At 62.8% G+C, this 49916-nt stretch carries 50 protein-coding genes and 6 pseudogenes (1 of these 56 cut by a window edge); 31 read left to right on the top strand and 25 right to left on the bottom strand.

Translation table 11 applies throughout. The annotated features are described in order from the left end of the window. The 4 genes from QMG52_RS12355 to QMG52_RS12370 all read right to left on the bottom strand — a co-directional run. Nucleotides 1-321: the 5' portion of a VOC family protein gene (locus QMG52_RS12355; RefSeq protein ID WP_283560705.1), read on the bottom strand. It extends 54 nt beyond the left edge of the window; only the first 321 of its 375 coding nucleotides appear in the window; its start codon is at nt 319-321; its stop codon lies beyond the left edge, outside the window. A gap of 68 nt (nt 322-389) precedes the next feature. Continuing rightward, the gene (locus tag QMG52_RS12360) at nt 390-725 is read right to left on the bottom strand and encodes an SRPBCC family protein (RefSeq protein WP_502920516.1); all 336 of its coding nucleotides are present in this window, start codon (nt 723-725) and stop codon (nt 390-392) included. A 56-nt stretch (nt 726-781) separates the two neighbouring features. Then, complete coding sequence (locus QMG52_RS12365; RefSeq protein WP_283560706.1) at nt 782-2785, bottom strand: vWA domain-containing protein; 2004 nt, start codon at nt 2783-2785, stop codon at nt 782-784. 26 nt (nt 2786-2811) lie between these two features. Beyond that, nucleotides 2812-4200, bottom strand: coding sequence for a magnesium chelatase ATPase subunit I (locus tag QMG52_RS12370; RefSeq protein WP_283560707.1), 1389 nt, complete (start codon nt 4198-4200; stop codon nt 2812-2814). A gap of 90 nt (nt 4201-4290) precedes the next feature. Here QMG52_RS12370 and QMG52_RS12375 point away from each other — a divergent pair, with 90 nt between their 5' ends. The 5 genes and pseudogenes from QMG52_RS12375 (at nt 4291) to QMG52_RS12395 (ending at nt 7903) form a co-directional block, all read left to right on the top strand. Further along, entirely contained in the window at nt 4291-4956 is a 666-nt protein-coding gene (locus QMG52_RS12375) for an MSMEG_4193 family putative phosphomutase (protein ID WP_283560708.1), read from the top strand. Further along, the gene (locus QMG52_RS12380; RefSeq protein WP_283560709.1) at nt 4953-5672 is read left to right on the top strand and encodes an SCO1664 family protein; all 720 of its coding nucleotides are present in this window, start codon (nt 4953-4955) and stop codon (nt 5670-5672) included. Before QMG52_RS12375 ends, QMG52_RS12380 begins: the two co-directional genes overlap by 4 nt. An 81-nt stretch (nt 5673-5753) precedes the next feature. Then, complete coding sequence (locus tag QMG52_RS12385; protein ID WP_283560710.1) at nt 5754-6227, top strand: NUDIX hydrolase; 474 nt, start codon at nt 5754-5756, stop codon at nt 6225-6227. A gap of 324 nt (nt 6228-6551) precedes the next feature. After that, nucleotides 6552-7421, top strand: a complete 870-nt coding sequence (locus QMG52_RS12390; RefSeq protein WP_283560752.1) for a DUF72 domain-containing protein — start codon at nt 6552-6554, stop codon at nt 7419-7421. Between the two features lie 20 nt (nt 7422-7441). After that, nucleotides 7442-7903, top strand: a pseudogene (locus QMG52_RS12395) (IS701 family transposase). Between the two features lie 240 nt (nt 7904-8143). On the opposite strand, the gene QMG52_RS12400 reads toward QMG52_RS12395, so the two are convergent. Next, nucleotides 8144-8605, bottom strand: a complete 462-nt coding sequence (locus QMG52_RS12400) for a hypothetical protein (RefSeq protein ID WP_283560711.1) — start codon at nt 8603-8605, stop codon at nt 8144-8146. Between the two features lie 529 nt (nt 8606-9134). Between QMG52_RS12400 and QMG52_RS12405 the strand changes: the two genes are divergently transcribed. Continuing rightward, nucleotides 9135-9740: a hypothetical protein gene (locus QMG52_RS12405; RefSeq protein ID WP_283560712.1), complete on the top strand. Its 606-nt coding sequence runs from the start codon at nt 9135-9137 to the stop codon at nt 9738-9740. A gap of 14 nt (nt 9741-9754) precedes the next feature. Here QMG52_RS12405 and QMG52_RS22320 read toward each other — a convergent pair whose 3' ends face one another. The 4 genes and pseudogenes from QMG52_RS22320 to QMG52_RS22330 form a co-directional block, all read right to left on the bottom strand. Beyond that, on the bottom strand, nt 9755-10003 hold the full coding sequence (locus QMG52_RS22320; protein ID WP_502920518.1) for an ABC transporter permease subunit: 249 nt from the start codon (nt 10001-10003) through the stop codon (nt 9755-9757). 76 nt (nt 10004-10079) lie between these two features. Beyond that, nucleotides 10080-10454: pseudogene (locus QMG52_RS22325) on the bottom strand (ABC transporter permease subunit); the annotation flags it as partial. Next, nucleotides 10455-10712 (bottom strand): hypothetical protein, encoded by a 258-nt coding sequence (locus QMG52_RS12415; RefSeq protein ID WP_502920519.1) that lies wholly within the window; start codon nt 10710-10712, stop codon nt 10455-10457. 248 nt (nt 10713-10960) lie between these two features. Then, a pseudogene (locus tag QMG52_RS22330) lies at nt 10961-11107 on the bottom strand (transporter substrate-binding domain-containing protein); the annotation flags it as partial. A 717-nt stretch (nt 11108-11824) separates the two neighbouring features. Between QMG52_RS22330 and QMG52_RS12425 the strand changes: the two are divergent. Beyond that, complete coding sequence (locus QMG52_RS12425; protein ID WP_283560715.1) at nt 11825-12016, top strand: hypothetical protein; 192 nt, start codon at nt 11825-11827, stop codon at nt 12014-12016. Nucleotides 12017-12170: 154 nt separating this feature from the next. Here the strand turns inward: QMG52_RS12425 and QMG52_RS12430 are convergent, their stop codons facing one another. Together QMG52_RS12430 and QMG52_RS12435 are read right to left on the bottom strand one after the other, a co-directional pair. Then, nucleotides 12171-12476, bottom strand: a complete 306-nt coding sequence (locus QMG52_RS12430) for a hypothetical protein (protein ID WP_283560716.1) — start codon at nt 12474-12476, stop codon at nt 12171-12173. A gap of 506 nt (nt 12477-12982) precedes the next feature. Further along, on the bottom strand, nt 12983-13609 hold the full coding sequence (locus QMG52_RS12435; RefSeq protein WP_283560717.1) for a TetR/AcrR family transcriptional regulator: 627 nt from the start codon (nt 13607-13609) through the stop codon (nt 12983-12985). Nucleotides 13610-13667: 58 nt separating this feature from the next. On the opposite strand from QMG52_RS12435, the gene QMG52_RS12440 reads away from it, so the two are divergent. From QMG52_RS12440 to QMG52_RS12450, 3 genes and pseudogenes are all read left to right on the top strand, one after another. Next, the gene (locus QMG52_RS12440; RefSeq protein ID WP_283560718.1) at nt 13668-14093 is read left to right on the top strand and encodes a nuclear transport factor 2 family protein; all 426 of its coding nucleotides are present in this window, start codon (nt 13668-13670) and stop codon (nt 14091-14093) included. Between the two features lie 10 nt (nt 14094-14103). After that, the gene (locus QMG52_RS12445) at nt 14104-14976 is read left to right on the top strand and encodes an SDR family oxidoreductase (RefSeq protein ID WP_283560719.1); all 873 of its coding nucleotides are present in this window, start codon (nt 14104-14106) and stop codon (nt 14974-14976) included. A 460-nt stretch (nt 14977-15436) separates the two neighbouring features. Further along, nucleotides 15437-15715 (top strand): annotated as a pseudogene (locus tag QMG52_RS12450) (transposase family protein); the annotation flags it as partial. A 41-nt stretch (nt 15716-15756) separates the two neighbouring features. Here the strand turns inward: QMG52_RS12450 and QMG52_RS12455 are convergent. Both QMG52_RS12455 and QMG52_RS12460 read right to left on the bottom strand, forming a co-directional pair. Further along, nucleotides 15757-17214, bottom strand: coding sequence for a cation:proton antiporter domain-containing protein (locus QMG52_RS12455; protein ID WP_283560720.1), 1458 nt, complete (start codon nt 17212-17214; stop codon nt 15757-15759). An 856-nt stretch (nt 17215-18070) separates the two neighbouring features. Then, a complete protein-coding gene (locus QMG52_RS12460) occupies nt 18071-18583 on the bottom strand; it encodes a MarR family winged helix-turn-helix transcriptional regulator (RefSeq protein WP_283560721.1) in 513 nt (170 codons plus the stop codon). Between the two features lie 57 nt (nt 18584-18640). Between QMG52_RS12460 and QMG52_RS12465 the strand changes: the two genes are divergently transcribed. Continuing rightward, nucleotides 18641-20884, top strand: a complete 2244-nt coding sequence (locus tag QMG52_RS12465) for a chloride channel protein (RefSeq protein WP_283560722.1) — start codon at nt 18641-18643, stop codon at nt 20882-20884. Nucleotides 20885-20965: 81 nt separating this feature from the next. Here the strand turns inward: QMG52_RS12465 and QMG52_RS12470 are convergent, their stop codons facing one another. Next, a complete protein-coding gene (locus QMG52_RS12470; RefSeq protein WP_283560723.1) occupies nt 20966-21283 on the bottom strand; it encodes a ferritin family protein in 318 nt (105 codons plus the stop codon). 165 nt (nt 21284-21448) lie between these two features. Beyond that, on the bottom strand, nt 21449-22822 hold the full coding sequence (locus QMG52_RS12475) for a DUF2254 domain-containing protein (protein ID WP_283560724.1): 1374 nt from the start codon (nt 22820-22822) through the stop codon (nt 21449-21451). Nucleotides 22823-23066: 244 nt separating this feature from the next. Between QMG52_RS12475 and QMG52_RS12480 the strand changes: the two genes are divergently transcribed. Further along, nucleotides 23067-23219 (top strand): DUF421 domain-containing protein, encoded by a 153-nt coding sequence (locus QMG52_RS12480; RefSeq protein WP_283560725.1) that lies wholly within the window; start codon nt 23067-23069, stop codon nt 23217-23219. Nucleotides 23220-23306: 87 nt separating this feature from the next. Then, on the top strand, nt 23307-23588 hold the full coding sequence (locus tag QMG52_RS12485; RefSeq protein WP_283560726.1) for a YetF domain-containing protein: 282 nt from the start codon (nt 23307-23309) through the stop codon (nt 23586-23588). A 1178-nt stretch (nt 23589-24766) separates the two neighbouring features. Here QMG52_RS12485 and QMG52_RS12490 read toward each other — a convergent pair. Next, complete coding sequence (locus tag QMG52_RS12490; protein ID WP_349361710.1) at nt 24767-26011, bottom strand: ROK family transcriptional regulator; 1245 nt, start codon at nt 26009-26011, stop codon at nt 24767-24769. 144 nt (nt 26012-26155) lie between these two features. Here QMG52_RS12490 and QMG52_RS12495 point away from each other — a divergent pair, with 144 nt between their 5' ends. The 6 genes from QMG52_RS12495 to QMG52_RS22335 all read left to right on the top strand — a co-directional run bounded on the left by QMG52_RS12495 (nt 26156) and on the right by QMG52_RS22335 (nt 31961). Beyond that, nucleotides 26156-27178, top strand: a complete 1023-nt coding sequence (locus QMG52_RS12495; protein ID WP_283560728.1) for a Gfo/Idh/MocA family protein — start codon at nt 26156-26158, stop codon at nt 27176-27178. Between the two features lie 37 nt (nt 27179-27215). Continuing rightward, nucleotides 27216-28547, top strand: a complete 1332-nt coding sequence (locus tag QMG52_RS12500; protein WP_283560729.1) for a sugar ABC transporter substrate-binding protein — start codon at nt 27216-27218, stop codon at nt 28545-28547. A 123-nt stretch (nt 28548-28670) separates the two neighbouring features. Beyond that, nucleotides 28671-29492: a carbohydrate ABC transporter permease gene (locus tag QMG52_RS12505; protein WP_283560730.1), complete on the top strand. Its 822-nt coding sequence runs from the start codon at nt 28671-28673 to the stop codon at nt 29490-29492. Further along, the gene (locus QMG52_RS12510; RefSeq protein WP_283560731.1) at nt 29485-30339 is read left to right on the top strand and encodes a carbohydrate ABC transporter permease; all 855 of its coding nucleotides are present in this window, start codon (nt 29485-29487) and stop codon (nt 30337-30339) included. Before QMG52_RS12505 ends, QMG52_RS12510 begins: the two co-directional genes overlap by 8 nt. A gap of 2 nt (nt 30340-30341) precedes the next feature. Next, on the top strand, nt 30342-31412 hold the full coding sequence (locus QMG52_RS12515; RefSeq protein WP_283560732.1) for an ABC transporter ATP-binding protein: 1071 nt from the start codon (nt 30342-30344) through the stop codon (nt 31410-31412). A gap of 411 nt (nt 31413-31823) precedes the next feature. After that, on the top strand, nt 31824-31961 hold the full coding sequence (locus QMG52_RS22335; protein ID WP_502920517.1) for a hypothetical protein: 138 nt from the start codon (nt 31824-31826) through the stop codon (nt 31959-31961). A 93-nt stretch (nt 31962-32054) separates the two neighbouring features. Here QMG52_RS22335 and QMG52_RS12525 read toward each other — a convergent pair whose 3' ends face one another. Then, the gene (locus QMG52_RS12525) at nt 32055-32234 is read right to left on the bottom strand and encodes a hypothetical protein (RefSeq protein ID WP_283560733.1); all 180 of its coding nucleotides are present in this window, start codon (nt 32232-32234) and stop codon (nt 32055-32057) included. Nucleotides 32235-32357: 123 nt separating this feature from the next. Then, nucleotides 32358-32525 (bottom strand): hypothetical protein, encoded by a 168-nt coding sequence (locus QMG52_RS12530; RefSeq protein ID WP_283560734.1) that lies wholly within the window; start codon nt 32523-32525, stop codon nt 32358-32360. A gap of 254 nt (nt 32526-32779) precedes the next feature. On the opposite strand from QMG52_RS12530, the gene QMG52_RS12535 reads away from it, so the two are divergent. Genes QMG52_RS12535 through QMG52_RS12545 form a run of 3 tightly spaced genes read left to right on the top strand, consistent with a single transcriptional unit; the run spans nt 32780 to nt 34198 of the window. Continuing rightward, nucleotides 32780-33136, top strand: a complete 357-nt coding sequence (locus tag QMG52_RS12535; protein ID WP_283560735.1) for an ArsR/SmtB family transcription factor — start codon at nt 32780-32782, stop codon at nt 33134-33136. Continuing rightward, nucleotides 33129-33572, top strand: a complete 444-nt coding sequence (locus QMG52_RS12540; protein ID WP_283560736.1) for an SRPBCC family protein — start codon at nt 33129-33131, stop codon at nt 33570-33572. Before QMG52_RS12535 ends, QMG52_RS12540 begins: the two co-directional genes overlap by 8 nt. After that, complete coding sequence (locus QMG52_RS12545) at nt 33569-34198, top strand: maleylpyruvate isomerase family mycothiol-dependent enzyme (protein ID WP_283560737.1); 630 nt, start codon at nt 33569-33571, stop codon at nt 34196-34198. The genes QMG52_RS12540 and QMG52_RS12545 overlap by 4 nt, the downstream gene beginning before the upstream one ends. 590 nt (nt 34199-34788) lie before the next feature. Here QMG52_RS12545 and QMG52_RS12550 read toward each other — a convergent pair. Next, entirely contained in the window at nt 34789-35007 is a 219-nt protein-coding gene (locus QMG52_RS12550; RefSeq protein WP_283560738.1) for a hypothetical protein, read from the bottom strand. Nucleotides 35008-35270: 263 nt separating this feature from the next. Here QMG52_RS12550 and QMG52_RS12555 point away from each other — a divergent pair, with 263 nt between their 5' ends. Beyond that, complete coding sequence (locus tag QMG52_RS12555; RefSeq protein ID WP_283560739.1) at nt 35271-35771, top strand: GNAT family N-acetyltransferase; 501 nt, start codon at nt 35271-35273, stop codon at nt 35769-35771. A gap of 606 nt (nt 35772-36377) precedes the next feature. Here the strand turns inward: QMG52_RS12555 and QMG52_RS12565 are convergent. The 4 genes from QMG52_RS12565 to QMG52_RS12580 all read right to left on the bottom strand — a co-directional run bounded on the left by QMG52_RS12565 (nt 36378) and on the right by QMG52_RS12580 (nt 39837). Further along, nucleotides 36378-36827: an iron chaperone gene (locus tag QMG52_RS12565; protein WP_283560740.1), complete on the bottom strand. Its 450-nt coding sequence runs from the start codon at nt 36825-36827 to the stop codon at nt 36378-36380. A 218-nt stretch (nt 36828-37045) separates the two neighbouring features. Then, nucleotides 37046-38041 carry an alpha/beta fold hydrolase gene (locus tag QMG52_RS12570; RefSeq protein WP_283560741.1) on the bottom strand — a complete coding sequence of 332 codons (996 nt, stop codon included), beginning with the start codon at nt 38039-38041 and terminating at the stop codon, nt 37046-37048. Nucleotides 38042-38695: 654 nt separating this feature from the next. Beyond that, nucleotides 38696-39112 (bottom strand): protein-tyrosine phosphatase family protein, encoded by a 417-nt coding sequence (locus QMG52_RS12575; protein WP_283560742.1) that lies wholly within the window; start codon nt 39110-39112, stop codon nt 38696-38698. A 44-nt stretch (nt 39113-39156) separates the two neighbouring features. Beyond that, nucleotides 39157-39837, bottom strand: coding sequence for a maleylpyruvate isomerase family mycothiol-dependent enzyme (locus tag QMG52_RS12580; RefSeq protein ID WP_283560743.1), 681 nt, complete (start codon nt 39835-39837; stop codon nt 39157-39159). Nucleotides 39838-40371: 534 nt separating this feature from the next. Between QMG52_RS12580 and QMG52_RS12585 the strand changes: the two are divergent. The 7 genes and pseudogenes from QMG52_RS12585 (at nt 40372) to QMG52_RS12615 (ending at nt 48274) form a co-directional block, all read left to right on the top strand. Continuing rightward, nucleotides 40372-41494 (top strand): annotated as a pseudogene (locus QMG52_RS12585) (pyridoxal-dependent decarboxylase). A 24-nt stretch (nt 41495-41518) separates the two neighbouring features. Further along, on the top strand, nt 41519-42385 hold the full coding sequence (locus tag QMG52_RS12590) for a class II glutamine amidotransferase (protein ID WP_283560744.1): 867 nt from the start codon (nt 41519-41521) through the stop codon (nt 42383-42385). A 261-nt stretch (nt 42386-42646) separates the two neighbouring features. Then, a pseudogene (locus QMG52_RS12595) lies at nt 42647-43632 on the top strand (acyl-CoA thioesterase). 243 nt (nt 43633-43875) lie between these two features. Continuing rightward, a complete protein-coding gene (locus QMG52_RS12600) occupies nt 43876-46488 on the top strand; it encodes a winged helix-turn-helix domain-containing protein (RefSeq protein WP_283560745.1) in 2613 nt (870 codons plus the stop codon). A 125-nt stretch (nt 46489-46613) separates the two neighbouring features. Beyond that, nucleotides 46614-47300, top strand: coding sequence for a hypothetical protein (locus tag QMG52_RS12605; protein ID WP_283560746.1), 687 nt, complete (start codon nt 46614-46616; stop codon nt 47298-47300). A gap of 40 nt (nt 47301-47340) precedes the next feature. Then, a complete protein-coding gene (locus QMG52_RS12610; RefSeq protein ID WP_283560747.1) occupies nt 47341-47853 on the top strand; it encodes a DUF2306 domain-containing protein in 513 nt (170 codons plus the stop codon). Nucleotides 47854-48004: 151 nt separating this feature from the next. After that, nucleotides 48005-48274: a DUF8691 family protein gene (locus QMG52_RS12615; protein ID WP_283560748.1), complete on the top strand. Its 270-nt coding sequence runs from the start codon at nt 48005-48007 to the stop codon at nt 48272-48274. A gap of 22 nt (nt 48275-48296) precedes the next feature. Here QMG52_RS12615 and QMG52_RS12620 read toward each other — a convergent pair whose 3' ends face one another. Both QMG52_RS12620 and QMG52_RS12625 read right to left on the bottom strand, forming a co-directional pair. After that, nucleotides 48297-48476, bottom strand: coding sequence for an ArsR/SmtB family transcription factor (locus tag QMG52_RS12620; protein ID WP_283560749.1), 180 nt, complete (start codon nt 48474-48476; stop codon nt 48297-48299). A 313-nt stretch (nt 48477-48789) separates the two neighbouring features. Further along, nucleotides 48790-49233, bottom strand: a complete 444-nt coding sequence (locus QMG52_RS12625) for a VOC family protein (RefSeq protein WP_283560750.1) — start codon at nt 49231-49233, stop codon at nt 48790-48792. Between the two features lie 149 nt (nt 49234-49382). Here QMG52_RS12625 and QMG52_RS12630 point away from each other — a divergent pair, with 149 nt between their 5' ends. Further along, nucleotides 49383-49676, top strand: a complete 294-nt coding sequence (locus tag QMG52_RS12630; RefSeq protein ID WP_283560751.1) for a hypothetical protein — start codon at nt 49383-49385, stop codon at nt 49674-49676. Nucleotides 49677-49916 lie beyond the last annotated feature (240 nt).

Consider the following 49916-nt stretch of genomic DNA (forward strand, 5'->3'; position numbering starts at 1 on the left):
GTAAGCGTATTGAACACCGCCCATGTCATCTACATGGCTCACATCCACCCCGCGCTGAATAAGATTCTCCCGGGCTTCGGTGATATTATCAACCACTAAATGAAGATTCTTTATAGAACCAGCATTGGTACTGGAATCACCCATTCCAGTACCAAAAACAATTGAACAAGCAGATCCAGGCGGCGTGAGTTGTATAATCCTCATTCCGTTGCCGGGCTGGACATCATGGTCTAGGTTAAAACCAACTCGATCAACGTAGAAGGTCTTACTGGCATTTACGTCAGTGACTGGCAGGGGTACAACCTCGAGTTTCATATCCATCAGCGAGAACTCCTTCAGAGTTGTTTTGGTTTTATTATAGAACTTCTTCATCCTCGTGGACGACGCCCTCAACGCGGCCGCCCGCTCAAGACTATAGCCGGAGGATGACGGCGGGAGGTGCCCATATCGACCATCTGGTTCAACTGCTCTTCAGACTCAAGCGCGGACAGGTCCGTCATCCGGGTGCGGTCACCGATCTCCTCGAGGGTGACCGCGGCATAGGTGGTGCCCATTGCCTCAACCGGCGCGCCGTTCTCGTCGCCAAACCCGTCGTCAAACTCGAGGCGGTTCGGGGCCTGGACGGCGGTGAAGCGCCACCAACCGCGGGACTTTTCACCTTCGGGGCCCGTCATGTAGTAGCTGGCCCCACCGCCTTGAGCGTGCGTGCGCGGCGAACTACTCATTCGGCTCGGCTGCACCGCAGAAGCCGAGCCTCCGGCCCCCGGCCGCTGGCCGCCGGCTAAGAAGCCCAGTCGGCGTCGCCGTACGGTCCGTGGAAATGGGCGCGGAGGTACTCCCCCACAACGGCGGCCCCGAGATCCGCAGCGTCGGGCGCGACGACGCGGCCGTCGATTCGGCGGGCCATACCCTGGACGAACCGGTCGAGACCCGGGTCGTCGCCGAGCCGGAAGAACGTGACTTGCGTGCCGGCCCGCCCGAGGCGGTCGAGTTCGGCGACCGTGACGCGGACTGTCTCGGGGTCGGGCGGCCAGGAGAACCACGACTCACCCTCCGCCAACAGGTGCGCGGTGGGTTCGCCGTCGGTAACGACGAGGAGGACGGGCTGCATTGACCGGTGCTGGTGGAAGAAACGCTTGGCCAGCAGCAAGCCGTGATGCAGGTTTGTTCCCTGCTCCCGCACCGCCGGCAGGGCCGTGAGCGCGCCGATTTCCATGGACTGCGCATAGCGGCCGAATGTGATCAGCTGCAGCCGGTCCCCACGGAACCGGGTTGAGACGAGGTGGTGCAAGGCGAGCGCGGTGCGTTTCATCGGCACCCACCGTCCCTCGGCGGCCATCGAGAACGACACGTCGACGAGAAGGACGACGGCGGCCTGGGTACGCGCTTCCGTTTCCGTCACCTCGATGTCGCGCACCCCGAGGCGCAACCCGCGGCTCGGATCACCGCCGTCGGCCATGGTGCGGCGGATCGCGTTGGTCACGGTGCGCGTGACGTCCCATGGCTCTGCGTCCCCGAACTGCCACTCACGACTGGAACCGGTCTGCTCGCCGGCGATGCCAGCCACACGCGCGTCCCGGTGACCCTGCCGGCCGGACAGTTGTTTGGTGGTGTCCCGCAACAGGGATTTCCCGAGCCGTCGCATGGCCTGGGGAGACAACCTGAAGTCGCCGTCATCGCCGCGCTGCAGATAGCCGCCGTCCTGCATCGCCCGCTCGATCTCGGCGAGGGTGCGGGCCGTCACGGCCGCGTTCTGTCCGAGCTGGCGGGCGAGGGCATCCAGATCCAGATCGTCAAGGCGTGATCCGTTGTAGGACTGGGAGAGCTGTTCGGCCAGCCCATCGAGTTCGGCGATGTCATGGAGCACGCCTGTGCCGTCGCCCAGCCCAAGCCCCTCCTGGCCCTCGAAGCGTTCGGAGCCGGTCCAGTCCTCGCCGGGGCGTAGGGTGCGCAGGCTCGAGTCGAGTTGATCGAGCTGGGCCATGAGTTCGGGCGAGCCGAACGCCTGGGCCGAGAGGCTCATCAGCTCATCGCGCTGCTCCTGGGACATCGATTGCAGGAGCCGCTGGGCCGCGGCCGCTCGCTGCGCGAGGGCATCGACCAGTTCCTCCACCGATTGTGGGTTCTCCGGAAAGAACCTGCCGTGCCGCGCCATGAAGTCCTGGAAGTCCGCGTCCGTGTCCTCGCCGCGTCGGTGATTGTCGAGCAGCTCGTTGAGGTCGCGCAGCATCTCGCCCACGGCCGCGCGGTCCTCATCAGTGGCGTTCTCGAGCGCTTGTTTCATGCCGGCGAACCGCTGGTCGAGGACCTCACGGCCGAGCAGATCCTTGATCCGCTCGTAGGCCTCCCGGGCGCCGCTCGACTGCCAGTCGTAGGAGGCGAGTTCGTTGACCGCTGCCGCCGTGGAGTGGGGCAGGTTCTGCAGCTGCATCTCCCGGAATGCGCGGTCGGTGTTGTCCATCATGGCGTCGCGGGCGAGCTGCTTGCGCTCTTCCAGCACGGCCGTGTCGAGAAGCTTCTGGACCTCGCTGAGAGTGCCATCCAGCCGGTGGCGGTTCAGCAGATCCTGTCGGCGCTGCTGAACTTGGCCGGCGAGGTCGTCGAGGCCTTCACGGTTCCGGCCGCCGCGCCGCAGGAACTCCTGTAGGGCGTGCCGGGGCGAGTAGCCCGCCATGACGTCCTCGGCGATCGCGTCGAGCGCCTCGGCCAGGTCGACCGGCGGAGCGAGTGGGTCTGGTCCTCCGGTGTACCGGCCGTACCTGGAGGATTGGTTGTGAGCGCGCATGATGCTGCCTTTTCCTTTTCCTATTCCTAACCGTAGATCGTCTCGCCGCCGTCGGACTCCTTGGAGATCCGCCGGGCAAGGAAGAGACCTTCCAGCGCCAGTTCGACGGCGGCGGCGCGCTGCCCGTCGTTTTTCGCGTCCAGGCGCGCGTTGATCTCCTCGTAGAGACCGGACCCGTCGAGGGACGGGAGATTTTCGAGGAACTCCCGCGCGGTGACCTGGTCCCCGGTGGTAACGGTCGTGTGGCCGTCGAGCGCCGCCACGAGCGGACCGAAGTCGAGACCACGGTAGTGCACCCGCACGGCTTCGACGGTGGCCATGCGCAGGAGGTGGTCGAGGACGTCTTGTTCACGCCCCTCCTCACCCGATTCGAACTCGATCTTGCCGGTGAGGACTCCGACCGCCGTCTCCACGTCTACAATCCGCGCGACCGCCTCGTCCTCCCCGCGCACGGTGGCCCGTCGCAGCGCCGCCGCAGCGACGGTCTCGGCGCCCGCGATGGCGAACCGCGCCGAAACCCCGGATCCCTGGTTGATGGCCGGGGACTGCCGCAGCGCACGGGTGTAGCGGGCCAGGATCTCGAGGATGACGGGCGGCACGTCGGCGACCAGCCGCCCCTCTTGCGCGATGACGGCGACCTCGTCGTCCAGCTCCATGGGGTAGTGGGTGCGGATCTCGGCGCCGAAGCGGTCCTTCAGGGGGGTGATGATCCGGCCGCGGTTGGTGTAGTCCTCAGGGTTGGCGGACGCGACGACGAGCACGTCGAGCGGCAGCCTCAGCACGTAGCCCCGGATCTGGATATCGCGCTCCTCCATCACATTGAGCATCGCGACCTGGATGCGCTCGGCGAGATCGGGCAGTTCATTGATGCCGACGATGCCGCGGTTGGAGCGCGGAACGAGACCGTAGTGGATGGTTTCCGGGTCCCCGAGCCGGCGGCCCTCGGCAACCCGCATCGGGTCGACGTCGCCGATCAGGTCGGCGACGGAGGTGTCCGGGGTGGCGAGCTTCTCGACGTAACGTTCCGAGCGGTGGCGCCACGCCACGCGCAGCTGGTCCCCTTCAGCGAGCGCACGGACCCGGGACTGCTCCGTGATGGGTTCATATGGGTGTTCGTTCAGTTCCGATCCCTCTATCACCGGCGACCACTCGTCGAGCAGCCCGACCAGGGTGCGCATGAGCCGCGTCTTGCCCTGTCCCCGCTCGCCGAGCAGGACGACGTCGTGGCCAGCGATCAAGGCGCGCTCAAGCTGGGGAAGGACGGTCCGGCTGAACCCGTAGATTCCAGGCCACGGGTCGCGGCCCGCGGCGAGCGCGGCGAGCAGGTTGTCGCGAATCTCATGGCGCAGGTCCTTGTGCGCATGGCCTGCTGCACGCAGTTCACCAAGGGTGAAGATGTCGGGGCGATCACTCATGCCTCAACGTTAGTCCTCGAACGTGCAATGAATCGAGTATCAGACTTCTCACTATTCCGGCGCGTGAGTCCATGCAACCACATACGCTGGATGTTGATGACTGTAGCAACGCCGTCGGCACCATCAACACCGCCGAGCACCCTGCTCCTTCTGGTGCGGCACGGGGAGACGCCCACCACGGGCACGGTGCTGCCCGGTCGCGCCCCCGGACTGCACCTGTCCGACCAGGGCCGGGTCCAGGCTGAACGGGTCGCGGAACGGCTCGCAGGTCTTCCGGTGGATGGCATCTACTCCTCACCGCTGGAGCGCACCCGGGAGACCGCAGAGCCCACCGCCGCTCGCACCGGACTTGAGGTGAACGAGAACGCCGGCCTGATCGAGTGTGACTTCGGCGAGTGGACCGGCGCCCCACTCGCCGAGCTGGCGGGCTTGCCGCAGTGGCAGACCGTACAGCACACACCGTCGGCCTTCCGCTTCCCGAACGGGGAGAGCTTTTCGCAGATGCAATCGAGAATGGTGGAAACGCTCGAGGCGCTGTGCGCCGCCCATGGCGGCGGCGTCGTCGTCGGCTTCTCCCACGCCGACCCAATCAAAGCCGCCCTCGCCCACGCCCTGGGTTCGCATCTGGACCTCTTCCAGCGCATCGTGGTCAGCCCGGGCTCGGTTTCGGTGATCTCGTACGTGATGGGTCAGGCGCCGGCCGTACTCATGGTGAACTCGACCTTGGAACCCTTGAGTGGGCTGAGGGCGCCGTGAAAGGGGACGAACCGTTTCCCGACCGGGAGCTGACCCTGCTCGCCGAGGGCCGCGTCGAGCTGCTCGGACGCATCCTGCGCAGCAGCAACGCAACCTTCCTTGTCCAAGTCTCCTGCGGCGACGACTCGGCCTGGGCGGTCTACAAGCCGGAGGCCGGGGAACGGCCGCTGTCCGATTTTGAGCCTGGGCTGTACCGGCGGGAACGCGCGGCGTACCTGCTCAGTGAGTACCTGAAGTGGGGCATCGTGCCGGCAACCATGATCCGCGAGGACTCCCCCTTGGGGATCGGGTCGCTGCAGCGGTTCATCGAGGGCGACGTGCGTGAGCACTACTTCACACTGTACGTGGACGCACCCGAGACCCATCGCGCCTTGTCGCAGATCGCCCTGTTCGATTGCATCGCCAACAACGCTGACCGCAAGAGCGGGCACGTGCTGCGCGGGCAGGACGGGCGGGTGTGGGGCATCGATCATGGGCTGTGCTTCTCGGCAGGGAACAAACTGCGCACCGTGATCTGGGACTTCGCAGGCGTTCCCATCCCCCGTGCCCTGCTTGAGAACATCTCCCCGCTCGCCGACGCCGTGCCTCCCGACGTCGCCGAACTCCTCGACAGCGCGGAGGTCGCCGCCCTGCAGCGCCGGGTGCAGCGCTTGCTGCGCGAGCGGGTACTGCCGGTCGACCGCACCGGTATGCGTTACCCGTGGCCGCTCGTGTAAGCGGTGCGGACCGTTGCGAAAACTTCTCCCTATGGTCCCTGAAGCTGGACGCTGCGGATAACCTAGGGAAATGGAGGGCAGGTGAAGATCCGCAGTGCCGGCATTCTGCTGTACCGGCAGAGCGACGCCGGGCTGCAGGTGTGGATTGCGCACATGGGTGGACCCTTTTGGGCCCGCAAGGACGCCGCAGCCTGGTCCATTCCCAAAGGTGAGTATCTGGAAGACGAGGATCCGCTGGCCGCCGCCCGGCGCGAGTTCGAGGAGGAAATGGGTGTCCCGCCGCCAGCCGCCGACTACCGATCCCTGGGCAGTTTCCGGCAATCCTCCGGCAAAGTCATCACGTTTTTCGCCGCCGAAGCGGACTTCCGGCCCGAACGGATTATCAGTAACACCTTCCTACTGGAGTGGCCCAAGGGCTCCGGGCGGGTCAGGCACTTTCCCGAGGTCGACGGCGCCGGCTGGTTCACCGAGCCCGAAGCCCGCACCAAGCTGGTCCGCGGCCAGCTGCCCGTCCTCGACTCACTGGTCCAGCGCGTCCAGGCTTCCGGGGGCTGAAGAGCCCCCACCGTCAGCTCATAGCTGCCCTAGGACGCTCCGCATCCCCGGCATAGGCCTGGTTTTCTCGGCGCGCAGCTGCAATGAGCGACCACAGACGGCCCTTTCCACCAGCGTTCCATCCAGCGTTCCATCCGCCGCGGATCGGCTTCCACCCACTACGGATCGACGCGAGGGGGCGCTTGGGCATGTCATGGCTAGCGTTTTGGGATTCCATCGTGCAGCTCCCTCACCCTGATGCTGGGGAAAACTTGGGCGCGAAGTGCCACCTCAGCCGCACGCCGGCCTTGCGTTATCGTTCAGAAGATGACGACAACGACAAGGATGCCAGTGGCCCGGATCGGCATCTCCGGCTGGCGCTATGCCGGCTGGCGGGGCAGCTTTTACCCGCCCGGCCTGGCACAGCGCAGGGAACTTGAATACGCCGCCGCGGCACTGAATTCCATTGAGCTTAACGGTTCCTTCTACTCGCTGCAGCGCCCGTCGAGCTACCTCCAGTGGGGCCTCGAGACGCCAACCAACTTCGAGTTCGCCATCAAGGGCGGACGGTTCATCACGCACATGCTCAGGCTGCGCAACGTCGACACCGCTCTTGCCAACTTTTTCGCCTCCGGGATGCTGGCCCTTGGCCCCAAGCTGGGCCCGGTGCTCTGGCAACTGCCGGAGCGGATAACCTTCGATGCCGAAGTCCTGGGGGCATTCCTGGGCCGCCTTCCGCACGGCACGGCAGCGGCCGCCGTCCTGGCCACCGGGCATGACGAGCGGCTCAAGGACCGCAACTGGACGGAAACCGATGCAGACCGGCCGCTGCGCCACGCACTGGAGGTCAGGCATCCCAGCTTCGCCACCGAGGAGTGCTACGAACTGCTGCGCCGGCACAACGTCGCACTGGTGCTGGCCGACACCGCCGGCCGGTGGCCCTTCCTCTCCCGGGTGACCAGCGACTTTGTCTATGTCCGGCTGCACGGCGGGGAAGAGCTCTACGTTAGCGGATACAGCGATGAACAACTGGAGCAGTGGGCGCACCGGGTCCATGACTGGCTCTCCGGTGCGGGCTGCCCGGATGGCCAAGGACGGGACGTGTATGTCTACTTCGACAACGACGTGAAGGTCCATGCGCCCTACAATGCAATGGAACTGGCCCGCCGTGTCCAGGCCCTTGGCGCTGCGCCGAAGTGCAGTGAAGGGCAGTAGCGTCTCCGCCTCCGGAGAGGATGCAGCGCCTGTTCTCGACCACGGACTGGGACCCCGACGCGCTGCGCCATGACCTATGCTCCTACGTTGTCCAGCACCTCGCTTCCATCGAGGGCATGCTGATCCTTGCCGAGACCGGCTTCCTGAAAAAGGGCAAGCGTCCGGGCGGGGTCGCCCGCCAGTACTCGGGCACCGCAGACCGGGTCTAAAACTGCCAGATCGGTGTGTTCCTGGCGTATGCGACCGCGGCCGGGCGGACGTTCCTGGACCGCGCACTCTACCTGCCCAAGGAATGGAACGAGGATGCGGACCGGTGCGCGGGCGCGGGCGCGGGCATCCCCGCGGAGCGGGAATTCGCCACGAAACCGGAGCCGGCCAAAGGCATGATCACCCGCGCCCTCGATGGCGGCATGCCGGCCAGGTGGGTGACCGGAGACGCCGTCTACGGCCAGCACTCAGGACTGCGCAAGGCCCTGGAATAACGCAGCGTCTACGACGCGCTGAACGTACCGGTAAACCAGCGCGTCATAGCCAAAATGGAGCCTATCGGCAAGGAATACCGCGCCGACCGGCTCATCGCTTCACTCTCCCGGCGCTCCTGGCGGATCCGCTCCACAGGAAACGGCGCCAAGGGCGACCGCCGCTATGCTTGGGCCCGTGCGCGCATCAACGGGGCGAAAGATTCCGAAAGCGAGTACTGGCTGCTCGCCTGCCGGCCTTTGTCAGACCCGGGAGATCTGGTTCGCTCTAACCTCCCACGCACACCCCGTGGACTTCGTCCAGGATCTCAACGGTGAACGGACACTCTCTTGGGACATCCAGTAGTCATTGATGGCCTGCACCGCCTGCTCCTTCATCATCCGGGCAACCACTCCTTCATCCATCCCGACGGTGTGGGTGAGCTGCCAGACCAATGCCAGGGGAAGCGCCGCTGCGGGCACGGGCGCCGCCCCGCGCGCCGGCAGCATGCCGTCCTCGACACAGGCCGAGAACTCATCATCACCGACCACGAGTTGGTCCTGGAGAATGTCCAGATCGACGGCGAGTACGTGATGCGGTCCACCGGCCGAGAAATCCGCGTCTGCAGGATCCTCCCGTCGGGCAGGGCCAGCCGGCAGGTTGCGTGGTGCCTCACGGGCTTCCCACGGGCATTGACCACCAACTCCCAGTGCTCGGTCAGGCAAAACTTCTTGTGGTCGTCCCGTCCACCCAGGCGGCGGACGCTCACGCCACGGAGCCGGTGAGCCAGGCAGCCAGCTGCTCATCGGTTGACAGGTCGATGAGCTGGACCAGCGCCCAGTTGTCCCGATGGTTGGGTGCGGCATTCAGGTGGTCTTCCCAATCCTCCGCATAGTCGCGTAATGCGTCTACAAAGCCCGCCAGGCCTCCCCCAGCTGCGTGGCCTCGGCGGCAAGTGGCTGCCCCGGCATGAAGACGGCCCAGGCGCCGTCCTCATTCACGACCTGAACGTTCGCCACCACGGTTAATTCCAGATACCGGCGCAGGCTCTCGCCATTGACGACGGCGGCCGGGGCCCGGCCGGGGGCGGCGGATCGTGGACAGCCCTCCCCGCTCGCTGGAATCCAGGATTGCCTTCAGTGAGTCCCGGGCCTGGGTAAAGCCGTAGGTGCGGCTGCCAGCCACCAGCAGATAGCCTATGTCCCCCGTTTCGAACAGGGTCTGAGTGGTTACACAGCAAGGTAGATTAGGACCATGGTGCTGGTAAACAACCTCACGGTCGACTCGTTGGCAACGGCGATGCGGACCCACCTGCTCCCGGCTGATGCGGACGCCGTAGAGCGAGCCCGGTTGACGTGGGAGCTGGGGCTGGAGGGCGAAGTCCCTCAGACGATGGATGATGTCAAAGCGTTCATCGACTCCCTCTTCGAGGAGTATGGGGAGAACATCGACGACGGGCCCGGGGTGTGCGCGCTGCTCGTCCGTGTCCGAGGACTCCTCGGGGAGTTCATGGCCCCCGCCGACGCGGATGCGGCGATCGAGTCGTTCAGGCGGTCGTCCGAGTCGCACACCGACGAGGTGAAACGGGTCCGACGGGATTGGAAAACCGAAAACGTCGGGCGGGCGCGAAGGATCAAGATGATTTGGTGGCTCTACTGGATGGTCGCCGCCATCATGACGGCCGTGGCCGTCGGCCTGGCGATCGCCTCCGGTCATGGACTGAACGTGCTCGTGGTCGCGATCCTGGCGCCGGGCGTCTTCGGCATCATCGGCGGCTTCCTCGCCGCCATCTTCAGCTCCATCCGGCACGAACCCTCCCACGGACCACTCCATGTGGAAACGCCCATTGACTTCTCCTGAACCCACCACGCAGATTACGGACCTCGGCGCTCAGGCGGGCAGCGTGCTCTCTGCTGCGTGTTGTACAGCAGGTCCCCAACCCCGATCACAATGACCAGCGAGGTGGTTTTCAGCATCCCAATAACCTCGTTGCCCACCGGAGGGATGATCACCTTCATGGCCTGGGGAATGACGACGAAACGCAGGGTGTGCAGCTGGCTGAAGCTCATCGAACGTGAGGCCTCCGACTGGGCCGGGACGCTGAGCAGCCCGGCCCGCACCACTCCACGAAGGTGGGGCCCCAGGGGATTCCGAGTCCGATTTTAGGAAACAGGACGGCGGAAAGGCCCAAAACAGCAGTTGGACCAGCGGCGGCGTTCCCCGGAAGAACCAGATGAAGGCCCCGGAGACCCCCCGCAGCAGCCAGTTATCCGACATCCTCATGACCGCTGCCACCAGTCCGACGACGAAGCCGATAGCCATGGCGATAACGGTCAGTTCCAGCGTTATCAGCAGACCGCCCAGGATCCGGGTATCCAGGAAGTACTTTCCCACCGTGGTCCAACCGAATCCGGGGTTGGTTATCAGGGTCCACACACCGTAGACGATGGCAAACAGCACGACGACGACGGCGACGATCTGGCCGGGCCGACGGCGGCGCAGCACCGGCTTGGTGGTCAGCGCCTGATAGGCGTGGCCGATGTCCGGTTCGCTGAGCAATTGGCGGTCGTTCATCTAACCCTCCACGGTGGGATTGATCTCCGCCGTCTTCACAGCTGACGGCGTCAGGTTCCATGCGGCCATGATCTTGCCGTACGTGCCATCATCAATCAAGGACTGGACGGCGGCCTGGAACGCCTTGGCCGGCTCGCCGTCGCCCTTCGCCATAGCGACACCGGCCAGGGACGGCTCGACCAGGATCGAATCGATCTGGGCGAATGACTCCGGCTGGACCTGCGAGTAGTAGGCGGTGAGCGCGTTGTCCGCCAGCATCGCCTGGGCTCGGTTGGAGGCGAATGACTGGTTTGCGCTGTCCTGCTGGGGCAGTAACAGCGCAGTGATGGCCGGCTTACCGGCCTCGGTACACTGCTTTCGAAGTTCGGCAGGACATTCAGGGCCGGCGTCGTCCCGGTTTGCGCGGTCACCGTCTTACCGCACAGATCCACGACTGTGTGGAAACTTCCCTCGTTGCCCTTCTTGACCATCACCGATGTTCCGCCCTTCGTGAAGCTGACCATGTCCACCACGGTTGTTCGTTCAGCAGTGATGGGGAAGGCGGCCCAGGAGACGTTATAGCGTTTGGACTGGAGCCCGGCCAGGATGCCATTGAAGTCACCCCTCGTGATGTCAATTTTGATGCCCATCTTGTTGGCCACAGCCAGAGCCATGTCCGATCCAGGCCGATGATCATGCCGGTGTTGTCGGTGAAATCGATCGGCGCATAGGTCGGGTCCGTCACCAGCAGCATGCTGCCCTTGGACAACACGTCGGCCGGAAGCAGGCCCTGCACCTTCGTGTCCAGCGTTACTGCCTGCGCCGCCTGATGTCCGCCCTCCCCCAGCGCCGGCTTCGACGTCCCGGACGCATCGACCGCTGCCGCCGGCGCCTCGCTGTTGGTACAGCCTGTAGAGGCAGCGATCAGCAGTGCAGAGACCGCCAACAGGCAGGATTTGGTAAACATGGTGCTCTTGGTCATCGTGTCTCCAGTGGCAAAAGTTGGGCTTTTCTCCCGACCGCCATGTCCCACGTCTGCCTGGGCACGTTCTCCCGGGTCAGCGTGAGCACGGCTCGTGCACAGTCCAGTCAGCAAACTGAACCGCCTCCAGCACGGGTGGGACGGTCGCGACAGAATCAAGTCCCCCATGTAGATGTTCCGGCAGCAGGGCGAGAGTCTGATGGGACAGGTCGTGGCGGACGTGGGCTGCGCAGATACTGCCGGCAACACCCTGCACCCACGCGCGAAAGCTAATACCGGGCAGCTCTCGACGACGATGCCTGGACCGCCGACGTCGAAGCCGCAATCGCAACGTTCGGCAACCGTGCGCGCAACGAGATCCTGCGTTATCTTGCTGCCCATGCGCCTGCTCCCCGCGCAGACATTGTCGATGCGGTCACTGTGGGCCGACGAGCCCAGCGTGGCCCAACCCAACACCGCCTGGTTTTGGAGGGTGCCGGGGCTATTGGGGCTGATGTTGAACCGGGACGGCGGCACGTCCGATCGCCGCGATACTTCGTCAAACGAGGAACGTGTCAAGGACCTGCTGGCCGCCCATCTTCACTACCTGCTGGGAGGTTAGCGGCTGCCTGCTCCCCTTTAGGCTGAAGTCCGATGTCCTTGTTCAGGTATTCCGAAATGACCCTAAGGGTCTCTGGGGAAACGTCCCCCGGAGTTCGGGCGGCAAATGATTTAACCTGTGCTGCCCGCAGAGCGCGGACAATTCCAGCTGCGAATCAAATGCGCACCGGCAGATCGGTCTCCTCGCCGGAGAGAAGATACGACGGATCCACGTTGAAAATACCGCAGATTGCCGAGAGCGGTATGGGGTCTGTCACGAGCCGGCCGTTGCCGTCCTTCATGTAGAACCACCAGGCCCGGGAGAGTTTGACGACCCGTACTGCGAGGGCTTCCTGGACCTCACGGAAGGTTACGGGATTTCCCCGTTCGGCCACGACGACGTCGAGGAGAAGATTCAGGCCGCATGCCAGCTGGGCCCCTCGCCGCTGGTAATCTTCGGCGTCACCGGTCATCACCGACATAGCCCAAATGCTACGCCGCTGTATACACACTTTCAGGTTTTGTGCACACGCTCAGAGCCCGAGGTGGGACTCGAACCTTGGATTCCCACTTGCAAACGCTGGGCACCCGCGGAAACATGCGGAATCCTACACAGTCCGACGCACTCGGGGGTCAGTCCGGCAGGAAATGCGTTGACACTGTCAACACGCCCAATCCGGAAAAGTCGGGGCGATGCCCCGGACGCCGGAACACCTTGCAACCGATATAACTTCTTGTTCAGCAAACATCCACCGGACTTCACCACCAACTGCCTTTAGTTGCGGACCGGATCGTCCGTGCCGGTTTCATTCCTTCCAGTCGATCCGTTGGATTGCGTGCTTGCCTCGTTCGCAGATCTACAACACCCAGTGGTGGTCCCACTTGTGGACAGTCGAACTTGATCACACTGCGATCTGGGAGTTTGGCTTGCCAGTGAGCAGCGTTGGCTTCCAGCCGGGCTGGAGGGCGCGTTTCGGTGGTCAATTGATCAGGCGCGCAGGTGAGCGATCAACCCGTCCGCTATGAAGTCGGCATACTGGTCTAGGGTCCAGCCGCTGCGCAGCACGAGCAGGTCATACACCTGCGGGGAGCTGTAGGTCCAGAGGATGTCGCCGACCCGCTCGATCGGAATTCCGTCCGGGAGGTGTCCGGCGTTGGCGATACGGCGCGCGTTGTCGGTCATTCGGGCCCGGCGAGCGTCGTCGAGTTCTTTCTGAAGTACGGCGATTTCTTCGTCTTGTGCAGCGGCGGCGTGGACGACCAACAGGATAGGCGCGACTCGGGGTGCGACCTCGGATGCCAGCCGTCCCCACCCGCGCGCCAACGATCCAAGGTCGTCGGCGGCCAGGGCATCGGAACGGGTCTCGGCCGTTACCGGGCTGACGCCCTGTAGCGCCTGGGCAATGACGGCTTGGACCAGGCCTGATTTGCCGGCGAAACGCTTGTACACCGACTCCGGTGAGACCCCGCACGCCCGTGCGAGGTTCGGAATCGTTGTCGCCGCATAGCCATCGCGCAGCAGCATCTCACGCGCGGTGTCCACCAGCATTTGGGTTGCTCGTTCCGCGCGGGCACGTCGCGCCGAAACGTCATATCGCCTCTTGACGTCGGTCATCGCTCACCCCATAATTGGATCATTAGTTACAGACTACTGTAATGGAATCTAGGCTCTCATGAATGCCGACGCACATCCGTTCCTCCTCACGCTCCAGCAAGCGACGAACGCCCATGATCTGGACGCGCTCGTGGCTTGTTTCAGTCCGGCCTATCGCAACCAGACACCCGCTCACCCGAATCGGGACTTCCAGGGCGAGCAGCAGGTCCGTGCCAACTGGCAGCAAATTTTCGCCTTCGTGCCTGATGTTCACTCCAGGGTGTTGCATTGGGTGGCGAACGGCCCCGACGTCTGGTCGGAGTGGGAGATGAGCGGCACCCGGCGTGACGGCACCCGGCACCTGATGCGCGGCGTCATCATCTTTACCCTCCAGCACGGCCAGGCCATGTCGGCCCGTTTCTACCTCGAACCCGTCGACGAGAACAACGGCGCGAACGCCGACGCTGCTGTCAGGCAACAAGTGCACGCGGCGACCTCGTCATGATCCGGCAAACATGATTGTGGTCGCCGGCGGCAGTGGGCTGGTCGGCCGGCAGGTGGTCAACGATCTTCTCCTGCGGGGCGAACAGGTCCGGGTGCTCGTTCGAGACGCCGGACGTGCACGCGCCGTGCTGGGCTACGACGTTGACGTGCGGGCGGCTGACGTCCGTCAGCCCGGCCTCGACGAGGTGCTGGGCGGTGCGTCCGTGGTCGTCTCCGCAGTGCACGGATTCCTCGGCGGCCGCGGCGCCGGACCGAGAGATGTCGACGAGCGAGGCAACGCCAATCTCATCGGTGCGGCCGCTATGGTCGGTGCCAGCGTAGTGCTGGTCTCGGTGATCGGTGCTGCCGCTGATGGCCCTCTCGAGCTGTTCCGTGCGAAGTACGCCGCCGAGCAGCACCTGTTCGCCAGCGGCGCCCCATGGACCATCGTGCGTGCGTCTCCATTCATGGAGACCTGGCTGGGTATCCTCACCCAGACGGCGGGAAAGTCGGGGCGTCCGGTGCTCTTCGGGCATGGCCATCAGCCCATCGCCTTCGCCTCCGCAACGGATGTCGCAGCCGTCGTCAGCCGCGCTTGCACGGACACAACACTTCGCGGGCAGCTCCTTGAAGTGGCCGGTGAGCCAATATCGATGACCGAACTCGCGCACGTGCTTCAGGCGGCGCGCGGCTGGAACGGCACGGTACATCACATACCCCGCCCGGTGTTGCGGGCATTGGCCGCGCTCGCCCGACCCGTCAACCCGGCCTTCGCTCGCAAGAACCAGGCCGCAGCCTTCATGGATACCGACCGCTCCTACACGCCGACCACCGAAGCTGCCAGGGTACTGGGCCGAGCGCCACTGAAAGCCTCCGACGTCATTACCAGACTCGGCAGTATCTGATTCCATGGCCCCATGCCCACCAACAGCACTTCGGGCTGGGAGGCTTACTCTGTCATGCTCAGTTTTAACAACCTTCGGACGGCCACGACGTTCGCCCCATGAGCTACCCACGAAAAAGCCGCGGACTCGCAATCGTCCGCTCCTGGTGGTCGCCGGTGGTGGGCGCATTCATCGTCGCAGCCGCCACCGGCCCGGGGCTCGCTTCACCGCCGCGCCTGGTCCGCTCCGGGTCAGGGCGTTGTGCAGTCGGCGGCGGACATTGGCCCGGGACCAGCCAACCGCGGCCACCAACCGGTCCAAGATCTCGCCCCGACCCTTCTTTGAAGCCCGGAAATACTCCGCGGCTTCCTTCCTCGTGATTTCCCTGCGCGCAGACAACGTCAACCCATAACCCATCCCTCCAGCACACCAAGAGTGCCCGGCGGTGGCCAGAGATTTTGCGAGTATTTTCCAAAGGGTGTGCATGAATCGGTCCCCCCGATACGATTTGGGCGGTGCGGTGGCCGCCGAAGGGCGGTCACTGGACTGGGACACCAGGGATGGTCTACCTGGAAGCCGACGCCCCACGGGTGAAATGTCGGGTCCCCGGGGTGGTCGTCCAGGCTATGCCGTGGACCAGGCACGGTGCCGGCCACATATACCAGTTCGACGCGCACGTGGCGTGGCTGGCGACGAAGACATCGAAGACCGCGGCGCGTGAGCTGATGCGGACGCGTGGCGGACGGTGGGGAAAACGATACCCTGCGGACTGGGGATGTCAGCTGGTGCCGCGGGGCTGCTTCAGGCTCGCGGCCCGAAGAGCTCAGAGACTGCCTCGGCGGTTTCAGAGAGCGCAAGAACCAAGTCTCCGGCACGCAGCTGCATGCCGCCACGGACTTGGACGAGATGTCCGTCGCGGCGGACCATGCTGATCCAGCCGTCTTCGCCCAGCGCCAGATCAGCGATGGTAGCCCCGTCGGCAGCGGAACCTTCGGCAACAACAAACCGGTGGAGGCCGTGCGGTTCATCCCTGAACCGCATTCCCAGAGCCCATGGCTGCTGCTCCACCCGACGCATCGGCACCTGGAATGTGGACGCCAAATAAGGCAACAGGCCCCCCTGAAGGGCAACCGAGATAAGTACGACGATGAAGATGATGGAATACATGGCTTGGGCGTGTTCGGCACCGGACCCGAGGATATACATACCCAAAAGAATCGGCACAGCACCCTTCAGCCCGGCGCTAAGAATAAACGCCCGCTCCCCCAGCTTGAGTTTGATCCTGACAGACAACAATCCAACCAGGACCGGTCGGATAACAAGGATCAGCAGCCCCGCCAGGGCAAGACCGATCATTACCACCCCCGAGCTGAGGACGTCGCGAAGTGAGACACTCAATCCCAGTACGGCGAACGCGACAATTTCCGAGATACTGGCAATACCGGAGGCAAAACGCTCGATCTCCAGTTTGTAAGGCGCCCGGGAATCACCAACTATGATCCCTGCCAGGAAGACGGCGAGGAACCCTGATCCGTGAAGCATGGTGGCCGCCGCATAGATGAAAGCGGCGCAGGCGATCGCCCGTACCGAATGGAGCGACTCGTTCGGCAGGCCAACATGGCGCATCAATTTCATCAGTCCATAGCCCCCGAGGATCCCGACAACGGCTCCGACCCCCATCTGCAGGAGGAATTCGCCCACGCCTCCGGCCACCGCTGACAGGCCTCCGCCGCCGGCGGCAAGGAGACTGGCCATCAGGGCAATGCCGACAGGATCGTTCGCGCCCGACTCTCCTTCGAGGATCGTCCCGCTGCGGCCGGCGATTTCACGGCCTCCGAGGACTGAAAAGACCACCGCGGGGTCCGTGGGTGAGAGCGCCGCTCCCAACAGCAGCGACGCCCGCCAGTCAAACCCGAAGAAGTAATGGGCGGCTGCGGCAAGGGCGGCTGCCGTCACAGCCGTCCCGGCAACTCCGATCCAGACGATCGCGGCCGAGGCACTCCGGAAGCGTCTGAAGCCAATGTGCATTCCACCGTCGAACAGAATGAAGACGAGGGCCACCGTGACAATACGCTCGTCAACTTGGGTCGGCACCTGGCCAAGGACCGGGAAGAGGTCCGATGCGACTGCTGCAACGACGAGGAAGAGCGCCGGAGCGGGGACGCGTATTCGCTGGCCCAGGCGGTTCGACGCGACTGCCACCATCAATGCTGCCGCCACCAGGAGGATGACAAGACTGAAAGGCTCTACATCAGGCACAGTCGAAGCCTACTCTCCCGGCACGGACCTGGCCCCCGGCCCCGGCGGTGAGGAAGCAAGGTGCAGTCGCGGCGTCCATCAGCTGATACATAGCTTCCCTAAGGCCTTTGCGGATAAGCGAAACATTTGCTGGCCGCGGTGGCGAACCCGATGATCATGCCAAGCTGCATGAGGAACCAGTAGGCGGGGCTGGCCCAGAAGTTTACCACCTGTATATTCCCCTCGTGGAGGCCAGGGACACGGCTGTCGAAGCGCCATTGAGCAGGGCAAGATTGAAGTTGGGGGCCGACGTGTCAGTTCAGCGCTGCTGGAGCCCGACGGCGGTCCTGCCGCCGGCTGCGCGCCGCCGACGGAATTCCCGGCCGCCTGTGGCAGCAGATCGACTGCCATCTGCGCGATGGCGTGGGCGAAGGGGGCGGTATTGGCGGATTCAGTACCGAACTGCCCATTGCCGCTTCATTGCCGGCCGGATCGATGAAGAACAGTTCGGAGCCGTGGACGACCACTTGGGTTTTGGGGTCCACGGAAATTGGGTCGCCGTATTTGCTGGCAGCGTCTTTGAGCGGGGGTGCCGGTTGCGAAAACCCGGTTCGGGTCATCCGCGAGACCGTGCCTGTCCGTCCAGTCCTTCACATCAGTTGGGCTCGGGTGAAAGGAGTTGGCGTTGATGGACTGGACGACCACCTGACTGGCTGCTGCCCGAGATCATGGTCTGCTGCAGCGACATCCGGGCCAGCAGCATGCACAGGTCTTCGCCCCGGTCGTCATTACGGGACAGGACGACTGCTTTCCCTCGGCACTGGGATAAGCTCACCGGCGTTCCGGCGGGCACCGGCATCGCCGCGGAAAAGCATGCCTATATGCCCAGGATCAGGGTCTCGTCCGCGCGCGGTTCACCGGCCGCGCGGGCAAAGGCGTCAAAGCCTGCCAGGACGGTCTCCTGTTCGGAACCGGACAGTCGGCTGAGCACCTCGGATATCTCCTGCCGACGGGCCCGGGTGACCTCGGCGTAGATGCGCGAGCCCTCTTTTGTGAGGGAAATGATCACCTCACGGCGATTCTCGGTGCTCTCGGATCTGGCGATCAGGCCCCCGGCCACCATGCGTTCCGCGAAACGGCTGAAGCTGGATTGGTTGGCGCCCAGCCGCAGTGCAAGCTCTCCCATTCGGAGCGGGCCGAAGTTCGACAGCACCACCAGCACCCTGAACTGTGGAAGTGTCACCGAGTCCATGACCGGCGCCAAGGACCGGGCAATAACACCCAGCAGCGCCCGGGACGCGGTCAGCGACTTATCGACGACTTCATAGCCTGGGCCAACGGGCGCATCCGGCCGGGATGCGGCGGCAGCGGCGGGTGATGATAATGTCATGGTTGCTATAGTACATATATTGCACCACTGCATACATATTCTAACAAGGAGTTTGACGTGACTGCGCTGCATTCGACCGGCCGACGCTGGTTCCCCGGCGGAAGGAGCGTCCGGACGCTGCAGATGCGGCTCGGGGGAACTTCCTACCAGTGGGTTGCGATGGCCATCCTCGTTGGTGCAGGCGCGGGACTGGCCGCCGTCGCGTTCCGCTGGCTGATCAGCGCCGCCACCCTCATCTTTACCGGCACGGCGGATTACTCCGCCAGCCACGGCCACCCGGGCCATCCATGGGCGCCTTGGCTGGGTGGATTTTTCGTTGTCCTGGCCCCGGTTGTCGGCGGACTGTTATATGGACCTTTGGTCGAGCGCTTCGCCCCCGAGGCCCGTGGCCACGGCGTCCCCGAAGTGATGTACGCCGTCAGCCAGCACGGCGGCAGGATCAAAGGCCGGGTTGCCCTGGTCAAAGCGCTGGCCTCAGCCATCTGCATCGGCTCCGGAGGATCCGTCGGCAGGGAGGGCCCCATCGTCCAGATCGGCTCGGCGCTGGGGTCCTGGCTCGCCCGCGTATTCCGGATGCCGGAATCCAGGGTCCGGGCGCTGGTTGCCTGTGGTGCGGCCGGTGGCATCGCCGCCACCTTCAACGCTCCGATTGCCGGGGTGTTCTTCGCCTTGGAACTCATCCTCGCCGATTTTGCCGCCGGATCCTTCGGCGCGGTCGTCCTTGCGTCGGTGACGGCCTCCATCATTGGGCGCAGTTTCCTGGGCAACGAGGCTTTCCTGAAGTTACCACCCTTCACGATCACCTCGGCCGCTGAGTACCCCTTGTTTATCCTGTTGGGCCTGCTCGCAGCGATTGCCGGCGTCGGCTTCACCAGGATCCTGTACCTGTTCGAGGATTTGTGCGACTGGGCGTGGCGCGGACCGGCGTGGCTGCGGCCCGCAGCCGGCGGCGTACTTCTGGGATTGCTGCTGCTGGTCCTGCCGCAGATGTACGGCGTCGGCTACCCGGTCATGCAAGCCGGAGTCGCCGGTTCCTACACCGTCGGGTTCTTGGTCCTGTTGCTCGTAGGTAAGATCGTGGCCACCAGCCTCACGATAGGCATCGGAGGCTCGGGCGGCGTTTTCGCGCCCTCACTGTTCATCGGCGCCATGCTCGGGGCCGCCTTCGGAGAGGCCGCCGGATTGCTGTCACCGGCCCTGCACGGACAGGTCGGAGCCTTCGCCTTGGTGGGCATGGGCGCGGTCTTCGCCGGAGCCGCACGGGCGCCGATTACCGCCGTTATCATCATGTTCGAACTCACCGGCGAATACTCCATCATCCTGCCCCTGATGCTGGCGATCGTCGTCGCCAGCGGCGTTTCAAAAGTCATGAGCCGAGATACCATTTACACCCTCAAACTGCGCCGCCGCGGAATCGATCTTGAGCGGCACCCGGGCACGGAACTTTTGAGCCGAACCCGCGTTGACGCCGTCATGGACACCTCGTTTCGGTCCCTTCCGGGACATCTGAGCGTCGCGGAAGGTGCCCGACGGCTGCTGACGGCGAAACACCCGGCCCTTCCCGTCATCGGTGCAGATGGGAGGTTGACCGGTATTGTCACTGTTCAGCACCTTGCGAACGTGCTGAACGACGACGACGAAAGGGACCGCGTTCCGCTCTCCGACGTCGTCGAAATGCCAGCAACGGTGCTGCCCGAGGACACTCTTCAAATGGTCCTCGACGCGGTGCTGGGCTCCTCCTCAAACGCGGGCCTTCCGGTTACAGATGCAGACGGTTCGCTGCACGGTTGGCTGAACCAGGAATCGGTTCTGCGCATCCTTTCGCGCACTAATGCATTACCGGCATCGGGTCCAGAACAAAGGCCCGGCAGCCCTCGCCCGTCCGCTCAGCCACGGCCGCGTACCGGCTCCGGCGGGAAACGCACACTCGTGCGACGAAAATTCCAAAGGGCGCCCCGTGCACAGCCCAATAATGACCATCGTTCCGGAGCCGACTTGAACAACCGCGCATCTCCCTCGCAACGGCAGCATGCCGGTACCGCCCGGACCGAACGTCCCCAGGTTCACACGAACGGGGGAACGTTCCTGGTCTTCCCCGACGGCCACGTAGTCACAGTCACCAATGAAAAGTATGAACAGGGCTGCCGTGCACTGGCCCGCGTCGCCTTCGCAGACCCAAGGCCAGCAGCGATGGACCAGGCAACGGAGGATTTCCGGCGCACCGAAGAAGAATGCTTCCTGGAATTCGGACTCATTCGCCACGGCAACGAATGGGTTTTCGCCGAGCAGTCAGGACCGTAAGCGCGAAACGGTGCGGTTGCCGAGCGGTGCTCCTGGCCGAAGAGGTCGTTGCACCCGGCCCTGAGCTGCCGCGGAGCTGGATCAGCCCCCTGCGGCTTCCTCGGACTCCTCGCCCTGTTTGACGATATCGTCGTCCTTGAAGAGGATTCCCCTCGCGATATCGCGCCATTGCGGCGTTCGGCGAAAAAGGAACTCAAGCTCCATACTGAAGTGCTTATACTCTTCACCCAGCGAATCTTTCATGATGGCACGCGCAATCTCGTCGGGCTCAACCGAAATACGCTGGACATACCATCCGATGGCCTCGGATTCCTCACTCAAGCTCGCACACATTCGCGCGAATGTTCGCGTTTCAGCTGACAGCTCTTCTGGCGGCTCATGATATTGATCGAATCCCATTTTCGCTCCCTGCCTAATAGAGAGCAACCCGAACCAAAAACGATTTTCGCTTCCCCCGATCCTCGGAGGGTTGCCGACGGTTGAGGCTTTACCCCCGATCCCGTGCGGGCAGCCGTGCGCCAAGCTTCACAACGAAGGTTGGAAGTCTATGCCGGGAACGGGGTATCAGTCGAGACCCTGTCCGGGTCGCCAGACCCCGTAACGGGCCGACTCGACGGCAGCGGACAAAGCGGCCAGAACGACGCGCCGTTCTTCATCGAAGTCCTGCTTGGCGATGCGGAAGCGTATTCGCTGCAGGTGCGCGGCGATGGCGCGCTGATGCACAGGGTCGCGGGTCTGCCAGGCGAGTTCGCGCAGCATCAATAGCAACTGGGTGCAGACGACAGGATCGCTTCCGCCGTAGTGCAGGGGCTGTTCCACGGCCAGTTTCAATAGTTCCGGCAGACTGCGCCGACGCTGGACGACGCGAGCGCGAGAGGCGTCATCTTGCAGAATTCGAGCGCCGAGGTCGTGTCGGGCGAATTCGCAAAGGAGCGCGGAGATGTGACCCAGGCAGTGCACCGCGGTCGTCGGATCATTGATGCCCGGGGAGAGCGCCTTTAGTGCAACGTCAACCAACTGTCGCAGACCGTAGGCCACGTCCTGGACCGAGGTGCGCTCCTTGCCGATGGTGACTGCGCGGATGATGCGCTGATGAAGCCGTGCCACGGCATCTTCGGCGACTGAATCGTTCGGGTTCAGCAGCCACCAGAAGGCAAATGGCGTGCCGGCGACAACGTGGTCTCCGGGTGCGAGGTCGATCAGAAGCACGACGCCGGCCTCCTCGGCTGCCTCGCGCAAAATGCTCTCCCCAACGGCGGTAATGAAGCCGGAAGACTCCGCGGCCAACATCCGGGCATCCGGTGGTGGAACCGGCGGCGGACTATGCCGGTTCGAGGCCGGCTCCGCGGCAGCTTCCCGCAACGTCGCCGTCGCGTTATTGTGCACGTGGCTGAGGATGGTTTCGATTCGGATCTGCCGGACGATGTGGGCCAGGAACAGCACCAGGCCCAGCACGCTGGCAAGAGCCAGAAGAAAGGAGACGGTCACCGACAGCTGCGGAGCAAAGTCCGGCTCTCCGTGGAGGCCAGTGCGGACCGTTCTCAACACTGTCAAGGCGAAGACGAAGGTGGCCAGGAACAAGGCCAGCGTCCGCTGGACGAAGGGGTCGCTGGCAAAAGTTCGCAACAAGCGCGGGGAGAACTGACTGCTCGCCAACTGGAGCGTCACCACGGTCAGCGAAAAGGTCAGAGATGTGACGGTGATCATGGATGATGCGATCGCGCCCAGCACCGACCGGGCCGCATCGGCATCACCACCGAACGGCAATTCGGACATAGCTGGTGGAAGCTGGGCGTCCACGGCCGCATCAAGTCTGGTCAGCCCAATGCCGAGCGCGACCGACGACAAGACCGCCATGGTCGGTAAGGGCCACAGCCGTGACCGGTAAGCGTCCTTCAACGCGCGCCGGCCTCCGGGAAAGATTCTTGGCTTACTCATGCTGTCCCTTATCAGTTGGATTCATGCCGGGCAGGAACACACACATATGGTAAAAGTAGTTGATGCTGCTCGTGCGAGCCATGATGACGGGCATCTTTTTGCTGTCGGCTTGGATCATTTGAGCTGGCGGCCACAGAGATAGTCGTCGAGTCCTACGGGTGAGGCGATGCCCTGGGAATGCACACTGCCACAGCCTTCCACGGGGCGCCTGTCAGGACCGAGGATATGATGGTAGACCTGTGGCATGTGGTTTGATACTTGGCCAGCGGTACTCCGCATACCCATCATCGGCGCCGTGTCCTCCGCAACGCTCGTCCTCTTGCTGCTTGGCTGTGGTAAACGAACACTGGGCCAACTGAACGCCTTCGACATCATCGTGCCCGTGGCGCTGGGATGAACGCTTGCCAGCGTTCTGCTCAATTCCTCCGTCTCCTGGTCCGAGGGCATCGCCGCCCTGGCACTTCTGGCATTCCTGCAATTCCTCGTGGCCTGGACAACGGCGCGCCACCCCAAGGTGCGCACCCTGCTAACGGCTGAGCCGGCCCTGCTGCTGCGTCACGGCTGCATCCTGCCTGATGACTTGCGCAAAAACCGGCTGACCGTGTCCGAGGTCCATCAGACGATTCGCAGCAGAGGTTCAGGCCACGTTGCCGATATAGCCGCCGTAGTCATGGAAACGAACGGCACTATCAGCGTCATTACGAAGTCAAAGATCGGCAGCGGCTCGGCCCTCGTCGGAGTACGCGATGCCCCGTCACCACGGTAACCAGCAGGTACCGACGGGACGCTCGGACAGTCGCCTGCTCAATTCTGAGGTGATTTCTCAGGGGCGTTCCGCTTCGCCGTGGGGCCGATGATGGTCTGCTGACCTTCCGTTCTGCCGTTGCTTATGGCGTGATTTCCTCGTGGGATTCAGACAGGACGCGTGTATTCCGGTCGACCCCATCGCCTAATCGTGCGTAGGGCGCCAGCATTTCCGCCAACTCTATTTCTTCCGTCTCTGCCACGTAAACCGTAGATCCCACAACGTCGTAGGGGTTCCACGCAGAACGTCCGCTCTGCGGATCCGCGCTGTGAGGACGCGGATTCAGCGGCCCCCACTCTTCGGTCGCTACCCGATAACCACCCAGTGCAGAACTAATAGTCCTCAAGCCCGTCCGGCCGCAGGTGAACGCAGATTCCTCGATCATACGTCCTGATGATCTTCCACCAGAGCCACCACTGCGTTCATCACGTCCTGGCCCCTGTCCTCGCGGATCGCCGTAAGTGGTGTATCTTCACCCAGATTCGGATTACCGCCAATAAACCAGGCACGGGCCAGATGATCGCTTTCAGCATCAGCGATCTGCCGCCAGGCTCGATGCGCCAACCTCGTAGGCAGTCGCGTTTTCGGCAGGGCTCAGCGGGCTTACCGGTCCAAGCCTTGCTTCTGGGCAACCCTTGGCGTTAATGCTCGGCGCCCCCGTCGAGGAAATGCGGTTGCTCTGAAACCCAGCATATACACGTCCCAAGTCCGATCAGCAGACCCAGCCAGGACAGTGGTAGGACTCGGGCGCCCTCAGCGACTCAGCGTAGGTAACTGACGGCTGGTTCCGACGCTCCCGCTGGCTGGATCGTCAAATTTGGTGTGCTCGTTGTGGCCAGATTCCCTCTCATCTGATGAACGCAAGCAGCGACACCAACGTGCCAGTGCTGGATCAGCATCTTGGACACCCGGTTCCACTCTCTGAAAGCAGATGCGCGTCAATAACAAGATTTTCAGGAGCTTTCCGGCGCGGGGCGTCCTGCGGCCATTCAGCCCGCCCCTAGCAGGTAAGCTGATCCAGCATAATCCGGGGGTCGCACCGCCCTATCGTCAACCTCACCGCCGCCGTCTCAGCCGCTGTCCCCATTAGGAAGGCATCCCGATGTATAGACGTTGGGACATTCACTGATTCAAGGACGTCAGGCAATCGTTGAAAATGCCGACGATAACACCATGCCACCGCCACCAAGAAGCGACATCTGGTCCGGGGATGCTGCAAGAAGGATCACGGGGGGAACTCCGCGATGGGGAGAAAACTCATGCATCCATCTTTTAAGGGCCAATCGCATGGGCTCTCCTCCTCCACATACGTCGCCGTGCATGATGTAGGTCCCCGAAGCCAAGACCTGCTCGTTGTTTGCCATTCCGACGGCCAAATTCCGCGCGTAGGTATCCAACAACTTTTCGGCATCGGGTACCTTTTCCCTGGACAGCTTTACCAGTTGCCTGCAATCCATGGTCGCTGCGGCGGGCAGCTCGAGGGTGCCCGCAGTTTCACGAAGCCAGCCCAGAGTAGCGATGGTTTCCCAACATCCGTTTCGGCCGCAGCGACATTGAATTCCGTCCAATTGGACAGTCGTGTGCCCGGATTCCCCTCCTGCACCGTCCTTTCCACGGACAATTTCCCCACAATAGACGATTCCAAATCCCAACGCCTCACCCGTGTAAACAGACGCGAAGTCCTGGATGTTTCTTCCCAAGCCAAACCATCGATCACCTAAGGCCTGCACACGGGGGTGGTGGTCCACCAGCACGGGAACCCCAAAGCGACTACCAAGAAAATTGCCGATCTCCATTCCGCCTAGGGCCGGCGTCAGGTGCATGGAGATGATCTGGCCGGTGCTGGCGTTCACCATCCCGGAGGCGGCCACCCCAATCCCGATGATTTCCTGGCCCTGAAAGCACTTATCAGTGACCGCGATAATAGCTGCCCGCAAGTGCTCCGCCGTCGAAGTCCTTCCATAGTCCACGGACTCGCATAGACGGATGCCTCCGTCGATTCCCATGAGCGCAGCTTCCACTCTGTCCGGGGAGATTTGAACGCCGCCCAACATCGGACCGTCATGGCCGAACCAGAGCGGCCTCGCTGGCTTGCCTCCAGTGACGGGAGCGGACACGGCTGGCCCTTCCACGAGGGCTCCCGTATCGATCAGAGGTTGAAGGATAGTGGCAATCGTTGCCCTGTTGACGCTGAGTTCCCTCGCGAGCTGTGCCCTACTGGCTGGGCCACCAGTGTGGAGAACCTGCAGAACGCGGGCACGATTCGCCTGCCCGATGCGCGATGCCGTGATGAGCCGAGGGCCTGAACCCCTTGTGCGAAGATGCAGAGCACCGGCAACATCTCTTGGCTCTCGAACATCAGTCATCCCTGGGCTCCATTTCATCCCGTAACTCTTCCACACTGATCATAGACAGACTCTAACCGACATATGTATGCTGTGGAGTCATACATACAAAAGTGGTGGGCGTCACAATATCGACAGCGCTTTACTTTCGCCGCACAGAACTTTCACAAGGAGCCCCACCGAATGACACACACACCCGTCTTGGGGATCATTGGCGGTGGGATCCGCGGCAGCCTATTCGCCCGCTCCATTCAGGAGAACAATGCAGCCCAGCTGGGTGCCCTCTGTGACCCCAGACCCCTTGCCCGCGCCAACGCTAGCGCGGCATTTGGGGTCCCGGCTTTTGCCACCGTGGACGAGATGATCGCCGCAGTACCCGAGCTTACCGCTGCCGTCATTGCCACGCCGGATTTCGCGCACCGGGACGCCGCCGTGCTTTGCGCATCCAACGGACTGGACCTGATGGTGGAAAAACCGTTGGCTACCAACACCGCAGACGCTAGAGCCATCGTCGATGCCGCCAAAAACGCCGGAACGCGCATCATGGTGGGCTTTGAAAACAGATGGAATCCACGTTTCAACATCGTTCATAGCCTGCTCCACGAAGCGGATCACGGGCAGATCCTCAATCAGATAGGCAATCTCAACGACACTCTTTTCGTCCCAACTACGATGCTCTCCTGGGCCGCAAAGAGCTCTCCTGCATGGTTCCTGATGCCCCATTCACTCGACCTGGCCATATGGCTGGGAGGTGCACTGCCTGTAGAGGTGCACGCCGTCGGAGTTAAGAAAATGCTTCCGGCCATGAAAATCGACACTTGGGATGCCATAACCGCGACGTTCACTATGAGCGACGGCTCTTACGTCGTTCTCAATTCGTCATGGGTTCTGCCAACGTCGGCGCCGGCCGTCTATGACTTCCGATACGAAATCCAGACGACTCGGGGTGCATTCCACATTGACGGCGCAAACCACGGCGTAACCCACTATTCCTCTGACAGGCTCACTTGGGAGCAGTGGGGCGTGCTCGAACGCGGGGGCCGCATTTCCGGCGTCCCTGTGGACATGGTGAACGACTTCGTTGAGCTGCTTCTGGGCACCAAATCCGACCTACCCGATGCTGCCGACGGATTGCTGGTCACCCAAGCCATCGAGGCTGTCCACGAATCTCTCGAAAAAAACCGCGCCGTAACCATTGCAAGCTAGCCACATGCCTTGCCTAACACGAACAGAAGGACACGCCATGAATTCGCACTCAGCATTCGATCAGCACCTGAACCGTCGTCGTCTTCTTCAGCTGGGCGGCATGACTTTGGGCGGACTTGCCTTAGCCGGTTGCAGCGGAACCTCATCGACGGCAACCAGTGACACGCCCCTGAAGACGGGGTCAAAGCCCGGCGGCCAGATCAGTATCCTCGATGACAACACGAACAACGTATTCAAAGACAGCACCATCAAGGCGTTTCAGGACCAGACCGGCATCAGGGTTGCCACATATCAGCAGGGAAACTTCAACGATCTGCATGACAAAATGGCCACCATGTTTTCAGCGCAGGACGCGTCCTTTGACGTCGTCATGACGTGGGCAGGATGGTCGGCAGAGTTTGGCCAAGCAGGATGGCTGCAGGAACTGGACAAGGAATCCGTTCCCAAGGACTTGATCCAGCCGGCCCTCGATGCCGTTTCCTGGGGCGGGAAGATCTACGGACTGCCAAAGTTCACCAGCGTCCAGACCATGTTCTGGAATAAGAAACTATTCCAGGAAGCAGGAATCGATAGCGACACAGCTCCGGCAACCTGGGATGAGTTTGTAACCGTGGCCAAAAAAATTACCCAGGACGGCCAGTACGGGTACGCCTGCGATATGGGTAATCCAGCCGGCGCCTATCAGAACTTTCTGCGGGTGCTGCTGCTCAACGGCGGCGAAATGTATGACGCGGACTACAACCCGACTTTCGCAACTGACAAGGGCGTCGACGCACTGTCCAAGTTGGTGGACCTGCTTCAAGTCCACAAAGTTATGGATCCCGCCTCTCTGCAGACCACCAACTCTTCGGATCTTGGTGACCAGTTTGCCCGTGGCAAAACCGGCATCGTCTTCAACTGGCCCTTCCAGTACGCCGCTGCGACGGGGCCCAAGTCAACCCTCGATAAGGCAACGGTGGGCAATGGTTTAATTCCGGGGATGTCGGTCAGGTCGGCCTCGATCGACGGATCCGAAGGGTTTGCCGTCAACAAGTTCTCCAAGAATAAGGACGCGGCGCTGGCATGGCTCCAGTTTGTCACCACCGGGGCCGTCCAGCAGCAAATAGTTCAAAAGGAAGGCTGGTTCCCCGTTTCAAAATCCATTCTTGACGACCCGGCGTCCCTGGCTGCCCTGCCTGTACTTAAGACCTACCAGGAGTCCACCCAATATGTGACAAAACGATACGGCACGCCGTGGGACAGTGAATTTGACCAGGCCCTCTCCGTGCAGCTCATCAACGCCATGAATGGCAAAACCAGCCCCAAAGAAGCGCTGGACGCCGCACAAAAGACAGCGCAGGATCTCGTCAAGAAGTACCTGAAGAAGTAGATCATGAGGCGTACCGCGACTGCGCCCGCTCATGTGGACAAAGCCCGGAAGAAGGACCTGCGGTTTGGACTAATGCTCGCGGCCCCCGCCGTGTTCATAGTTTTACTGTTGCTGGGGTATCCCATGGGCTACGCCTTCTACATGTCTTTTCAACAATGGAACGACAAACTGGGGATGGACCATCCTTTTACCGGTCTGAGCAACTACACGGACCTGATATCCGATCCGCAGTTTCACGGGGCCATGGCCCGGACGGCCTACTTCTCTGTAATAACTGTTTTGGGTGGCGTCGCGCTGGCCGTCGCCATAGCGCTGCTGCTCAACCGGGAATTCAAGGGCCGCACCATCGCCAGAGTCCTTTTGCTGGTGCCGTGGGCTGTTCCACCGGTCGTCAACGGGATTATGTGGAAACTGATTTTCGACGGAACGAGCGGCATCTTGAACGGTCTTTTGAAAAGTATGGGTCTCATTAAAGACAATGTTCAATGGCTGGCAGACCCATCAACTGCAATGAATATCCTGATTTTCGCAGAAATGTGGAAACTACTGCCTTTCCTCTGCCTCTTGATGCTCGCAGCTCTCCAAGGTATCACCGAAAATCTCCACAAGGCCGCGTCCATCGACGGGGCCGGCGCCTGGAACAAATTCTGGCGCATCATCCTTCCCAACATCCGCGGACCTTTGATGTTCGCCTTAATCGTGCAGTCCATGTGGTCGCTCAAGGTTTTTGACACCATATACGTTCTCACCGGCGGCTCCGGCGGACCGGCAGAAGGAACCACGACCATCAACTTCCTGGCCTATCTCACCAATTTCAGCAATCTGGACCGGGGCTACGGGTCAGCGATGGCGGTGACCATCATGGTGTTGGTGCTTCTCGTAACGGCGTTCTGGATCCTGCTCTTCGGACGCCTCAACCGGTCCAAAGGAGACATCAATGACTAAGTCCCGGCGAATTTCACGCCACGTCAAACGTCGTATGACCGCAATCGCGTGCAGCATCCTTGTACTCCTGGTGATGCTCTTCTTCCTGGCTCCCTTCGTCTGGATGATCATTTACAGCATCTACCCCTCTCAAGTACTTCAGGGCGGGATACCTGACCTCTCCGCCGCCAACCTGACTGCGGGGGCCTATGCGCGGCTGTTCTCCGATACGAGCTTCCTGGTTCCCATGGGCAACTCGGCCATTGTCGGTATCTCGACTACCCTGATCTGCATGACCGTGGGCTCGGCGTGTGCCTATGCAATTGCCAGATTCCGTTTCCGGGGACGGCAAACCCTGCTGATGAGCATGATGACGGTTCAGGCAATCCCCGTAATAGTTTTAGCGGTGCCGTTGTTCATACTGCTGCGTTCCGTGGGACTCTATGACCAGCTTTTTGGTCTCATTCTCACGTACACGGCGTTCATCCTGCCGCTGGTGATCTGGATGATGGTCGGCTTCTTCGAAGACCTTCCCCCGAGCCTGGAACGGGCCGCCCGCATCGATGGATGCAGCCGATTCCAGATTATGTACAAAATCGCCTTCCCGTTGGCGGCGCCAGGAATGGCCGCAACGGCAATCCTGGCGTTCATTACCAGCTGGAGTGACTTCTTTCTCGCCAAGGTTCTGACCTCCAGCAACGCCGTCACCCTGCCTGTCAAGACCGCAGCTTTTCAAGGACTGTTTGCCATGGATTACACCTCGGCGGCCACAGCTGGCGTCATCACGGCGGTCCCCGTCCTCATTCTTACTCTCATAGCCCAAAAGTGGATCATTCGTGGTCTTACCGAAGGCGCGGTGAAAGGCTAATCATGGCAGAAATCAAACTGATCAATGTGGCAAAGACCTATGGAAAAGGCCGCAAGGCGAAGAATGCAGTCCATGATCTGAGCTATACCATCGACGACGGCACATTCGTATCGCTGCTGGGGCCCTCCGGTTGCGGCAAGTCCACCACTTTGAACATGATCGCCGGCTTGGAAGACATCTCCGCCGGTGAGATCCTGATTGATGGGCACAGAGTGGATGATCTGGAGCCGGACAAAAGGGATCTCGCGTTCGTTTTCCAGGACTATGCACTTTATCCGCACATGTCCGTCTTTGAAAACATCGCGTTTGGACTACGCATGCGCAAGGTACCCAAAGCGGAAATCCATACAAGGGTTACCGACGCAGCACGCCGCCTGGACATCGAACACGTCCTCTCAAACAGACCTAGGGCGCTTTCCGGGGGACAACGCCAACGTGTCGCGCTCGCCCGCGCCATCGCCCGCCGTCCTGCTGTCTTCCTCTTCGATGAACCGCTTTCCAACCTCGATGCGCTCCTGCGTGACCAGACCCGCAGCGAGCTGAAAATGCTCCACGCGGAGCTGGGCGCCACCAGTGTCTACGTCACCCATGATCAGGAGGAGGCCATGACCCTCTCGGACAAGATAGCGGTCATGAGCCGCGGGAAGCTGGAACAATTCGGCACGCCCTTTGAGGTGTACCACCAGCCTGCCACGGAGTTTGTTGCGTCGTTCGTTGGTAAACCGCGAATGAATCTCTTTACCGCAGCGAAATTAGCAAGCGGTCACTATGGGTTAAGCGGAACGCATTTCACCGTCGACGTCCCGGCTGTGCAAGCACCGGAAATGCGGATCGGGCTTCGTCCCGAGGAATGCGATCTCCGTGTGCCGAGCAGTGGGGAAGCCGCGCACGGAACAGTCAGAACCGTGGAGCCCCTGGGCAATGTCTCGGACGTCATCCTGGACGTGGGCGCCAATCAGTTCCTGAGCCGCGTCCCTGGATTCGGAACGTTCCAGCCAGGCGACGAAGTGGTCATTGATACGCAGCGAGCCAGGGTCCACTGCTTCGATATTAAGACGGGGCTGCGCATCTGATGCCTCGAAGGGCAGCGCGGGTTGACAGAAAACGTGGTCCGGCGATGAGGCGCCACGCACGGAAGCGCATTCAGCGTCAGGCACCGAAGAGGGTAACGGCGCAGTTATGCAACCACCGCCGACGGGTCTGGGCGACCTCAATGCGGCCTGTGCCGATTTCCTTAGTGCCTTCCTGGCTACGAGGCCCTACGATCGGCTGGCACCGGCCATCAACGTCTTCAGGGTCAACGTCAGTTCGACTGATTCCGGCGCCGCGGATCCGGTGGGACAGGCGGATCCGGGGCGGCTCCGCACACCTATTTCGATTCATCCTTCGGCAACAACGGCATCAGGCGGCTGCTCGAATGCAACAGCACGACGGCGCTCACAGCGGCCGCCGCCCAAGTCCCCGAGTTCTCGGTGGTACTGGTGATGGTGAATTCCACGGCCTACGGCGGCAGCGGCGGCTCCGTGGGCACCTATTCCCTGGCGTCCGGGGCGACGGAAACCGCCCTGCACGAAATGGGCCACAAGGTTACCTTTCAACAGTTTCAGGGCCCGGCGCGCTGAAACCAGTTCGAAGCCCTCGATGGTGCAAGGACGCATTACCTTTTCCACGCTTCGGCCGCCCATCAACCATCGGCCATCTGCGCGTTCCCTGCCCTAGCGGATCCCGCGTAGCTTCAGGTCGGCAGCAAGAGCTGCGAGACTGTTGAGCCCCACCACCGCAAGGTAGTTGCCGCGTGCTACCGGCCGCCCGGCCTGTTGCACGAGATATGCGGCGATCACCGGGGCGAAGCCGCCGAACCGGCGCCCCCTGTTTAGGGCATGAAGCCCTTCCATGGCTATTTATCGGCCCACTTCTCCAACTTCTGGGGCGGCATCCTCTAATTGACACTTGATAAAGCACACATTTGAGTAACCGCAGGGGAACCACCATCGAGGATCAGCGGTTCGATGCCCTGTTCACGGCGGTCTTTCGGTTACCACACTGGAGCGCTGGATTGCCATTGCTCCGCACCGGCCGGGGCCCGGGACGGCGACCTCGGCCGCCGGGTCCTCGTTCAGCCGGACGCTCACCACCTGCCCCCGGGTGCCCACACCGGACCGGACATCCACCACGACTGAAGTCATTAGTTCCATGAAACATACGGGTAAGCCCTGTCGGAGTGACACTCGCCGGATGCGGGCAGCCCAGACCGGACGAGCGACTTCCGAATGGCGATTCGCATTGCTTTGTCCCGCCTTCCTTGGTGCTGGTCCAGCCCACGGCCAGGCACCGACTCATAGGCCCCTTACGGGCGACACCGGCGCACGGTCAATATTTTACTTGACAGCTAATTAACCATATGGTTATCATGCAACATGAGGACAGTCCGGAGCACCCCGTGAACACGGCAGTCGTTCAGCCGCTTGACGCGACGTTCGCCGCGCTCTCCGATCCGACGCGCCGGGCGATCCTGGCCCGACTCGCCGGCGGGGACGCGACGGTCAATGAGCTGGCAGAGCCCTTCGAGCTGAGCCTGCCGGGCATCTCCAAGCACCTGAAGGTGCTCGAACGCTCGGGACTGATCAGCCGCCGCCGGCGCGCGCAGTTCCGCCCCTGCCACTTGGAGTGGCAGGCCCTCGAAGTCGCCGCCGACTGGATCGAGGAGAACCGACGTCTCTGGTCGGAGCGCTTCGACAAGCTCGACGACCACCTTCGCACCCTGGAAGCACCATCGAATGGAGAACTCCATGAATGAGCACGTACTGCGCTTCACCCGCATCTTCGACGCTCCGCGGCAACTGGTCTTCAGCTGCATGATCGAACCGGAGCATCTGACCCACTTCTGGGGCCCGATCGGAGTCAGCACACCCCTGGACACCATCACCGTGGACGCCCGCACCGGCGGGGCCTTCACGACGGTCATGGTCAACGACGCCGACGGCAGCACCTACCCTACGAGCGCACGCTACGTTGAGGTGCGCGCACCTGAGCGGCTGTCCTGGATCGAAGACCAGTCGGGTATGACTGTGACCATCACCTTCACCGAACTCGGGGACGACCGAACGCAGGTCGACATCGAACAGACCATGGTGCCAGCGGTCATGATGGATCCCGCTGCCCAGGCCGGATTCCTCAGCTCTCTGGATCGATTCGGCGCTCACCTGGCGCAGCTGACAGGAGCAGACCGATGACCGCCGACGACGACCTGATGCCAACCATCGCCGCTGAGCGGCGGATGTTCAGCGATGTGCTCGATGCCCTCCCCGAACAGGCCTGGAACACCCCCTCATTGTGCGCGGGCTGGCGGGTGCGCGAGGTGGTCGCGCACATGACCATGCCGCTGCGCTTCTCCACACCGCGGTTCGTAGGCGAGATGGTCCGTTCCCGGGGCAACTTCGCCCGCATGGCCGATCGGGTAGCCCGCCGGGACGCCCAGGCATCGATCGGCACGCTGCTCGACGGCTGGCGCACCAACGAAGACAACCGGTGGAAGCCGCCGGGCGGCGGGCTCAAGGGTGCCCTTACGCACGACGTCGTACACGGTCTGGATATCACCATCCCCCTCGGCATCGAGCACCCCGTCAGCGAGCCCGCCCTGCGCAAAGTCCTCGACCATGCGACCAGCCCGTTGAGCCTGAAGCACTTCGGGCTGGACCTGACAGGCACCCGACTCGAGGCCGACGACCTGGACTGGGCCTTCGGGGACGGAGAACCGCTCCGCGGCGCTGCCCGCCATCTACTCATGGTGCTCATGGATCGCAGGCTGTCCCCCGGCGTGCTCTCCGGCGCGACGGTCAGCCGGTTCACGACTGGGTGATTCGGCCCTGACCGGACGGACGCCCTGGGTCCACAACTAAAACGCTCAAGCGAGCAGATGCACAGGTGCCACTCTAGGGCGCGGTCCTGCAAAGCTGTCACGGGCACCCTACAGGCCAAGGTTGACTTTCCTCCGCCACGAACCAACGCCGGAGAGACGCTCATACGGGGCGTTGCCAGTTTCGACGTCCAAGATGGCGGAAACGTTGTCCAGCGTTCAGGACCGACGTCTGGGACAGAAACCGGGCGCCCCGGGAGTCGTGAGCTGCCCGCAGAAGAAGACGCAGAACTATGCCAGCCCCGCTGGCATAGTCATCGGATAGCAATGCGGCAATTCCAAACTACATCTGGGACCGTGCCGCTTGCGTGTTAGGTGCTTACTCCTTACAAGCGGCGGATCTGATTATCCCGTTCAATGCCCCAAGCACGGGCCACCTGACGTCGCATACCTGCGGACGCAAAGTATTGCCTTCCCGCTGCGGACTAGCGCTCTCAGTGCAGTTGACTTCCAAAATGACAGCCCGGATGGCGTGTGGAGTCACAAGCGAAACCCTATGTGTTGGGCCGTTAAGTAACGGCGACGGCCAATCACTAAAACGCTTCCAAAAGGACTGTCTCAACAGTTCCGCCCTCATTAAGATTGCTTCCAAGCAGGCGGACAAGCCCGGTCTTTCGCGGAGTACCGAACGACCCCTCCGGCTCATCCTCCATTTCGGCGAACACCTCGAACAGTCGTCCGTTCGCGTGCTCGTCCACCCACCGAAGAACTTCGGCAATGTCCTCAACGTCAATCAGTGCGTCAGCGTCCAAGTTCCACGCATACCCGGGATGTGGTTTCACCCAAAAGTCAACACGTAGGGTAGCAGGGTAATTCAACCACGTCACGTGGTTCAGCATGATCGGTTTCAATGACGCGTATGCTCTGCAGCCTACAAGCCGTGGTTGTGAGTTCATAGAGAGCATCACGCCGGTCGGGAGGCTTTCATTCGGTGCAGTGACGGAACGTTGTCCGGTTAGCGTTCCGCAATCGATGATCCTCTTGGGCCCGGTCTCCTCGGTGGCAGACTGGGGTAATGGAGCGCCAGGACGCACAAGAGCACATGTCCGTAATGATCAAGCCCTATGAACACGCGGATGCAGCGGAAACCCTGGCGGTGTTCATTTCGGCTGTGATGGAGACTGCTTCCGCCGACTACACGGTGGAGAAAGTACAAGCGTGGGCTCAGCCGGAGGGACGCGACGTAGTGGCTTGGAACGCAGCGATGTTGGCCCGGAACAGCATCGTTGCCACAATCGGCGGCGAACTCGCCGGCTTCTCGGATGTGAGCCTCGACGGTTACGTGGACATGATGTTCGTTTCGCCGCGTCACCAGCGACGTGGGGTAGCATGGCAGCTTCTGGCACACGTGGAAACTCAGGCACGCAGCGAAGGGACGCCCATGCTCTCAGCCGACGTGAGCATCACAGCCCGGCCGTTCTTCGAGCGGCATGGCTTCACTGTTGAAGCGGAACAGCACCCGGTCAAGGCAGGGGTGGAGCTGACCAACTACAAGATGCGAAAAGAGCTGCGATAACAGAGGTCACATCTTGGCACTGCCCTTGCTTGTCGGTAAACCTTCGTCTGCCGGGACGAAGCATCCGTGGCTCGTCATCTGTAGCGGAACACCGAAATGCCAAGCCCGCCACGTCACTTCTTCTCCCAGTGAAATGAGACCTGACGTGACACCAGCCACGGCCTTTTCACGAGACTGCGCCATCGAGTCCTCATGGGCGTCGATGCTGCGGACAAGGTCAAACAGCTGCGCTTTAGGCCACACTGGTCCGTGTCGTACATTCGAAGGAGACGGTCATGATCAGAGTATGTCAGGCGGGTTATCCATTGCCCGAATCACCCCGGACCGGAAACACTGAGGGCAAGAGATCGCGATCGCAGGGCCGCCCGCATTGCCTCTCAGCGAATCAACGGGCGACCACCAACAAACTGCCATAGCAGCGTCCCATGGACATGGTGTCCCTCGTCGCCTGCTGGACGCCTGGTTCACCGTGAGATTGTCCCGCCGGCGGCTCCCCTGCGGGCACCCAGCTGTCGACGACTCCCATGCCCCGACGCTGCCAGCGGCGGTCCGACAGTCCGACGAGGCGATAGCGGTTGCTCTCCTGACCCGGCGGTGACGGCGTTGTCAGGAGATCGCGGCCTTCACCAATTCAGCAATCTGCTTCCCCACCACCGGGCTCCATTTTTCCAGCGCGTACGACACGGGCCAGATTTCGCCGGCGTCGAGGTGTGCAGCATCCTGGAACTCCAGGGTCGAGTAGCGGGTGTTGAACTTGCCCGCGTTCTTGAAGCAGAAAACAACCTTGCCGTCCTCGTTCACGTAGGCCGGCATCCCGTACCAGGTCTTCGGCGACAGCCCCGGGGCATTCTCAGTCACCGACACGTGCACGCGCTCGGCGAGCACGCGATCTTCCGGTGCCATTTTCGCGATGCTGTCCAGGACCGCCTGCAGCCCATCCGCCTTCTTGGCGCCCTGCTTACCCTCGGCACGCAACTCCGCAGCGCGCTCCTTCATCGCGGCATGCTCCGCTGCTGAGAAACCGACGGAATCGGACTTGTCATTCTTCGTGGGCATTCTTCGCTCTCCCTTTGTGATGCGCGGGGCTGGACGCCGCCGCCTTCTGTGAACAGGCTATGCCAGGCCACGCTTGGGTGCTTCTCCGTTCCTGCTCGGATCGCGGCCCCTGAGTGCACCATTCGCCCTTCGGCTAACGGGATACCGCTTTGGACACACAAAGTCCAGGTGTGGGGCTTCGTCATCGCACCGCTCTGCCCCGCGTCACACGCTGCGCATCAGGTGCGGGACGTCGTCGTATCCACCGCCTTTCTCAGCCAGGCCATGATCAACTCCACGCTTTCCGGGTCCAAATGCGTATCCGGATCGTTATATCCGTTCCCTGGTGACGCGGCGACTTCGGCAGGGCTGCGCATGTCTTCCTTGAACACATGATTTGCGTTGGGCGGGAACGCGAAGGTCACGTTCGACATCCCAGCGGCGGCCTCCTGAAGCGGATCGCCGTCGGCGCGCATATCAATCTGAACGTCACTCCCGCCGATCAGCACCAGCGTGGGAATCTGGGTTTTTCCAAGCGAGTCAGTCGTGGATTCGACCCACAGCTCACGGGCGAACGGGAGGTTCGCCGGAGTCTCGAAGCTGGACAGGACCATCTTCACACTGTCCGGCAGGGCTGGATCCGGATTCATCGGCTCGCCAGCGGCGTAGCGGGCGGCAGCTGCCCGAACCTTGGGCATCAGCTCGGCCCCTCCAGGAAACTGGGCAGATTGAAGAGTCAGTTGGGATAACAGCACGTCCTGGATCGGGCGGCCGGGCGGAGCAGCGAGCACGATCCCGGCGAAGGGAACAACCTGGGTACTTGTTGCGTAGTGGAGCACATGCAAAGCGCCCTCGCTGTTACCCAGGCCGATAACTCGTGAGGAGTCGACAAAGTCCAGCCTGGACAGCACCTGGACGGCCGCGGCCAGCTCGTCCAGATGCGACTGCATGCTCAGCGACCCGATGAGCTTGGGAACATTGTCCCTGGCGTGCGGGCCGGACGCCCGCTTGTCATAACGCAGAGATGCGATGCCAGCACGGGCAAACGCCTCCGCGAACAGCCGCCCGCTCCCGTTGCTGCCCGGAAGCAACGGCGAACACCAATCCCGGTCGGTGGGACCGCTGCCGGCGACAAGGACCACCGCCGGGAATAGCCCATCACCATCGGGACGGACCACCGTGCCCTCCATCGTGATGCCATCCAACTCCCAGGAAACGTCAACAGTGCTCACCATGGTCACAGTCTCACTGCGAAGCTACAACGGCACAAGCCTTCCGCCCGCAAGCCAGGCAGGTGCACGCTCCTGCCAGGCCTGTGAATACCGCTCTTGCAAGTCCGCCGCCCAGTTCCTTTTTGGCGTTACCGCATGGGACGGCCACGTGGCGAAGTCCTGACGCCGGCACCCCCTGTATATCAACGGCCCGTCCACGATCACTCTGGGAGTGCCTGATTCTCATGAATCAGGCACATAATATTTATATGGAGAATCCGTTAGTCATGGTTTGGCTCCCGGTCATAGTGCTCCTCGTAACGCTTAGCGTTTGGGGCTACAGTCTGGTCGACTTTTCCCGGACGGACGAGAGTGAAATGAGGACGTTTCCAAAAGAAGTATGGCTACTGATTCTGGTCCTCGGCAGTTTCCTTGGCGCCGTCATGTGGATCGCTGCAGGGCGACCCCAGCGCCATTAAACCCGAAAACGCTTAACCCGAAAAGCCATAACCAACGGATCTACCCTTGCCCGCCGGAAATCAAAAATTTCAGAACACAGAACGACGACGTGTACGCTCGCCTTCAGAAATCGCTCTGCTGCCGGCGTCAAGGCCTGGCGGAGCTGCGTGGGCCAACCGGAGTCGGGGGCAAACTTGTCGGCCTTGTCCCAATCACGGTTCACCCGGCGGGGAACCGTCGTGCGTAGCGGCGTTGCCACGGAGTTTCCACCGCCCATGGACCAAGGTACTGGCGCACATAGGCCACCGCATCGCTAGCGGGTACGCCGTCGAGGACGGCCAGGCAAGCCAGTGCCGTGCCCGTTCTTCCATGACCACCTGCACATGCGATCTCAACCCGTTCCGATGTGGAGCGTTGCCAGGCTTCACGAAGCGCGCAGACGGCATCGTGGCGGTCCAGGGGCAGGCAAAAGTCCGGCCATCGCACCCAGCGGGCGTCCCACCCCATGGGCAGGGGCGGATCGTTGAGCAGGTAAAGACCGAAATCGGGCATGAGCCCGAGAGCCAGTGGCCGGCGCAGTCCCCGGCCCCGGATCAGTCTGCCCGATGGCAGACGGACTACTCCGGGGTCATTCATGTCCCATCTGCGCGCGGCCGCCACGTTCCAGATATCAGGCGCAGCTAGGACACGTTATCGTCCTGCTGGGGCGGTTCAGGTGCGGTGCTGTCCAGGCGTGAGCGAAGAGTCGGCACGCCGGCGCCTTGGAGGTAGTCAAGGTAAGGAACGCGGCCCGCCATAGTCATTACCAGGGCGACCGTTGGCCCCGTAACCAGTGGTCCCGTACCCGCTGTGAAGGGCCCGTCATCTGCCTTGAGCTGGAGGCCTGCAGCGTGCGTGCGGCTGGCAACCGTGAAGTTGCGGCGCGCATAGAACTCCGCGACGGGTGTCAATGCATCAATGCTGGGAGTACGGGGAAGCCCCAGTGCGTGGCGGATATCCTGGGCGTGCACGAGAACTTCCCCCAGATAAGCCGGAGTGTGGGAGGACGGTGCAATACTGCTGTTGATGACCGCGCAAAACTGCACCAGGGTCTGGGCCGAGGTGTTGCCGCGGTGCTCCTGTAGCCGGCGCTGGTTGTGCACATCTGGCCGGAAACGCGCACCGAGCATGCTGCGCAGCCACTGCCACTGGTTCAGGCTCGCCGCGGCAGTCAAATGCGCGACGACTTGCTCGACATCCCACTGCCCGCATAGCGTCTGGTGCTGCCACTGGTCCGGGCTGAGGATCGCTAAGTCCTCCGCCAGCGCGGCGCGCTCGGCATGCGCGAGAGCCCAAAGGTCGCTGTCCGAAGATTTTGCCATAACGCCTGTTTCCTCTATTCCGTTTTCGTGGCTTCAATCTTACGCCGCTCTCACAGATGCTTTCAGGCAAAGAATCGCCGCAGCAGCCGTACTCCGACCTCAGGGCGCTGAACCAGACACTGCCGCCAACTGCGGCTCCGGCGCCGAACCACCAGCGCAGCTCCGGTCCGGCTGCGCACGCCCGCAGGGCCTGCGTGGATCAGTGCACCTATGCCGATGATGCCGGCCGCCATCAGCACGCCATCATCAGAGGGCGCAGATCAGCACCAGGACTCCGATGTGCTCCCGGATGCGCTGCCTCAGCACAAATGCGTTCGGCGCCCGACGGCAAGGATCAGGGCCAAACCGGTCCCGAGACCCAGGGGGTGCTGGAGGGATCGTCGGTTGGAGTCACAAACGTCGAACGTAGCTGTACTGGTGGAACGGCGCCAAGTCCGTCGCTTCGCTCCCGCACGGGAGCCGAACCGGGGTCTACGGTTAGAGAGGATGTGCCGCACATTGTCCCTGCGGCCCGGCAGAGAAAGGAGTTTCGCAATGCAGACCGAGCACGGTTCCTCGAAAAAGGAGTCCAACACGTCGATTGGGCTCAATCCCTTGTTCAGCAGGCCGGGCGAGGCGACGGAGTTTCCCCGGTTCGTCCTTCCGGACGGAGAGTCTCTGCCGGAGACCGCCTATCAGGTGGTCCATGACGAGTCCATGCTGGACGGCAATGCCCGGCTGAACCTGGCCACGTTTGTTGGCACATGGATGGACGAGCATGCAAAGCGGCTCTACTCCGGGGCCGCGGACAAGAACATGATCGACAAGGATGAATATCCCCAGACCGCGGCCCTTGAGACCCCCTGCTGGGATGCTGGCCGATCTTTGGAACGCACCGGACCCGGCCGGGGCCATCGGCACGTCCATGATCGGTTCATCCGAGGCATGCATGCTCGGCGGTCTGGCGCTCAAGCGGCGCTGGCAGCATCTTCGGAAGGCGGGCGGGGAAACCGGCGGACCGACCGAATCTGGTGCTCAGTTCCGCCGTGCAGGTGTGTTGGGAAAAGTTCTGCAATTACTGGGATGTGGAGGCGCGCTTCGTCCCGCTTTCGCAGGAGCACCGGGTCTTCGATGGCCACAACCTGGACCGGTACGTGGATGAGAACACCATCGGCGTGGTGGCCATCATGGGCGTCACCTACACCGGCCTGTACGAGCCAGTCCAGCAGATCGCGGCGGCGCTGGACGCGATCCAGGCACGCACTGGGCTGGACGTCCCGATCCATGTGGACGGCGCATCGGGTGCGATGATCGCGCCGTTTCTGCAGCCGCAGATCGAATGGGACTTCCGGCTCAAACGCGTTGCCTCCATCAACACCTCGAGCGACGGCTCTGACATCCCGGTGTGTTCGCCTGGCAGCTCAAGGACGGATACACCGTCAACTGGAACCTGCACCACCTTTCCGAACGGCTGCGCATGAGCGGCTGGCTGGTGCCGGCCTATCCGACGCCGGATGCCCTTTCCGCCATCACCGTGCAACGGATCGTCGTCCGCAACGGCTTCACGCGAGACCTTGCCGGCAGTTTCCTGGCCGACCTGCAAAAGGCGGTCGCCTACCTCGACGCGATGGACGGACCGATGCCGGCATCAGGCCACAGCGCCGCGTTCCACCACTGACTGCCAGAGACAAGGACGCCAACGATGTGCCGGTTGTTTGGTATGCACGCAGGCACCACCCCCGCTAAAGCGACCTTTTGGCTGCTGAAGGCACCGGACAGCCTGAGCGTACAGAGTCACCGGGAGCCCGACGGCGCCGGCATCGGCGTGTTCGACCGCGATGGGACCCCGCTGGTGACCAAACAGCCGATGGCGGCCTGGCAGGATCACGTTTTTGCCCGGGCCGCACGGGAGCTGGAAGGCACCACCTTCCTGGCCCACGTCCGCTACGCGAGCACGGGAGCACACACCTCGGTCAACACGCATCCCTTCGAACAGGGCGGACGCCTGTTCGCCCATAACGGTGCCTTTGGCGGGCTTGACGTCCTTGACGACAGACTCGCCGAGCTGGGCAGCCGGGACCTGGTCCTCGGGCAGACCGACAGCGAACGCATGTTCGCGCTCATCACCACCGAGACCCGGCGCCACGGCGGCGACGTCGCGGCTGGGATCCAGGAGGCCGTGGCCTGGATCGCGGAGAATCTGCCGGTCTACAGCCTGAATCTGATAGTGGCATCCGGGACCGAGAGGTGGGCGCTTCGATACCCTGCCTCGCATGAACTCTACGTTCTGGCGCGGACCGCCGGCGGGCACACGGGGGGCGCACATTTGGAGGCCAAGAGCCACCGGATCCAGGTCCACAGCCGGACCTTCGCGGAACGGCCGGCCGTCATCGTCGCCACGGAGCGGATGGATCAGGACCCGGGCTGGCGGCTGATGGAAGCAGGTGAACTGCTCCACGTCGACTCGCAACGGCGCCGACACAGCACCTATCCGGTGGGGGCTGGGCCGGTTCACCTGCTCACTCTGACGGACCTGAACCCGGTCGCTGCGGCATCCCAGCATCCGTAGCCGGTTGCAGACAACTATGGAAAATTCTCTGCAGCCGGGAACCAGCCCAGCGACATTCCCACTGCCACTGCCACTGCCACTGCCACTAACATCCTCTCCACGAATGCGATGGATCACCCACCGCCGCCATTACCGAGCATGGCCTAGACCCTGGCTCTGGAGTTCCACATTCCGTCACGTGGCCTGGCGATGATGGCGGGAGGAACAGCGTATGAGACTTCCGCGCGTTTGGACGGTCTGCCACTTCAATAGACTCGTTTCATGAGTGAGACTGCCGCCAACTCCGTGACCCTTCGTTTCCTTGCCGCCCCACCGACGTCGGGCACAGCGGCTCGGTGGATGCCGGCACGGTGCGGGAGTGGGTGGACAAGGCAGCCTACGCCGCCGCCGTCGGTTGGTCCAAGTCTTACTGTGTGACCGCCTATGTGGGTAACATCCACTTTGCCGACCCCGTCAACAGTGGCGACATGGTGGAAGTGGAGGCGACTATCGTCTACACCGGACGGTCATCGATGCACATCCGTACAGTGGTGTCCTCGGGCGACCCAAGAGGCGGTACCCCCACGATGCGCAGTCAGTGCATCGTGATATTCGTGGCCGTCGGCGCGGACGGCAAACCCATCCCGGTAACACGCTTTGAGCCCGCCACGCCGGAGGAGATTGAGCACTACGATGACGCTCTGGCCAGGATCAACGTCCGGGAAGAGATCGTGGCGGCCATGAAGGCCCAGAACTATACCGATGCGGGAACGGCCGAGCGCGTGGTCCTGGGATTCATGGCCGCCCCCACGGACGTTAATTGGGGCGGCAAGGTTCACGGCGGGATGGTGATGAAATGGATCGATGAAGCCGCCTACGTGTGCGCATCACGGTACTGCGGAAATGACACCGTGGCGGTGTTCTCCGGCGGTGTACGCTTCTACCGGCCGCTGCTGATCGGCCACGTGGTGGAAGTGGAGGCCCGGCTGGTCTACACGGGAACGAAGGGCGTGCACATCGCCGTCCACGTCCGTTCCGGAGATCCCAAGGGACGCCAGATGAGGCTGACCACCTACTGCCTGACCGTGATGGTGGCACGAGACGACTCCGGCAACTCGGTGCCGGTTCCCCCTTGGGTTCCCGTTTCCGATGAGGACAAGCGTTTGCACGCCCATGCCCGGGACCTGCTCGAAATCCGCGGCCGGGCGCCAGGAAACAGGCTCCCCAACCACCTGTTGCGGGCTGGAAGTCCGACGACGCCAGGCTAGAGCGTTGAGTCCGTCGCGTTTTAGCGGCCGCTAACGCAAGCCCGTGTTCGCAGCAGTGGTGGCGCTAGACTTGTGTGAGTTGCTGCGCGCGGTGGACTCCGGTGTGCATGCAGGAATAGGGTTCACATGGCACCTCCGGTGATTGCAAGCAAACTGTTCGTTCCGGGGCCGCAGCGCGGCCTGATTCCCCGCCCACGACTTAGTGGACTGTTGCGTCAGGGAACTGAATCGAGATTGACACTGGTGTCTGCCCCGGCCGGGTTCGGCAAGACGACGCTCCTTGCCGGATGGCTGGCCGAGACGACCGATGAAGACCGTTGCGTGGCGTGGCTTTCGCTCGAGCAGTCGGACAGTGATCCTGCGGCATTTTGGACGTACGTCGTGACAGCCCTGCAAGCGGTGGTGCCCGGCCTTGACCCGGCGTCGCTGGATCAGCTGGCGTCCTCGTCCACGCCGACCGAGCGCGTGCTCACCTCCGTGCTCAATGTGCTCGCCGCTATGCCGAACGAGGTATGGCTGGTGCTCGATGACTACCACTTGGCCGATGGCCGCGAGGTCGGTGAGGGGATGGCCTTCTTGCTGGAGCATGTTCCGCCACGCATGCACGTAGTCATCAGCACCCGAGCGGACCCCGAACTGCCGCTCTCCCGTTGGCGGGTGCGCGGCGAACTGGTCGAGATCCGTGCTGCGGATCTCCGCTTTACGTTCGAGGAGGCCGCCGAATACTTCAGCGGGGTGTCGGGGCTGGACTTGGCCGCAAAGGAGGTGGCGGCCTTGTCGCAACGAACGGAAGGGTGGATTGCCGCGCTTCAGCTTGCTGGGCTTTCGCTCAAGGGACGCGCGGACATCGCGGGCTTCATCGCCCGGTTTGACGGGGACGACCGGTATATCCTCGACTACCTCCTCGAAGAGGTGCTGGCGCATCAACCGGAGCATGTCCGTCGGTTCCTTCTCAACACGGCCGTCCTCGACCGGCTGACCGGTCCGCTCTGTGACGCTGTGACTTATCGCGACGACGGGAACGACATGCTCCTGGCGTTGGAACGCGCCAACCTATTCGTTGTCCCCCTGGACGACAAACGCGAATGGTACCGCTACCATCGCCTCTTTGCCCATGTGCTTCGGGCTCGCCTGCTTGGCGAGGAGCCTGGGCAGGTTCCGCTGCTGCATCAGCGCGCCAGCGGCTGGTACGAGGGCCAGGGCATGACCGGTGAAGCAGTTGGTCATGCACTGGCGGCCCTGGACTTTGACCGCGCCGCACACCTGATGGAGCTGGCCGTTCCCCAAATCCGGCGCAACAGGCAGGATGCCTTGTTCCTCGGCTGGCTGAAGGAACTGCCCGACGACGTCATTCGGCGCAGTCCCGTGCTCAGCGTTTCCCAAGCCTTCAGCCTCATGGCCACCGGAAAGCTCGACGGCGTCGAACCCCGGCTTCAGGATGCCGAGCGCGCGATGGCAGCCGCACCCTCCGGAGCGGCCTGCCCTTGGTCCGCCATCGAAGAGTTCCAGTCATTGCCGGCGACCATCGCCATCTACCGCGCCTCCCTGGCGCAGGCGCGGGGCGATGAAATTGGGACGGTGGATCATGCACAACACGCCCTGGCGCTTGCCGGCCCCGACGATCACCTGGCCCGGGGCGCAGCCTCCGGTTTTCTGGGGCTCGCCGCATGGGCGCGGGGCGACGTTTCAACGGCACTGCAGACGTTCACCCAGGCCGTGGCAAGCCTGCATGCGGCAGGCAACCTGGTCGACGAGCTGGGCAGCACAGTGGTGCTTGCAGACCTGTGGCTCGCGGCAGGTCGACCCGGAAAAGCCCGCCGGATCATGCAGGGCGCATTGAAAATGGCCCAAGCGCAGGGTGCATCCGCGGAACGGGCGGCGGCCGAGTTACACGTAGGACTGAGCGAGATCGACTGCGAGGGAGGAGACCTTGGTGGGGTCCGGCGGCACCTTGAGGCCACGCCGGCGCTGCAGGAGCGCGCCCCGCTGGCCGAGAGCCGCTACCGGTGGTTGGTGGCAAGCGGGCTGCTCGCCCGTGCCGAGGGAGACCCGGAGCGGGCCATCGACCTTTTGGAGCAGGCGGAGCCGCTCTACCTGCGTGGATTCTTCCCGGAGGTGCGCCCGATCCCGGCTATGAAGGCCCGGATCTGGATCACACAAGGCAGGCTTCTGGACGCCGGCGATTGGGCACGCGAGCGCGGAGTTTCCGTCACAGACGACGCCAGTTATCTGAGCGAATTTGACCACCTCACGTTGGTGCGGCTGCTTATTGCCCAGCACCGGGCGTGTCCCGACGCCGGAGCTGCCGGCCAAGCCGGTGCCCTGTTGGAACGGTTGCTCGACGCCGCCACAGCTTCCGGACGCGCCGGTTCCGTGCTGGAGATCCGCATGCTTCTGGCCCTGGCACTTGATGTGCAGGGACAACGGGCCCAGGCTCGCGAGGCGCTTGAGCGCGCATTCGTCGAGGCACCCGAACCCGCCGAGTATGTGCGGCTCTTCCTGGACGAAGGAGCGCCGATGATGGGCCTGCTGCGCGGCGCCGCACACGACGGCCCGCACTACCGTGCTGCCGGCGAGCACGCACTCCGTTTGCTCCGTCTGGGAACCTCAGCTCAAGCGCAAGCCGCCGGTTCACTGCAGGGCCAGGGGTCGTCGTCGTCCGCTGACTTGTTGAGCGAAAGGGAGCTGCAGGTGCTCCGGCTCCTCGGCGGCGGGCTGAGCGGGCCGCAGATCGCCGGCGAGCTGTTCATCTCGTACAACACCTTGCGCACCCACACGAAGCACATCTTCACCAAGCTCGAGGTGTCCGACCGCCGGGCCGCTGTCCGCCGCGCACGCGAACGCGGACTGTTGTAACTGCCAGCCTCCGGATCTCACCTCATCATTCACATCATTGGGTGACGTCGTCTCACCCTCCCGGTTCCTACATTTGAGTTATCCCACGGCACCCCGCCGCGGACACTGCGAACCCAGGAGCCGACATGTCCATCACCACCACCACACTCACCCGCGTGGCAGGCCTCAGCGCCGTCGCAGCGGGACTTCTGTTCATCGGCATCCAGATCAATCATCCCCATCTGGATGCCACCTTCGCCACCACCGCCGAGTACACGGTCCGGCAGACCTTGAAAATCTTGATGGCCGTGCTCTCGCTCATCGGCATCACCGGCATGTACCTGACGCATGTGAAGAGGATGGGAGTGCTCGGCCTGTTCGGGTATCTCGTGTTCGGCGCCGGCTACCTGATCATGATGAGCGTGGAAGTCATTGGGGCCGTGGTCATTCCAGCCATTTCCGGCAGTGCGCCCGGTTACGTCAATGACGTTTTCGCCGTTGCCACCGGCGGACACGCGGCCGGCGACATCGGCCTGCTGCAGCCCCTCAACACGGCCGCGGGCCTCACCTACATTGGCGGCGGCGTCCTGTTCGGGATCGCACTGTTGAGCGCCAACGTTCTGGCCCGATGGGCTGCAGCCGTCCTTGCCGCCGGCACCGCCGCAACCATTGCGATCCCACTGCTGCCGATGGTCAATGAGAGGTTGTTCGCCCTCCCGACCGGCCTGGCCCTGATTGGCCTCGGCTACTCCTTGTGGCGCCGGACGCGCCCCTCCGCCGCATCCGTGCCGAACACAGCTGATGCAGCGCTTGACCCGGCCGGCGCCAAGTGAGCACGGCTGCGCTTTCGCGCTCAGAGAGGGGGGCCGGTAGGTGCCGTTCGCACTCATCGCCCTCATCCTGGTCCCCGCCGTGGCAGGCTCCCTGCGATTGGTCGAGCTGTCCGGAGGCCCGCACCTCATGCCCACGAATCCGCGCCTGAGCGCGTCGCCCGTTCCCGTCGTCGTACACATCACCAGCGCCATCAGCTACGTCGTCCTTGGCGCCCTGCAGTTCTCCCCCGGCTTTCGCCGGCGCCACCCGAAATGGCACCGGCGGTCCGGGCGGGTGGTGGTGATTTTGGGCCTGGCCGTGGCATTCTCGGCGCTGTGGTTGACGCTGTTCCACCCCGCCCAGCCCGACACAGGGACATTGCGCTACCTGTTCAGGCTCGCGTTCGGCGCGGGCATGGCCACGTGCATCCTGCTCGGTTTCGCCGTGATCCGGCGCGGAGACGTGGCCGGGCACCGGGCGTGGATGACACGCGCTTATGCGCTGGCGGTTGGCGCCGGTCCCCAGGTGTTCACGCAGGGGCTCGGGAATGCCGTTTTAGCGCCAGTGGACTGACCACCACGCTCATGCTGGGGGCCGGCTGGGCCATCAACCTGGCCGTGGCGGAGTACTGCATCCGCCGCGGCGGCCGGACCCTTCGCCGCCGGACAGGAGACAGCCGGACAGCCAGGACGACGGACAGGACGACGGCGGGGGCCTGGCCTTCATGACCCGGTCCCCCCAGCGAGCGGACCCCGCCGGTTACCGGCTTCGGGTCAACGGCCACCTCGATGACCACTGGTCTGCTTGGTTCGACGGGCTCACCCTAGTGACGGAAAGCGACGGCACGACAAGCCTGACCGGGCTTATTCACGATCAGGCGGTGCTGCACGGGCTGCTCACGAAGGTCCGGGACCTTGGCCTCGTCTTGGTCTCCGTGGAATCCGTTGACCGGGACGGGAAAAGTGCGCTGCACCGGGCAGGCCGAAGGGATTGACGACCAAACCGCGTTCCCTGCATTAGTCGTGGCGGGACTTCGCGAGGACATGCAGGTGCTTCGAGACGGCGGGCAGGCTCATCGCGTCCGGGGCCACAATGTCGTTCACGGTCGCCTCTCCGCGCGAGGGCATCGCGAGGATCGCGCGCCGGGTTGGATCAGCGAATGCCGAGAAGGTCCTGCTGACTTCGTCGGCGGACAAGAAACGATGCTAAACCAGTGAAATAATTAATCGGTAGGTTAGATACGAAAGTTTCCAAGTCCCCGGTCTCAGCTGGCTGCGGAAGCCGTGATTGCCCTTCGCCTGCCGGGTGGTTTTCGGCCCTCAAGAGGTCGATCCTTCGAGCATCTCCCGTCGTGTGTCGCTTAAATCCATCCGCCTGCGGACACCGCCCCGCGGCTGGTTCGCCATGAGGCACGGTCGACGCCTCAGGCGCGCAATATGCGGTCTAGTTCCACTCTCAGGACCCCGTGTGCCTCACGCAACAGGGGCATTTCGCGGAAAACAGGTGGCATCAACGGATCCTTTCGGCCAGAGACACGATGATCCCCTCCGGTCCGCGCACGTAGGCCATTCGCCACATATTCTCGTACTGGCCAATGCCGCCCACCAGCCCGTAGCCGTCAGCGGCTAGCTTGTCGACGGAGGCTCGGAGGTCGTCAACCTCGAAGGCCACGTTGCGCAGACCCAACTCATTGGCCATCGCGGCCGGCGACCCTGGGGCGTGGTCAGGGCGAACGAAGCGCGAGAGCTCCAGGCGAGTACCTCCATCGGACGGCCCCAGCATGACGATTTCAGTGCGGGAGTCTGGGATTCCGATGACCGTGTCCAGAAAATCGCCCTCCACGAACATCCTGCCGCCCTCGACCTCAAGGCCCAGTCCAACGAAGAACGCCGTGACCGTCTCGAGGTCCGCGACAGTAATTCCGACATGGTCGAATCGTTGTATACGTGACATGAGAGCAATCCTCCAGTGTTCGTCTCGTCGAACCTTCCAGGATCATCATGCTACGCAGCAGCCCGCGCCTCCGTCCACGAACGTGTCCGTAGAACCTTGCCCCCTGCGGGCTGGGCGGCGGCGCAGATCAACGGCAGTAGGCTTCGAACATGTCGGAACCAGATGGTCCCAAACGGCTTGAACCGAGAATGACCCGCGGTAGCTTCCGGTTCCTGGTGTGGGCCGATGTCGGCCTGGCCGCCGTCAGCACCATACTCGCCCTGAATGCCCTGTTCTGGCGAAGTAAAGACTGGGACCTTCCAGCTTTCCTTCCGGCTGCCTTATTCCTGATCAGCGGGATTCTCCTGGGACACCTGATCCGCGTCCGGCGCAACGATATGCCGTTTTGGGATGAGGAAGAGGCACGGCGGGACGATTGGGACCGCAGGGGCCGGCAACTGTAAAACCGGGCAGCCTATTTTGATCGCCGTCGTCGACCCTTGAACGACCGGCGAGCTCGTGGGTAATCAGGACTTTTTGAATCGTCGGGCGTCCGCTCAGCGTTCCTCAAAGGGAACCTAGTGTCTCGCGCCGTTAATTCGTTTTAATAGTCGTCCCAGTGATTCGAGGATCTCCTCGGCGGTCTTCGTCCAGATAAACGGTTTGGGATTCTCGTTCCACCCCTTGATCCAGTTGCGCAGATC

It is taken from the genome of Paenarthrobacter sp. PH39-S1, assembly GCF_030063245.1.
In the GTDB taxonomy this organism is placed as follows: Bacteria; Actinomycetota; Actinomycetes; order Actinomycetales; family Micrococcaceae; genus Arthrobacter_M.

Bases quoted from the DNA above. Each gene is read 5' to 3' on its own strand.
- QMG52_RS12360 (WP_502920516.1), bottom strand. From the start codon at position 725: ATGAGTAGTTCGCCGCGCACGCACGCTCAAGGCGGTGGGGCCAGCTAC.
- QMG52_RS12365 (WP_283560706.1), bottom strand. From the start codon at position 2,785: ATGCGCGCTCACAACCAATCCTCCAGGTACGGCCGGTACACCGGAGGA.
- QMG52_RS12370 (WP_283560707.1), bottom strand. From the start codon at position 4,200: ATGAGTGATCGCCCCGACATCTTCACCCTTGGTGAACTGCGTGCAGCA.
- QMG52_RS12375 (WP_283560708.1), top strand. From the start codon at position 4,291: ATGTTGATGACTGTAGCAACGCCGTCGGCACCATCAACACCGCCGAGC.
- QMG52_RS12390 (WP_283560752.1), top strand. From the start codon at position 6,552: ATGCCAGTGGCCCGGATCGGCATCTCCGGCTGGCGCTATGCCGGCTGG.
- QMG52_RS12405 (WP_283560712.1), top strand. From the start codon at position 9,135: ATGGTGCTGGTAAACAACCTCACGGTCGACTCGTTGGCAACGGCGATG.
- QMG52_RS12415 (WP_502920519.1), bottom strand. From the start codon at position 10,712: ATGCTGGCGGACAACGCGCTCACCGCCTACTACTCGCAGGTCCAGCCG.
- QMG52_RS12425 (WP_283560715.1), top strand. From the start codon at position 11,825: ATGCGGTCACTGTGGGCCGACGAGCCCAGCGTGGCCCAACCCAACACC.
- QMG52_RS12430 (WP_283560716.1), bottom strand. From the start codon at position 12,476: ATGTCGGTGATGACCGGTGACGCCGAAGATTACCAGCGGCGAGGGGCC.
- QMG52_RS12435 (WP_283560717.1), bottom strand. From the start codon at position 13,609: ATGACCGACGTCAAGAGGCGATATGACGTTTCGGCGCGACGTGCCCGC.
- QMG52_RS12440 (WP_283560718.1), top strand. From the start codon at position 13,668: ATGAATGCCGACGCACATCCGTTCCTCCTCACGCTCCAGCAAGCGACG.
- QMG52_RS12445 (WP_283560719.1), top strand. From the start codon at position 14,104: ATGATTGTGGTCGCCGGCGGCAGTGGGCTGGTCGGCCGGCAGGTGGTC.
- QMG52_RS12460 (WP_283560721.1), bottom strand. From the start codon at position 18,583: ATGACATTATCATCACCCGCCGCTGCCGCCGCATCCCGGCCGGATGCG.
- QMG52_RS12470 (WP_283560723.1), bottom strand. From the start codon at position 21,283: ATGGGATTCGATCAATATCATGAGCCGCCAGAAGAGCTGTCAGCTGAA.
- QMG52_RS12475 (WP_283560724.1), bottom strand. From the start codon at position 22,822: ATGAGTAAGCCAAGAATCTTTCCCGGAGGCCGGCGCGCGTTGAAGGAC.
- QMG52_RS12480 (WP_283560725.1), top strand. From the start codon at position 23,067: ATGTGGTTTGATACTTGGCCAGCGGTACTCCGCATACCCATCATCGGC.
- QMG52_RS12490 (WP_349361710.1), bottom strand. From the start codon at position 26,011: ATGAAATGGAGCCCAGGGATGACTGATGTTCGAGAGCCAAGAGATGTT.
- QMG52_RS12495 (WP_283560728.1), top strand. From the start codon at position 26,156: ATGACACACACACCCGTCTTGGGGATCATTGGCGGTGGGATCCGCGGC.
- QMG52_RS12500 (WP_283560729.1), top strand. From the start codon at position 27,216: ATGAATTCGCACTCAGCATTCGATCAGCACCTGAACCGTCGTCGTCTT.
- QMG52_RS12505 (WP_283560730.1), top strand. From the start codon at position 28,671: ATGGGCTACGCCTTCTACATGTCTTTTCAACAATGGAACGACAAACTG.
- QMG52_RS12510 (WP_283560731.1), top strand. From the start codon at position 29,485: ATGACTAAGTCCCGGCGAATTTCACGCCACGTCAAACGTCGTATGACC.
- QMG52_RS12515 (WP_283560732.1), top strand. From the start codon at position 30,342: ATGGCAGAAATCAAACTGATCAATGTGGCAAAGACCTATGGAAAAGGC.
- QMG52_RS22335 (WP_502920517.1), top strand. From the start codon at position 31,824: ATGGTGAATTCCACGGCCTACGGCGGCAGCGGCGGCTCCGTGGGCACC.
- QMG52_RS12525 (WP_283560733.1), bottom strand. From the start codon at position 32,234: ATGGAAGGGCTTCATGCCCTAAACAGGGGGCGCCGGTTCGGCGGCTTC.
- QMG52_RS12530 (WP_283560734.1), bottom strand. From the start codon at position 32,525: ATGACTTCAGTCGTGGTGGATGTCCGGTCCGGTGTGGGCACCCGGGGG.
- QMG52_RS12540 (WP_283560736.1), top strand. From the start codon at position 33,129: ATGAATGAGCACGTACTGCGCTTCACCCGCATCTTCGACGCTCCGCGG.
- QMG52_RS12545 (WP_283560737.1), top strand. From the start codon at position 33,569: ATGACCGCCGACGACGACCTGATGCCAACCATCGCCGCTGAGCGGCGG.
- QMG52_RS12555 (WP_283560739.1), top strand. From the start codon at position 35,271: ATGGAGCGCCAGGACGCACAAGAGCACATGTCCGTAATGATCAAGCCC.
- QMG52_RS12565 (WP_283560740.1), bottom strand. From the start codon at position 36,827: ATGCCCACGAAGAATGACAAGTCCGATTCCGTCGGTTTCTCAGCAGCG.
- QMG52_RS12570 (WP_283560741.1), bottom strand. From the start codon at position 38,041: ATGGTGAGCACTGTTGACGTTTCCTGGGAGTTGGATGGCATCACGATG.
- QMG52_RS12575 (WP_283560742.1), bottom strand. From the start codon at position 39,112: ATGAATGACCCCGGAGTAGTCCGTCTGCCATCGGGCAGACTGATCCGG.
- QMG52_RS12580 (WP_283560743.1), bottom strand. From the start codon at position 39,837: ATGGCAAAATCTTCGGACAGCGACCTTTGGGCTCTCGCGCATGCCGAG.
- QMG52_RS12590 (WP_283560744.1), top strand. From the start codon at position 41,519: ATGTGCCGGTTGTTTGGTATGCACGCAGGCACCACCCCCGCTAAAGCG.
- QMG52_RS12605 (WP_283560746.1), top strand. From the start codon at position 46,614: ATGTCCATCACCACCACCACACTCACCCGCGTGGCAGGCCTCAGCGCC.
- QMG52_RS12615 (WP_283560748.1), top strand. From the start codon at position 48,005: ATGACCCGGTCCCCCCAGCGAGCGGACCCCGCCGGTTACCGGCTTCGG.
- QMG52_RS12625 (WP_283560750.1), bottom strand. From the start codon at position 49,233: ATGTCACGTATACAACGATTCGACCATGTCGGAATTACTGTCGCGGAC.
- QMG52_RS12630 (WP_283560751.1), top strand. From the start codon at position 49,383: ATGTCGGAACCAGATGGTCCCAAACGGCTTGAACCGAGAATGACCCGC.